General features: G+C 58.8%; 51 protein-coding genes, 1 tRNA gene and 1 pseudogene (2 of these 53 cut by a window edge). 24 read left to right on the forward strand and 29 right to left on the reverse strand.

Features of this window, described 5'->3' with window-relative positions:
- Positions 1-70: 70 nt before the first annotated feature.
- A complete protein-coding gene (gene putA, locus PhaeoP97_RS05795) occupies positions 71-3,514 on the reverse strand; it encodes a bifunctional proline dehydrogenase/L-glutamate gamma-semialdehyde dehydrogenase PutA (protein WP_072506323.1) in 3,444 nt (1,147 codons plus the stop codon).
- 168 nt (positions 3,515-3,682) lie between these two features.
- Between putA and PhaeoP97_RS05800 the strand changes: the two genes are divergently transcribed.
- The 3 genes from PhaeoP97_RS05800 (at position 3,683) to PhaeoP97_RS05810 (ending at position 5,200) form a co-directional block, all read left to right on the forward strand.
- Positions 3,683-4,156: an Lrp/AsnC family transcriptional regulator gene (locus tag PhaeoP97_RS05800; RefSeq protein WP_014879695.1), complete on the forward strand. Its 474-nt coding sequence runs from the start codon at positions 3,683-3,685 to the stop codon at positions 4,154-4,156.
- A 69-nt stretch (positions 4,157-4,225) separates the two neighbouring features.
- Entirely contained in the window at positions 4,226-4,858 is a 633-nt protein-coding gene (locus tag PhaeoP97_RS05805; RefSeq protein WP_072506324.1) for a tetratricopeptide repeat protein, read from the forward strand.
- Between the two features lie 256 nt (positions 4,859-5,114).
- Positions 5,115-5,200 (forward strand) — tRNA-Leu (locus PhaeoP97_RS05810).
- A 402-nt stretch (positions 5,201-5,602) separates the two neighbouring features.
- Here the strand turns inward: PhaeoP97_RS05810 and PhaeoP97_RS05815 are convergent.
- From PhaeoP97_RS05815 to PhaeoP97_RS05825, 3 genes and pseudogenes are all read right to left on the reverse strand, one after another.
- Positions 5,603-6,324, reverse strand: a pseudogene (locus tag PhaeoP97_RS05815) (IS5 family transposase).
- Entirely contained in the window at positions 6,321-6,569 is a 249-nt protein-coding gene (locus PhaeoP97_RS05820; protein WP_192849683.1) for a hypothetical protein, read from the reverse strand. Before PhaeoP97_RS05820 ends, PhaeoP97_RS05815 begins: the two are co-directional and overlap by 4 nt.
- Before the next feature lie 254 nt (positions 6,570-6,823).
- The gene (locus PhaeoP97_RS05825; protein WP_072504273.1) at positions 6,824-9,352 is read right to left on the reverse strand and encodes an ATP-binding protein; all 2,529 of its coding nucleotides are present in this window, start codon (positions 9,350-9,352) and stop codon (positions 6,824-6,826) included.
- 459 nt (positions 9,353-9,811) lie between these two features.
- On the opposite strand from PhaeoP97_RS05825, the gene PhaeoP97_RS05830 reads away from it, so the two are divergent.
- On the forward strand, positions 9,812-11,182 hold the full coding sequence (locus PhaeoP97_RS05830; RefSeq protein ID WP_072504274.1) for a methyl-accepting chemotaxis protein: 1,371 nt from the start codon (positions 9,812-9,814) through the stop codon (positions 11,180-11,182).
- 377 nt (positions 11,183-11,559) lie between these two features.
- The gene (locus PhaeoP97_RS05835; RefSeq protein ID WP_014874309.1) at positions 11,560-11,742 is read left to right on the forward strand and encodes a hypothetical protein; all 183 of its coding nucleotides are present in this window, start codon (positions 11,560-11,562) and stop codon (positions 11,740-11,742) included.
- A gap of 30 nt (positions 11,743-11,772) precedes the next feature.
- Here PhaeoP97_RS05835 and PhaeoP97_RS05840 read toward each other — a convergent pair whose 3' ends face one another.
- Positions 11,773-12,531, reverse strand: coding sequence for an alpha/beta fold hydrolase (locus PhaeoP97_RS05840; RefSeq protein ID WP_072504275.1), 759 nt, complete (start codon positions 12,529-12,531; stop codon positions 11,773-11,775).
- Between the two features lie 144 nt (positions 12,532-12,675).
- Here PhaeoP97_RS05840 and PhaeoP97_RS05845 point away from each other — a divergent pair, with 144 nt between their 5' ends.
- From PhaeoP97_RS05845 to PhaeoP97_RS05860, 4 genes are all read left to right on the forward strand, one after another.
- A complete protein-coding gene (locus PhaeoP97_RS05845; RefSeq protein WP_072504276.1) occupies positions 12,676-13,041 on the forward strand; it encodes a hypothetical protein in 366 nt (121 codons plus the stop codon).
- A 73-nt stretch (positions 13,042-13,114) separates the two neighbouring features.
- Positions 13,115-13,702, forward strand: coding sequence for a TetR/AcrR family transcriptional regulator (locus PhaeoP97_RS05850; protein WP_040173067.1), 588 nt, complete (start codon positions 13,115-13,117; stop codon positions 13,700-13,702).
- A gap of 92 nt (positions 13,703-13,794) precedes the next feature.
- Positions 13,795-14,472: a PspA/IM30 family protein gene (locus PhaeoP97_RS05855; RefSeq protein ID WP_072506325.1), complete on the forward strand. Its 678-nt coding sequence runs from the start codon at positions 13,795-13,797 to the stop codon at positions 14,470-14,472.
- A 78-nt stretch (positions 14,473-14,550) separates the two neighbouring features.
- Positions 14,551-14,835 (forward strand): YiaA/YiaB family inner membrane protein, encoded by a 285-nt coding sequence (locus PhaeoP97_RS05860; protein ID WP_072504277.1) that lies wholly within the window; start codon positions 14,551-14,553, stop codon positions 14,833-14,835.
- A 79-nt stretch (positions 14,836-14,914) separates the two neighbouring features.
- Here the strand turns inward: PhaeoP97_RS05860 and glyA are convergent, their stop codons facing one another.
- Positions 14,915-16,213: a serine hydroxymethyltransferase gene (gene glyA, locus PhaeoP97_RS05865; RefSeq protein WP_072504278.1), complete on the reverse strand. Its 1,299-nt coding sequence runs from the start codon at positions 16,211-16,213 to the stop codon at positions 14,915-14,917.
- 170 nt (positions 16,214-16,383) lie between these two features.
- Between glyA and PhaeoP97_RS05870 the strand changes: the two genes are divergently transcribed.
- Positions 16,384-17,145: an NAD kinase gene (locus tag PhaeoP97_RS05870; protein WP_072504279.1), complete on the forward strand. Its 762-nt coding sequence runs from the start codon at positions 16,384-16,386 to the stop codon at positions 17,143-17,145.
- Between the two features lie 396 nt (positions 17,146-17,541).
- Here the strand turns inward: PhaeoP97_RS05870 and PhaeoP97_RS05875 are convergent, their stop codons facing one another.
- The 3 genes from PhaeoP97_RS05875 to PhaeoP97_RS05885 form a co-directional block, all read right to left on the reverse strand.
- A complete protein-coding gene (locus PhaeoP97_RS05875) occupies positions 17,542-18,981 on the reverse strand; it encodes an amidase family protein (RefSeq protein WP_072504280.1) in 1,440 nt (479 codons plus the stop codon).
- Positions 18,982-19,132: 151 nt separating this feature from the next.
- Positions 19,133-21,022 (reverse strand): propionate-CoA ligase PrpE, encoded by a 1,890-nt coding sequence (gene prpE, locus PhaeoP97_RS05880; RefSeq protein ID WP_072504281.1) that lies wholly within the window; start codon positions 21,020-21,022, stop codon positions 19,133-19,135.
- 308 nt (positions 21,023-21,330) lie between these two features.
- The gene (locus PhaeoP97_RS05885) at positions 21,331-23,619 is read right to left on the reverse strand and encodes an NADP-dependent malic enzyme (RefSeq protein ID WP_072504282.1); all 2,289 of its coding nucleotides are present in this window, start codon (positions 23,617-23,619) and stop codon (positions 21,331-21,333) included.
- Between the two features lie 152 nt (positions 23,620-23,771).
- On the opposite strand from PhaeoP97_RS05885, the gene PhaeoP97_RS05890 reads away from it, so the two are divergent.
- From PhaeoP97_RS05890 to PhaeoP97_RS05915, 6 genes are all read left to right on the forward strand, one after another.
- Positions 23,772-24,869: a cupin domain-containing protein gene (locus PhaeoP97_RS05890; protein ID WP_072504283.1), complete on the forward strand. Its 1,098-nt coding sequence runs from the start codon at positions 23,772-23,774 to the stop codon at positions 24,867-24,869.
- 137 nt (positions 24,870-25,006) lie between these two features.
- Positions 25,007-25,399, forward strand: a complete 393-nt coding sequence (locus PhaeoP97_RS05895) for a cytidine deaminase (protein ID WP_072504284.1) — start codon at positions 25,007-25,009, stop codon at positions 25,397-25,399.
- Between the two features lie 3 nt (positions 25,400-25,402).
- On the forward strand, positions 25,403-26,713 hold the full coding sequence (locus PhaeoP97_RS05900) for a thymidine phosphorylase (RefSeq protein ID WP_072504285.1): 1,311 nt from the start codon (positions 25,403-25,405) through the stop codon (positions 26,711-26,713).
- Positions 26,713-27,933, forward strand: coding sequence for a phosphopentomutase (locus PhaeoP97_RS05905; RefSeq protein WP_072504286.1), 1,221 nt, complete (start codon positions 26,713-26,715; stop codon positions 27,931-27,933). The genes PhaeoP97_RS05900 and PhaeoP97_RS05905 overlap by 1 nt, the downstream gene beginning before the upstream one ends.
- Before the next feature lie 141 nt (positions 27,934-28,074).
- Positions 28,075-28,707, forward strand: coding sequence for a uracil phosphoribosyltransferase (gene upp / locus PhaeoP97_RS05910; protein WP_072504287.1), 633 nt, complete (start codon positions 28,075-28,077; stop codon positions 28,705-28,707).
- 213 nt (positions 28,708-28,920) lie between these two features.
- Positions 28,921-30,234: an SPOR domain-containing protein gene (locus PhaeoP97_RS05915; RefSeq protein WP_072504288.1), complete on the forward strand. Its 1,314-nt coding sequence runs from the start codon at positions 28,921-28,923 to the stop codon at positions 30,232-30,234.
- Between the two features lie 116 nt (positions 30,235-30,350).
- Here PhaeoP97_RS05915 and PhaeoP97_RS05920 read toward each other — a convergent pair whose 3' ends face one another.
- Both PhaeoP97_RS05920 and PhaeoP97_RS05925 read right to left on the reverse strand, forming a co-directional pair.
- Positions 30,351-31,361, reverse strand: a complete 1,011-nt coding sequence (locus PhaeoP97_RS05920) for a hypothetical protein (protein WP_072504289.1) — start codon at positions 31,359-31,361, stop codon at positions 30,351-30,353.
- Positions 31,362-31,473: 112 nt separating this feature from the next.
- Entirely contained in the window at positions 31,474-33,102 is a 1,629-nt protein-coding gene (locus tag PhaeoP97_RS05925) for an AMP-binding protein (RefSeq protein WP_072504290.1), read from the reverse strand.
- A gap of 136 nt (positions 33,103-33,238) precedes the next feature.
- On the opposite strand from PhaeoP97_RS05925, the gene PhaeoP97_RS05930 reads away from it, so the two are divergent.
- Entirely contained in the window at positions 33,239-33,904 is a 666-nt protein-coding gene (locus PhaeoP97_RS05930; RefSeq protein ID WP_072506326.1) for a sulfotransferase family protein, read from the forward strand.
- A 165-nt stretch (positions 33,905-34,069) separates the two neighbouring features.
- Entirely contained in the window at positions 34,070-34,759 is a 690-nt protein-coding gene (locus tag PhaeoP97_RS05935) for a Hint domain-containing protein (protein WP_072504291.1), read from the forward strand.
- A 154-nt stretch (positions 34,760-34,913) separates the two neighbouring features.
- On the opposite strand, the gene PhaeoP97_RS05940 is transcribed toward PhaeoP97_RS05935, so the two are convergent.
- The 8 genes from PhaeoP97_RS05940 to PhaeoP97_RS05975 all read right to left on the reverse strand — a co-directional run bounded on the left by PhaeoP97_RS05940 (position 34,914) and on the right by PhaeoP97_RS05975 (position 43,858).
- Positions 34,914-37,115: a 3-hydroxyacyl-CoA dehydrogenase NAD-binding domain-containing protein gene (locus PhaeoP97_RS05940; protein WP_072504292.1), complete on the reverse strand. Its 2,202-nt coding sequence runs from the start codon at positions 37,113-37,115 to the stop codon at positions 34,914-34,916.
- Between the two features lie 23 nt (positions 37,116-37,138).
- Positions 37,139-38,350: an acetyl-CoA C-acetyltransferase gene (locus PhaeoP97_RS05945; RefSeq protein ID WP_072504293.1), complete on the reverse strand. Its 1,212-nt coding sequence runs from the start codon at positions 38,348-38,350 to the stop codon at positions 37,139-37,141.
- A 10-nt stretch (positions 38,351-38,360) separates the two neighbouring features.
- Positions 38,361-38,999: a glutathione S-transferase family protein gene (locus tag PhaeoP97_RS05950; protein WP_072504294.1), complete on the reverse strand. Its 639-nt coding sequence runs from the start codon at positions 38,997-38,999 to the stop codon at positions 38,361-38,363.
- Positions 39,000-39,280: 281 nt separating this feature from the next.
- Positions 39,281-40,432: an acyl-CoA dehydrogenase family protein gene (locus tag PhaeoP97_RS05955; protein ID WP_072504295.1), complete on the reverse strand. Its 1,152-nt coding sequence runs from the start codon at positions 40,430-40,432 to the stop codon at positions 39,281-39,283.
- 66 nt (positions 40,433-40,498) lie between these two features.
- Entirely contained in the window at positions 40,499-40,711 is a 213-nt protein-coding gene (locus tag PhaeoP97_RS05960; RefSeq protein WP_072504296.1) for a hypothetical protein, read from the reverse strand.
- Positions 40,712-40,844: 133 nt separating this feature from the next.
- Positions 40,845-42,626 (reverse strand): acyl-CoA dehydrogenase C-terminal domain-containing protein, encoded by a 1,782-nt coding sequence (locus PhaeoP97_RS05965; RefSeq protein ID WP_072504297.1) that lies wholly within the window; start codon positions 42,624-42,626, stop codon positions 40,845-40,847.
- An 82-nt stretch (positions 42,627-42,708) separates the two neighbouring features.
- Positions 42,709-43,110, reverse strand: a complete 402-nt coding sequence (locus PhaeoP97_RS05970) for a MerR family transcriptional regulator (RefSeq protein WP_014879722.1) — start codon at positions 43,108-43,110, stop codon at positions 42,709-42,711.
- Between the two features lie 370 nt (positions 43,111-43,480).
- Positions 43,481-43,858: a MerR family transcriptional regulator gene (locus tag PhaeoP97_RS05975; RefSeq protein WP_014874337.1), complete on the reverse strand. Its 378-nt coding sequence runs from the start codon at positions 43,856-43,858 to the stop codon at positions 43,481-43,483.
- 116 nt (positions 43,859-43,974) lie between these two features.
- Between PhaeoP97_RS05975 and PhaeoP97_RS05980 the strand changes: the two genes are divergently transcribed.
- Genes PhaeoP97_RS05980 through PhaeoP97_RS05990 form a run of 3 tightly spaced genes read left to right on the forward strand, consistent with a single transcriptional unit; the run spans position 43,975 to position 46,298 of the window.
- Positions 43,975-44,397, forward strand: a complete 423-nt coding sequence (locus PhaeoP97_RS05980) for a PaaI family thioesterase (protein WP_072506327.1) — start codon at positions 43,975-43,977, stop codon at positions 44,395-44,397.
- Positions 44,394-44,960, forward strand: coding sequence for a PaaI family thioesterase (locus tag PhaeoP97_RS05985; RefSeq protein WP_072504298.1), 567 nt, complete (start codon positions 44,394-44,396; stop codon positions 44,958-44,960). The genes PhaeoP97_RS05980 and PhaeoP97_RS05985 overlap by 4 nt, the downstream gene beginning before the upstream one ends.
- A gap of 6 nt (positions 44,961-44,966) precedes the next feature.
- On the forward strand, positions 44,967-46,298 hold the full coding sequence (locus PhaeoP97_RS05990) for an MATE family efflux transporter (protein WP_072504299.1): 1,332 nt from the start codon (positions 44,967-44,969) through the stop codon (positions 46,296-46,298).
- 28 nt (positions 46,299-46,326) lie between these two features.
- Here PhaeoP97_RS05990 and arsC read toward each other — a convergent pair whose 3' ends face one another.
- The 3 genes from arsC to PhaeoP97_RS06005 are packed head-to-tail and all read right to left on the reverse strand — an operon-like array spanning position 46,327 to position 48,058.
- Positions 46,327-46,668 carry an arsenate reductase (glutaredoxin) gene (arsC, locus tag PhaeoP97_RS05995; protein ID WP_072504300.1) on the reverse strand — a complete coding sequence of 114 codons (342 nt, stop codon included), beginning with the start codon at positions 46,666-46,668 and terminating at the stop codon, positions 46,327-46,329.
- Entirely contained in the window at positions 46,665-47,723 is a 1,059-nt protein-coding gene (locus PhaeoP97_RS06000) for a quinone-dependent dihydroorotate dehydrogenase (RefSeq protein WP_072504301.1), read from the reverse strand. The genes arsC and PhaeoP97_RS06000 overlap by 4 nt, the downstream gene beginning before the upstream one ends.
- Positions 47,720-48,058, reverse strand: coding sequence for a DUF952 domain-containing protein (locus tag PhaeoP97_RS06005; protein WP_072506328.1), 339 nt, complete (start codon positions 48,056-48,058; stop codon positions 47,720-47,722). Before PhaeoP97_RS06005 ends, PhaeoP97_RS06000 begins: the two co-directional genes overlap by 4 nt.
- Positions 48,059-48,211: 153 nt before the next feature.
- Here PhaeoP97_RS06005 and PhaeoP97_RS06010 point away from each other — a divergent pair, with 153 nt between their 5' ends.
- Together PhaeoP97_RS06010 and PhaeoP97_RS06015 are read left to right on the forward strand one after the other, a co-directional pair.
- Positions 48,212-49,789 carry a bifunctional metallophosphatase/5'-nucleotidase gene (locus tag PhaeoP97_RS06010; protein WP_072504302.1) on the forward strand — a complete coding sequence of 526 codons (1,578 nt, stop codon included), beginning with the start codon at positions 48,212-48,214 and terminating at the stop codon, positions 49,787-49,789.
- 100 nt (positions 49,790-49,889) lie between these two features.
- On the forward strand, positions 49,890-50,198 hold the full coding sequence (locus PhaeoP97_RS06015; RefSeq protein WP_072504303.1) for a DnaJ family domain-containing protein: 309 nt from the start codon (positions 49,890-49,892) through the stop codon (positions 50,196-50,198).
- Positions 50,199-50,282: 84 nt separating this feature from the next.
- Here the strand turns inward: PhaeoP97_RS06015 and PhaeoP97_RS06020 are convergent, their stop codons facing one another.
- Positions 50,283-50,777, reverse strand: coding sequence for a MarR family winged helix-turn-helix transcriptional regulator (locus PhaeoP97_RS06020; RefSeq protein WP_072504304.1), 495 nt, complete (start codon positions 50,775-50,777; stop codon positions 50,283-50,285).
- Between the two features lie 164 nt (positions 50,778-50,941).
- Here PhaeoP97_RS06020 and mnmH point away from each other — a divergent pair, with 164 nt between their 5' ends.
- The gene (gene mnmH, locus PhaeoP97_RS06025) at positions 50,942-51,994 is read left to right on the forward strand and encodes a tRNA 2-selenouridine(34) synthase MnmH (RefSeq protein WP_072504305.1); all 1,053 of its coding nucleotides are present in this window, start codon (positions 50,942-50,944) and stop codon (positions 51,992-51,994) included.
- 45 nt (positions 51,995-52,039) lie between these two features.
- On the opposite strand, the gene selD is transcribed toward mnmH, so the two are convergent.
- The gene (gene selD / locus PhaeoP97_RS06030; protein ID WP_072504306.1) at positions 52,040-54,199 is read right to left on the reverse strand and encodes a selenide, water dikinase SelD; all 2,160 of its coding nucleotides are present in this window, start codon (positions 54,197-54,199) and stop codon (positions 52,040-52,042) included.
- 86 nt (positions 54,200-54,285) lie between these two features.
- On the reverse strand, positions 54,286-54,666 hold the full coding sequence (locus tag PhaeoP97_RS06035; RefSeq protein WP_072504307.1) for a Na+/H+ antiporter subunit G: 381 nt from the start codon (positions 54,664-54,666) through the stop codon (positions 54,286-54,288).
- 9 nt (positions 54,667-54,675) lie between these two features.
- Entirely contained in the window at positions 54,676-54,945 is a 270-nt protein-coding gene (locus PhaeoP97_RS06040) for a K+/H+ antiporter subunit F (RefSeq protein ID WP_072504308.1), read from the reverse strand.
- Positions 54,942-55,439, reverse strand: a complete 498-nt coding sequence (locus PhaeoP97_RS06045) for a Na+/H+ antiporter subunit E (RefSeq protein WP_072504309.1) — start codon at positions 55,437-55,439, stop codon at positions 54,942-54,944. Before PhaeoP97_RS06045 ends, PhaeoP97_RS06040 begins: the two co-directional genes overlap by 4 nt.
- Positions 55,436-56,998, reverse strand: partial view of a monovalent cation/H+ antiporter subunit D gene (locus tag PhaeoP97_RS06050; protein ID WP_072504310.1) — the 3' portion only. It continues 3 nt past the right edge of the window; only the last 1,563 of its 1,566 coding nucleotides appear in the window; its start codon lies off the right edge, out of view; its stop codon occupies positions 55,436-55,438. The genes PhaeoP97_RS06045 and PhaeoP97_RS06050 overlap by 4 nt, the downstream gene beginning before the upstream one ends.
- On the reverse strand, position 56,998 holds a 1-nt sliver of the coding sequence (locus PhaeoP97_RS06055; protein ID WP_072504311.1) for a Na+/H+ antiporter subunit C. The gene runs 353 nt beyond the window's last position; a 1-nt sliver of its 354-nt coding sequence is all that appears in the window; the start codon falls outside the window, past its right edge; the stop codon is cut by the window's right edge — 1 of its three bases falls inside, at position 56,998. Before PhaeoP97_RS06055 ends, PhaeoP97_RS06050 begins: the two co-directional genes overlap by 4 nt.

Genomic DNA, 56,998 nt, shown 5'->3' on the forward strand with positions numbered 1-56,998 from the left:
GAATGTGGCCCAGCGTCAAGAGGTTACCCGCGCGTCTCCTGTGCGGGCGTCATCCAGACCGGCGTGCGGATTAGCCCATGCCACCAAGCAGCGCTGCGTTGCCGCCCGCGGCAGTGGTGTCCACGCAGACATGCCGCTCGGCCTGGACGCGGGCCTTGTCGGGCAAGCCAGGGATCAGCGGCAGTATCGGGCCATTGCGGCGCGCCAGCCAGCTTTCAATCTCGCGCGCAGTGGTCTCGTCTCCCCACCAGATCACGCCGGATGTGCCTTCCATGGTCAGCAGTTGACGCATGTCCAGCGGGCCTGTTGCTTCAATCGCGGTGCCGCCAAGGGCGTGAACCGCACGGGCCTGTGCCACAACAGCCTGCGGTCCCGGCCCAAGGCACAGGAGCGGCGGACGCGCGAGCTGCGACAGGCGGTTGGATTCACCGGTAGGGCCGGGCAGGCTGGTGGTGATCTCCTGCATAGGCTGGCCGGTTGGTGCGGAAAGCATGGTCATAGCAGGGGCATCCGAAGGCCAGCTGTCCTCGCTTTTCTGCCGGTCGGGCGCGCAAAAGCGCATCATGTAGAAGGGGCCGCCGGCCTTCGGGCCAGTACCGGAGAGGCCTTCGCCGCCGAAGGGCTGGCTGCCGACAATCGCGCCGATCTGGTTGCGGTTCACATAGAGGTTGCCCGCGTGGATCCGGTCGCAGATGTATTGCACACGGTCATCAATCCGGGTGTGCAGGCCAAAGGTCAGCCCATACCCGGTGGCGTTGATATCTCTGATGATCTGGTCCAGATCCTGCGATTTGAAGCGCACCACGTGCAGAACCGGGCCAAAGATCTCCTGTTCCAGCGCCTGAATGCCGGTGATTTCGATCAGGGTTGGCGCCACGAAGGTGCCGCCTTGCGGGGCGGTCATTTCCTTCAGTATGCGACCCTCTGCACGGGCGGCGTCGATATGGGCCAGAATACCAGCGCGGGCGGTCTCGTCGATCACGGGGCCGCTGTCGGTGGACAGGTTCCAGGGATCGCCAAGGTGTAGCGCATCCATCGCGCCTTTGAGCATTTTCAGTACATTGTCGGCGATGTCTTCCTGAAGATACAGGCAGCGCAGGGCCGAGCAGCGCTGACCTGCGGATTGAAAGGCGCTTTCGATTATGGACTGCACAGCCTGTTCGGGCAGGGCGGTGCTGTCCACGATCATCGCGTTCAGCCCGCCGGTCTCGGCAATCAGCGGCGCGCCGGGGCGAAGATGCTCTGCCATAGCGGCGCGGATCTTGAGCGCGGTGGCCGTGGAGCCGGTAAAGGCCACGCCGCCGACACGTGCGTCAGAGGTGACGGCGCCGCCAACAGCGCCGGCCCCCGGCAGCAGTTGTAGCGCTCTGCGCGGGACGCCCGCCTCATGCAACAGCGAGATGGCACGGTGAGCAATCAACGGTGTCTGTTCGGCGGGTTTGGCCAGAACCGCATTGCCGACGGCCAGAGCCGCAGCAATCTGGCCAGAGAAAATCGCCAGGGGAAAGTTCCATGGTGAAATACATGTAAAGACGCCGACCGGCGGCTCTGCCGAGATACGGGCGGCGTAGTAGCGCAGGAAATCCACCGCTTCGCGCAGTTCGGCCACGCAATCGGGCAGAGTTTTGCCCGCCTCGCGGGTCAGCAGCGCGAACAGCTCGCCATAGTTGGCCTCATAGAGGTCGGCGGCGCGGTTCAGCACCTCGGCGCGGGTTTCAGCACTGGCGTTCCAAGGAGTTGCGGCGCTGAGAGCGGTCTCAATCTCGGCTTGACCAGCGGTCTGCACGCGGCCCACGGTGGTCAGGTCGGCAGGGTTGCGCACCGGCTCATCTGTGGTTGTCGCCGTCTCGGGCGCCTTGGCCAACAGCGGCTCTGCAGCCCAGCTGTGGCTCTTCCAAGGCGCGCGGGCGGCATCGATGGCCGCGAGCGTCGGGGCGTGGCCCAGATCAAACCCCATCGAATTGGGCCGCTCGGGCTGGAACAGGTCAGGCCCCTTGCGCAGGTTTGCGGTCAGATCCTCGACCTGAGCGAAAGGATCGGCCGCGACCAGCTCAGGTGGGACATTTTCATCCACGATCTGGTTCACAAAAGAGCTGTTGGCGCCATTTTCCAACAGGCGGCGCACCAAATAGGCCAGCAGATCGCGATGGGCACCAACCGGTGCATAGATGCGGCAGTGGGTCTGGTTCTGCTCTAGCACCATATTGTGCAGGGTCTCGCCCATGCCGTGCAGCCGCTGAAATTCATAGGCTCCCTTGTCCGTATCCTTGGCCATATGCAGGATTGCCGAGACTGTGTGGGCGTTGTGGGTGGCGAACTGCGGGTAGATCCGGTCGGTCATCGACAGGAGTTTGCGGGCGTTGGCGATGTAGGACACATCGGTCAGGGATTTATGGGTGAATACCGGAAAGCCATCAACGCCTTCAACCTGTGCGCGCTTCACCTCGGTATCCCAATAGGCGCCTTTCACCAGACGCACCATCAGGCGGCGGTCATAGCGGTTGGCCATGTCATACAGCGCATCCAGCGCCGCGCCGGTGCGCGGACCATAGGCCTGCACCACGACGCCAAACCCGTCCCAGCCTGCGAGAGCGGGATCGGAGATCACTTCCTCGATCACCTCAAGCGACAGCGACAGACGATCCGCTTCCTCGGCATCGACGTTCAGCCCCATGCCGGCCGCTTTGGCCAGAAGGGCCAGCGCTTGCAGACGGGGGACCAATTGCTCCATGACGCTGGTTTCCTGCGCCAGTTCATAGCGCGGATGTAGCGCCGAGAGTTTTACCGAAATTCCTGGGTTCTGGCGAATATCCGCGCTGTTGCAAGCCGCCGCAATGGCCGAAATCGCCCGCGAATAGGCCAGATGATAGCGGGCGGCGTCTGCTTCTGTGCGGGCGGCCTCTCCCAGCATGTCGTAGGAATAGGTATAACCCTTGGCCTCCATGCCGGCGGCGCGTTTCATGGCGCCTTCAATGGTTTCGCCCAGCACGAACTGGCGGCCCATTTCCTTCATCGCGCGGCTGACAGCGGTGCGGATCACCGGCTCACCCAGACGTTTCATGGCGCCGCGCAGGGCAGAGACGGGGCTGCGTTTTTCGTCAAGCACTTTGCCGGTCAGCATCAAGGCCCAGGTCGAGGCATTGACCAAAGAGGAGGTGGATTTGCCCAGATGCTTGCCCCATTCCGACGGCGCGATTTTATCTTCGATCAGCGCATCAATCGTTTCGGCATCCGGCACCCGCAGCAGCGCCTCTGCGAGACACATCAGCGCGACGCCTTCATCGGTGGAGAGGCCATATTCCGCAAGGAAGACCTCCATCAGGCCGGGCGAGGAATGGCCGCGGATATCCCGGACAAGCGCGGCGGCATTGGCGCTGATGGTGCTGCGGTCTGTCGCGTCCAGATTGGCAAGCGCGAACAGCTGGTCCCGCATCTGGGTCTGATCAACATAGGTGCCTGCATCAATGTGATAGCGCAGGGCGTCGCTGTGCGCCGGAGTCGGCGCAGAAGGCATCGCGGGCTTGGTCTGGGATTGGGGCGCGGTCATGTTGGGAACTCTCTGAAAGAACCATGGGCGATGCCCAGGTTGGTCGTTTCACGCATGATATCGTGAATCGATTGGGACAAACGGCCAAAAATATGGGATATGAAGTGCAACGGGCCAAAAACAGGCGGATTTTCGATGCAAATGGACTTTCCGGGAATGGATCGATTCGATCAGGCGATTCTGGCCGCCTTGGGCGAGGACGGGCGCATGTCGATCGCGGATCTGGCGCGGCGCATTGGGCTTTCGAAGACGCCGACTCAGGCGCGGCTGCGGCGGCTTGAGGCAGAGGGCATCATCACCGGCTATCGCGCTTTGATCGATCCGATCCGGTTGGGGCTGGATCATGTAGCGTTTGTCGAGGTGAAACTGACCGATACACGCGAGGCAGCACTGGCGAAATTCAACGCGGCCCTTGCGCGGGTGCCCGAGATCGAACAGGCCCATCTGATGGCCTCGCATTTTGACTATCTGCTGAAGGTGCGGACGCGATCCATGTCGGCCTATCGCGCGGTGCTGGGCGAGAAGATATCGGCGCTGCCGCATGTGGCGTCGACCTCTACCTATGTGGCGATGCAGGCGGTGATTGAGGACAGCGCGGTGCTGCCGTGATTGGTATGTCGGGCGGATGCGCGCGAAATCGTGACTTGTCCGGTGGGAGTTTTGCGCCAAGATTGGACGATGCGACAGTTCTGGATTGCCCCGTTTCTTGGTCTTTGTTTCGCTGCGGCTGCGTCCCTCGCTCAGGCAGAGGGGGCAGGGCAGGCGCCGTCACACGCTGACAGTGCAAGCTGCCCGACGGCGCCGGATCATCAGGGCGCGGTAGACCAGCTGATCGGCCGTGTGCAGGCCGCCCCGGATGAATCGTCAGCGCAGCAGATCTCCAATCAGTTCTGGCAATATTGGGCGGATGCCCCGAACGCTGAGGCGCAGGCCTTGCTGGATCGTGGGATGACCCGGCGCTCGGCTTTTGATTTTCTGGGGGCGTTGGAGGCTTTTGATCGGCTGGTCGCCTACTGCCCGGATTATGCCGAGGGCTACAATCAGCGCGCCTTTGTCCACTATTTGCGGCGGGATTTTGCGGCGGCCCTGATGGATCTGGACCGCGCACTGGACCTGTCGCCACGCCATGTCGCAGCCCTGAGCGGTCGGGCGTTGTCACTATATGGGTTGTCGCGTCTGGGTGAGGCGCGCGAAGCATTGGATCAGGCCCTGTCGCTGAACCCCTGGTTGCCGGAACGGCATCTGGTGGCGCCGGGTGGACCGCTGGCACCGGAAGATGCGGATGCCGCCATGCCGGAGGTTGAGCTGTAGGCCTTAGCGCGGCGGCGCCCGGAAAAATTCACCAAACAGATCAGATAGCCCATTGTACCGCTGGAGCGTCCTAGGTAGGTCTGTGATGGCAGCGGGTTTCGCCTGCTGTGCGGACGTGGTGGAATGGTAGACACCGGAGACCTAAAATACTTGAGTATGTGCGGTAAAATGCATACGGAACAAGGCGTTGCGACTAAGAGACTGTTTTCAGGCCCGATATAGGCCCGAAACTGAAAATTGAAGAACAACGCCAGATGCGGGCGTGATGGAATGGTAGACATACCAGACTTAAAATCTGTTGGGCGAATGCCCGTGGGGGTTCGAGTCCCCCCGCCCGCACCAAATTATTGATTTATATCAGTGGCTTGTTTTGATTTGCTTTTGTCAGCATCATTGCAAATAAATGGCAGTACGCTAAGAGCTATATAGTTTTTCCAAGGGGGTAGTTCATGACGCTAGATGTTCGAGGTAGTCTCAAAAACACAAAGTTGAGAAAAAACCCTTACGTCGTGTTTGAGGAGCTACTTTCCAACGCAATCGACTCATTTCTCATTCGGAGAGATAGCAGTACGGCAGTACAAATCTCGAAGTCACATTCGCTGTAGAGTTCTGGTCTTCTGATCTTTCAGGAGATGAAATCGATCTCAAAGTGACCTGTTCGGACAATGGATGTGGTTTGGGGGAAGAACAGGCTTTGTTGCGCAAATCCGTTGATGGGCAGGCTTACCCTTTCCCCGGACGGACTTATCCTACGGGCTCTGTGACTGGTATGCCCAGAGCGGTGTAGCGATTGAGCGCGGCGACGCGGATTTGGACTTCCGCGACTTGTCTGTCAAAGTCGCGTGCCATGAGTGACTGGCCAAGAAGTTTCACACAGTTCGTCTTGCTCTCGACACGGCTTCTGCGGTGGTATCCGCTCCATCGCCACCACAGGGCGCGAGCCAGGTCTCGCGACGCGTTGACCGCTTCTTCCGGGCAGCGGCCCCGGCGCTTGTGGGCTTTCAGAGTTTGGCGTTCTTGCGGGGCGGAATGACGGCGCCGGCACCACGGGCAGCAATCGCGTCGGGGCATTTGCGCGTGTCATAGGCTCCGTCGGCGGTCACTGATCCGCTGTCCTGATCAGACGGCATTTGCGCGAGCAGTTCCGGCAGCATCGGCGCATCACCAACATTACTGGTGGTGACCTCGGCCGCCCGAACTTCCAGCGTTACTTTGTCGATCCCCATGGGTGTCTTACGCCAAATCCGGCATTTGGCGCAGCGGCAGCCCGAACAACATCTTCAAGGTCAGGCAGGTCTGGATCGCAGCGTCGCTGAATTGCTGTTGTCGGGCCCGCTTGCCGGTCGGCAGCGGCACCCAGACCATCTCGGGATCAAACCAATCGAAAGTGATCCGCGCCGCTTCAGCGCTTCATTGTAAGTCGACCAGTTCCTGGTCTTGTATTTCGTAGGGGCCCAACTGCTCATGCTGTTTCAGCTATCACACTGGATTCACGCAGTGAATCCCTCAGCCGATTTGTGCAAAAAGGCCCCAAGGTGGTGATGATCATCGAAATCGGTGCGACCTCTTCAGCAATCTCCAGAAAATGTTGGTCGCGGTGCCGCTTCAAAAGCTGAACTGCCCGCCGCAGGATCCCTTTCACGGATTGCCGGATCGGAAAGGGCTCGACCGAGGCAGAGCCTTTCTGCATCTCGATAATCGACTGGGTCATCCGCGGCACCATTTCGGCACGCTTGTCGAAGAGAGCGCGGTAGGCGCGCGGGTTTGGGCTGGAAGCGGGCGTTTGCTAGAACAGTGTGGCGATCGGCTCGATCAGCTCTGGCCCATCGTCGTCGCGCCCAAAGTGGGCGGCCTTGTGCGTTCTCGTTCGGTTGCTCCAAGTTCAACCCAGTTGTTGCTCTTTTTGCATTCAACGGTGCCTGATAACCATGGCTGGATTTGATCATCTGCAAGGATATTGGCCGATCAGCTGTTGGTGCCGTCTTTGGACTGGTTCAACGGTGCTGCGCGCTCGGCCTGAACCGATGCGATGGTTTCAAACAGCAGTGGCTTGCGGATCGGTTTTTGCAGGAAGCGGTCCATTCCGGCATCCAGACAGGCGCGCCGGTCGCTTTCAAAGGCGTTTGCGGTTAATGCAATGATCGCCGGTTGCGCCATATCGCTTGCGCGGATCTCACGGGTTGCTGACAGGCCGTCGACCTCTGGCATGGACATGTCCATCAGGATGATGCTGGGCTGATGGTCGCGGCACATATCAACAGCTTCACGGCCATTTTCGGCTTCGATCACCTTTAATTGTGTCGCGGCAAGATATTTGCGGATCAACAAGCGATTGGTGCGATTGTCGTCGGCCAGAAGCAGTAGGCCCGGACCGGGCTCTCGCCGGGGGACGTCAGAGGTCAGCTCTGTCGGGGCAATATGCTTAGTGACGGCTGCTGACAGCCTGACTTCGAGCCGGAAACAGGCCCCGTCCCCAACGGTCGATTGCAGGCTGATACCTCCGCCCATACGCTGTGCGAGAATGTTGGAAATCGTCAGACCAAGGCCGGTACCACCGAAGTGCCGCGTCGTCGCAGCGTCGGCCTGCGAAAACCGTTCAAACACATGCTTCGCTTGATCCTCGGATATGCCAATGCCAGTATCCACGACATCGATGAACAGATGGTACGGGTTCTTAGGATCGCAGGTCACATGCAGGGCGATATTGCCGCTATGCGTAAATTTTACTGCGTTGCTGAGTAGATTTACCAGAATCTGGCGCAGCCGGCCGTCATCGCCGTGGACCTGCTCGGGAAGGTCAGAGGTGTAGGTCTGGGTAAAGGCGAGCCCTTTTTCGCGCAGTTTGGGACGCAACACATCGACAGCGCCATCAATGCATTTACGCAAGTTGAAGTCGATTGCGCTGATCTCCATCTTGCCTGCCTCCAGCCGTGAAAGGTCAAGAATATCATTGATGATCTTCAATAGCGCGACAGAGGATTCACGGATCGTTTCAATGCATTGATCCTGCTCATCGGATAGATTGGTTCCCGCCAGAATGTCGGACATGCCGATGATGCCATTCATCGGCGTACGGATCTCATGACTCATATTGGCGAGAAATTCTGATTTGGCCCGGTCGGCCTTCTCCGCAGCCTGTTTGGCATGGGTGAGCTGGGTATTGCGCTGGGTCAATTGATGGTTGGCGCGCTTCAGTTCGTTGTTGAGCTGCACATCGCGGGTCACGTCCCATTCAACGCCGATCATCCGGGTGTGGCCGCGGTCGTCACGAAAGGCGCAGCCCATGGCGCGGATGTTCTTGCGGGTGCCATTCTTCAGCTCAATGCTGAAATCGACCGCATGGTGCGTGGCGCGGGTCAGTGCGTTCTGGAAACCGTCGACCACACGGTCCAGATCTTTGCGGTCGAGAAAGGAACGCCAGACGTCAATGGGGACCTTTCGCGCGCTGACGGGATCGCCGTACAGCTCGCGCATCCTGTCATCCCAGATTGCGCTATCGGAGGTGTCATCAATCTCCCAGATGCCGATCTTGGAGGTCTCTACTGCCATTTCGAGACGGCGAGAGAGAGCCTCAAGCTCGCGCTCACGTCGTTTGAGGGTTTGGATCATCGAACGTCGCGCCGCAGAAAGCCGCCCGGCAAGCGCAGTGGGGAACAAGGTGAATGCTCCGGCCAATAAAACGGCAATCCGCAGTTGCCATTTGTTATTGGCATGCGCCGGCCAGCCGTCGCGGGGACGGGCAGCCATCTGCCAGGTTCCGACGGGCAGAACGATGTCCATCAGCACCGGGTCGTTCTGCAATATCTCTGGGTCACCGTAGAACTGTTCGCCCATAGCCCCCTTGCCGTCCTTACCGACCAGGGCCACGTCGATCATCAGGCTTGGGTCGGTCAGCCCACCCTGTGAATAGACTGAATCCACATCGATCACCGCTGAAAGGATGCCCCAGAAAGATTTGTTTCCGGGCGGCCCGATAAATATCGGAAAGCGGCTGATCATACCTTGGCCGCCCTGCAGGAGGTCCACCGGTCCGGCAAGGACAAGTTCACCCGTGTCGCGCGCGCGCAGGGCAGCTGCACTTTGAGCCGCGTTCTTGCGGTAATCAAGCCCGACGGCGGCTTCGTTGCCTTCAATAGGATACATCAGTCGAATAACCAGGTCGGGCGCGGCTGCGATATTGCGCAGGTTTGCCTCGTCACCAAGCAGTTGTGCTGCGAGCTCGGCAAACCGAGGTTGGGACATATTCGGCTCAGTAGACAGCACAGCCTGCAATCCGCGGACCAGCTGGATATTGGCCGACAGATTGCCCTCGATCCGCGCGCGGATCAGCCCTGCCTCATATTGCACATCTGCGCGCAGCTTCTGGTCATAGATCGTATCGTTCTGCGTTTCGGCATAAATACCGGCTGCGACGATTACCACGAGGGCCACCAAAGTTGGCAGATATGTTCGGTTGTTCAGTGACTGAACCCAGGCTTTAGGCCGGAAACTCATGAGAAATACACCAGTGATTGTCGTTCTGCTGTGACTACACAGTCATTCCTGTCGCAAAACTATTCAACCAGTATTAACGATGCAGGATATTTTTCACTTTTGGCGACTGTTTCTTATGAGAGCTCGCTTATAGAGGTATTGATTCTAGTGAGCGATGCGGCGCTAGCAGGGGTTAACTTTAAAATACATGAAGCCCTTGGCGGTACGAGTTAATATTAGTTTCTGCTTAAGGGTGATTTCAGATTTATCTTCATGCAGCGTTAAGGAGGTTCTTCGGGAGGGTGGTTAGAGATGTTCGAGTACTATATAACTGAAATTGTTAGATAAATTCATACTCCATAAGTTGAATGTTCGAATTCCTATAGATACGCATTGGAGCTAATTCCCGAGTTAATATTTAAGCAAGAAAGCTTCTGTATTGATTTTCACAATAACTTTCAATGTGTGTAGAGGGTAAAGATGTTCTTCAAACGTGATGCAAAGAAACAGCAAGCGGCGACTGTATTGCAGCAATCGATCATTGATATGATTGATCGAACTCAGGCCATGATTCAGTTTGAACCGGACGGAACTATTCTTGAAGCCAATGCAAATTTTCTGGGCGCTATTGGCTATCAGATGGCTGAGATCGAGGGCAAGCATCACTCGATGTTTGTTGATCCCGACTACGCCCGAAGCGAGGCCTATAAGACTTTTTGGGATGACCTTGCCGCCGGGAAGTTCTTTACAGACCAGTTTCCGCGGGTTTCCAAGGCAGGTGAGACGATTTGGATCCAGGCGACCTACGCGCCGGTACTGGACAGCGAAGGCAACACCATTCGGGTGATCAAATTGGCAACCGACATTACCACACGTCAGAACTGCGTTGAAGATATTTCCAAAGGCTTGGACGCGCTGAGCCAAGGCGATCTCAGCTATCGTGTCCCCCTCTCAGAACTGCCGGATTTACGCGTGCTTTGTGAGGCGTTCAACACCGCGCAGGACACGCTGAACACCGCCGTAGAGACCGTAAAATCGGTGGCCGATGCCGTTGGCAGCACAGCGTCCGAGATCAGCCAGTCGTCAAGCGAGTTATCGCATCGTACCGAAACCCAGGCCGCGACACTGGAAGAGACCGCAGCCGCCATCGAAGAGCTGACGTCGACAGTGCGTTCTGCGGCCGATGGTGCGCGTGAGGTCGAAGAGATCGTCAGCAATGCCCGCACCACTGCAGAAGAAAGCGGGGAGGTGGTGAGCAACGCGGTAAAGGCAATGTCCCAGATCGAGGAATCTTCGGGCAAGATCTCGCAGATTATTTCTGTTATTGATGACATTGCGTTTCAGACCAATCTGTTGGCCCTGAACGCCGGGGTCGAGGCCGCAAGAGCGGGCGAAGCTGGGCGCGGATTTGCGGTTGTGGCTTCTGAGGTCCGTGCACTGGCGCAGCGGTCTTCGGATGCTGCTGGCGAGATCAAACTGCTCATTACGGAAAGTTCGCAATATGTTGGCAATGGCGTGACGCTGGTGAGCCGGGCAGGTGATGAACTGCAAAAGATTATTGGTAGCGTCAGCACCATATCCGGACATGTAAGTCAGATCGCTACTGGGGCTGCTGAACAGTCGGTTACCCTTGTGGAAATCAACACCGGTGTCAGCCAGCTTGACCAGGTGACGCAGCACAACGCAGCCATGGTGGAAGAGGCGACAGCCGCCAGCCAGACTCTGTCTAATGACGCCCAGGAACTGACCCGCCAAATTTCGATCTTCAAAACTGGATCAGGGGCCCAGAATGTCGTCTCCTTTGGCGGCGGGGCAGGGGCACAGGACTATGGCGTGCGTGCCTCTGGTTAAGGCATAAGGGGGCTGTCCTGGACAGCGTCGGTAGGCCGCCAAGTCGGCGAGATGTCCCTCGCTCTCAAAATTGGATCATGGTGCAGGATCCAACTGGGAGACTAGCCAGGCTCCATCCCAGCATCCGACCAGGGGCGACGCGGCGGTTGCGCTTCTGTCGTATTCAAAAAACCACGGATCGGACAATTTGGGGGTCGGCTTCTCCTATGTAAGGCCAGTCCGGCACGGGCTGGCGTTGCGCCGCCTTCTGATGCCCGGTGCGCAAGCTGCCGCGCACCCATCCCTGACCTGATCAGGATCAAAGACCGGCAATCGCAGGGCATGGTTTAAGATGGCAAACACACTTGATTTGCCAACCCATGACCGGAGTGACCGCTATGATCCGCCTTGCATCCATTCTCTATTCCCTGATCGGCAGCAGTCTTGCCGGTGCGGCCGTGATCGCGGTTCTGGTGGCCGGGCATGTCTCTGTTCCGGCTATTCTGATGGCGGCCGCTGTTGGTGCGGTAGCAGGGCTTCCGGTGTCCTATCTGGTGGCGCGACGGCTTTATCAGGGATGACCACGCGCGTCCCGGGCGGCGGCGCCGCGTTCAGGCGTCAAAGAAGCTGCGGGCTGTCGCGACAAAGGCGCGCGGATTTTCGGCGTGGAGCCAATGGCCGCAATCGGGAAGTTTGGCAAAATGTGACTGGCTGAACCGTGCCTTGATCAGGGGGCGATGCTCCGGCAGGACATAGTCCGAGGCAGCGCCGGACAGAAACAGCGTGCTGCCGTCCCATTGCGCGTCGGTCTCGGGAAAACCCATGATGTGGGGCATGTCGTGTTCCAGGGTGTCCAGGTTCAGGCGCCAGCGCCGGTTCGGTAGATCAAGGGACTGCGTGAAGAAACTCTGTAGTGCTTTCTCAACGCCGAGGTTGGCCAGCTGCTCCTCGGCGTCGGAGCGGCGTTCGACCTTTGCGAGATCAACCTGACGCATGGCATGTATGTATTGGATCTGGCTGTGCTGGTAGGCCACTGGCGCGATATCCGCGACCAGCAGGCGGCGCAGCGCCTGGGGGTGGTTGAGTGCCAGCGTCATTGCCGCCTTGCCGCCCATAGAGTGGCCAATCATATCAACGGGCCCGCCATGGGCTGCGATCACCTCCGCCAGATCATCGGCCATATCGCGGTAGCTGTGGGTTTCGGTCCAAGGGCTGTTGCCATGGTTGCGCATATCGATCGCGATGACCTCGCGATCATCGCAAAGCCGCTTGGCAATTGCGCCCCAGTTGCGGGCAGAGCCATAAAGCCCATGCGCGATCATCAAGGTGGGCTTGTCGGTCGGGGCGCCATGGCGGATCGTGTTCAGCATATCCCCGTGATAACGTCGGCATCGCCCGCTCGCCAGCCCCTTTGCGCGGGGGATTGCTGTTGTGTTTGATATCTCCGGCTGGCCATTGAGCGCACCGCAAAGCGTCGTTACTGTGCCGTTAGTTTTTCAGATCCCGGATCATCCATGCCAGATACACTTCTCAGCGATATCGAACAGGTTCAGGACCTGCTGAAAGACCGCGAACAGGCCGGCGGCGATCTTGCCTCTGCCCTGAAACACGCGCGACGCCGGTTGCCGCGCCGGATCTACCGTCAGGGGATGCGGCTTGCCGAGGCGCAGCATTTGCTGGCGCACCCGAAGCTGCGGCTGACGGTTGAGCACGATCCGTTGCAGCGCGCGGCGCGAGAGGTGATCAAGCACCTGAAGTCCATTGACCTGGCAGACCGCCGCCGCGGACGGCTACTGGATATCGTCGCCACAATTGCCTTCTCGTTAATCGTGGTTGCGATATTGCTCGTGGTGGTGCTGCGCTGGCGGGGGTTTGTCTAAGGCGTGACACCCCTTTCCCTTGCGGGCGCGGCCCGGTATCTTGAACGTGGTTCAAGACTGAAGGGCAGAGCAAATGGCAAGCAAGGCCGAAATCCGCAAGCAAGAGTTGCGTGAAAAACTGGTGGCAGCGGCTGAGATCCGCATCCGCCGTGATGGGGCAGGGGCACTGCGGGCGCGGGATCTTGCGACGGACGCGGGCTGCGCGGTAGGCGCCATTTACAATGCCTTTGACGATATGAATGCCATCGTGATGGCGGTGAACGGGCAGACCTTTCAGGCGTTGGGGCAGGCTGTGCGGCAGTCTCTCAACGGGGCGGAAGCTGCGGCGCCTACCGAACGGCTGATCCTGATGAGCAATGCGTATCTGGGATTCGCGGCAGAGAATACCCGGCTGTGGCGCGCCTTGTTCGATGTGCAGGCGGAGGAGACGGAGGTCCCTGACTGGTACCGTGCCGCGCTGGAGGATCTGTTTTCAAACATTGCGGCGCCGGTTGCGGAGATTTTTCCCGACAAAACACCCCAGGATTTGGTGCTTATGGTGCGGGCGCTGTTCTCGGCCGTGCATGGAATCGTTTTGTTGGGACTGGAAAACCGGATCTCCGGCGTGCCGGTTGACCAAATTGAGCGCATGATTTCCGAGGTGTTGTCGCGGCTTACATGATTTTTTGAACATTGTTCAAAATAATACTTGAACGGCGTTCAAAATATTTCTATACCCATGTTGTGAACGATGTTCATGATATGGAGGAAACCATGTTTGCAACGATTAAGACCTTGATCCGGGGCATTGATGCCCGCGCTGAAGAGCGGTTGAGCGACACCTATGCGATTGAGCTGATTGATCAGAAGATCCGCACCGGCGAGGCCGATCTGACCCGCGCCAAACAGGCGCTGGCCGGTTTGATCCAGAAATCCCGTATGGAGACCCGTCAACTGGAGGCGGTCACAACGCGGATCAACGATCTGACGGAGCGGGCCCGCGCGGCACTTACAGAGGATCGCCAGGATCTGGCGCAGGCCGCTGCCACGGCCATTGCGGAGTTGGAAAATGAGCAGGCGATGCGCCGCCGTACGGTCGACATGCTGGAGCAGCGCAGCCTGCAGCTGCGCCAGTCCGTAGAATCCTGTCATCGCCGTCTGATGGATCTGAAACAGGGCGCAGTTGCAGCGAGGGCCACCCGCAAGGCACAAACGGCGCATAGCGGCATGGCGCGCAACACCGGCCCGAGCGACACGCTGGGGGAGGCAGAGGCGCTGATCAACCGGGTGATGTCCGCCGAAGATCCCTTTGAACAGAGCGAGATCCTGAAGGACATCGAAACCGGGCTGAGCCATGGCACGGTGGCAGATGATCTGGCGGATGCCGGGTTCGGCGCCCCGACACGCAGTACCGCTGCTGATGTTCTGGCGCGGCTGGCACTGAAAAACTGACACTGCGCGAGCGTCCACAAACCGGCGCAGCTTTCTTAAATACCTGAAAAATCAAGACGACCAACCGGGAGAGACCCAATGAGCAACGCACGCAACGACAACAACCTGATCACCACCCTCAATGTGGCCGGTGTGGCTGTGGCTTACGGGATGCTGGGCATCTCGCTCTGGCTTTCGACTGAGGTGCCGCTGGCGACCAAAGGGTTCTGGGGTATGGGCATCATGCTGCTGACACTGAGCTTGATCAACGTTGTGAAATACCGCTTTGATATCCGTTCCAGCGAGGATCGCATCCGCCGCATCGAAGAGGCGCGCAATGAGAAAATGCTGGAAGAGGCGTTGGCTGAGACCAAACCGCTCTGATCCGGCGGATTGAGACCTAACAAAAGAAAACCGCCGCGTGCCATAAGAACGCGGCGGTTTTTTGTTTTGACCGACTGGCTTAGTGGTTCGGGTAGAGCGGGAAGCGGGCGCAGAGGGCAGCCACTTTCTCGCGCACCGAGGCCTCGACAGCAGCATTACCGTCTTCGCCATTGGCGGCCAGACCGTCGACAACTTCGATGATCAGATCCGCGATTTCGCGGAATTCAGCTTCGCCAAAGCCACGGGTGGTGCCTGCGGGGGTGCCCAGACGGATGCCCGAGGTAACGGTCGGCTTTTCCGGGTCGAACGGGATGCCGTTCTTGTTGGTGGTGATATGGGCGCGGCCCAGAGCTTTGTCCACGATATTGCCGGTCACGCCTTTGGGGCGCAGATCGACCAGCATCACATGAGTGTCGGTGCCACCGGTGACGATGTCGAGACCGCCCTTGATCAGCTGATCCGAGAGTGCCACGGCATTGGCGCGCACCTGCTTCTGGTAGTCTTTGAACTCAGGACGCAGTGCTTCGCCAAAGGCGACGGCCTTGGCGGCGATCACATGCATCAGCGGGCCACCCTGGATACCGGGGAAGATCGCGGAGTTCACTTTCTTTGCGATATCGGCATCATTGGTCAGAATCATGCCGCCGCGCGGGCCGCGCAGGGTTTTATGCGTGGTGGTGGTGGCGACATGCGCGTGGGGAAAGGGTGAGGGGTGTTCACCTGCGGCAACCAGGCCGGCGAAATGCGCCATGTCGACATGCAGGTAGGCGCCAACCTTGTCGGCAATCTCGCGGAAGCGGGCAAAGTCGATGACGCGGGGAATAGCGGAGCCGCCAGCGATGATCAGCTTGGGCTGATGCTCAACCGCGAGGGCCTCAACCTGATCATAGTCAATCAGGCAGTCTTCTTCGCGTACACCGTAGTGAACAGCGTTGAACCATTTGCCGGACTGGTTGGGGCGCGCACCGTGAGTGAGGTGACCGCCGGAGGCCAGATCCATGCCGAGGATGGTGTCGCCGGGCTGGATCAACGCCTGGAACACACCTTGGTTCGCCTGCGAGCCGGAGTTGGGCTGCACGTTGGCGAACTCACAGCCAAACAGTTGTTTGGCGCGGTCAATGGCGAGGTTCTCAGCAACATCAACGTATTGGCAGCCGCCATAGTAGCGACGACCCGGGTAGCCCTCGGCGTATTTGTTGGTCAGAACAGTGCCCTGGGCCTCCATCACGGCGGCGGAGACGATGTTTTCCGACGCGATCAGTTCGATCTCGTCGCGCTGACGGCCAAGTTCATCCGTGATAGAGCCGAACAGCTCCGGATCGCGCTCGGCGAGGGATTGGGTGAAAAAACCGGGGTCGCGGGAGGTGGTCACGGTCATGATGCTGGCTCCATGAGTTGGCGTTCCATTTGAGAGATTTCCTATCGGAAACTCCCTGACCCTGAAAGCCCGGAATACGACGAATTCCTCGCTGAGAGCGGCAAGACTGGCAATCTTGGGAAAGCTGTGATTGTTTCGGAACGAATTGCGTAACACCGGAAACAGATTTGATGACCATGAGAATCGCCTTTCTGGCCAGCCGGGCTCCGGTGGCGCAGTCAGCCCAAGCCGCGATGGTGGCCCGCTATGGCAATGTGCCCAAGGAAGAGGCGAATGTGATCGTTGCCCTTGGCGGCGACGGTTTCATGCTGGATACGTTGCATGATACGATTGATCTGTCGGCTCCTGTTTATGGCATGAACCGTGGTACCATCGGTTTTTTGATGAATGAATATAGCGAAAGCGACCTGATCGCGCGGTTGATGGCCGCTGAACAGGAGATCATCAATCCGCTGTCCATGGTTGCACTTGATACTGAAGGGCGGACGCATCGCGCTCTTGCCATCAATGAAGTCTCATTGCTGCGGGCTGGTCCTCAGGCGGCCAAGCTGAAGATCTCGGTCGATGAACGTCAGCGCATGGCAGAGCTGGTCTGTGATGGTGCGCTGGTCTCAACGCCTGCGGGGTCCACCGCCTACAATTATTCGGCGCATGGCCCAATCCTGCCCATCGGTTCCGATGTGCTGGCGCTGACAGCGATTGCTGCCTTTCGTCCGCGCCGTTGGCGCGGTGCGTTGCTACCGAGCAATGCAACAGTTCGGTTTGATGTGCTGGAACCCGATAAGCGGCCCGTGATCGCCGCAGCAGATTCCGTGTCCTTTGCCAATGTGGTGCAGGTGGAAATTGCGACCCAAACCAAAATCCGCCACAAGATTATGTTCGACCCTGGCCATGGGCTCGAAGAACGGCTGATATCCGAGCAGTTCACCTGAGATAGAGTGATGCCTCATAGGTTGTATCACGTGTTTGTGAATGCAAAACTCGCTATTTTGTGCGATAATCGAACTCTACAATAGGCCGATGCCAGCGGTGACAGCCAAAGGGCATAGCGATCCCACTAAGGGACGCAGCGATCTACCGGGATGGCAATCGGCCGCTTATTTAAGCACCTATCATTTTGCCTGAACCGGACTGTGCGGATCTTCATCCGTCCGCGTTTGAAACTGCGAAGGCGGGAAACGCCGGGGCGATGATCCTGAACCTTCGTGTGATTATTTTATGAACGAGTATCCGGTGGTATCGGAATATCCGGGGGTCGGCGCATACCGAGCCCCGGATTTTCATGTGTTTCAAAGATGGATGCCCATAATTGTCGACCTGATAATGGATTATAGTTTTGTCGCCATCTGTGCCCACAGCGGATCGCACATGGGGCCAATGCGGTCCTCGATCGCGATGCAGGCATCCACGGCCATGTCTTCACGCCAACGCGGTGCCGCGATCTGTATGTTCGTCGGCTGTGGACCTGCGGGCAGCTGGGCCAGTCGGCTTGGAACCGAAGCTGCGGGCAGGCCTATGAAGTTCATCGCATAGGAATATACAGCACAGCCCAGGACCTCATGCACGCCTGTGGCGCCTTCAGTGTCCCGATCAGGTTTGAAGAAAGGTTGCGGCAAAAACGGCGTGAGCACCAGCGGGTAATCCTGCATGAACAGCGACCAATCCCGCGCATACTGCGTGCGTTTGGCCATCATTTGCAGCAGTTCCGCCCCGGCAAAGGGGGGGAATTCCTCAAAATACACTGCAAAGATATCCCGCACGGTTTGCGAGCCGGCGGCATCCACGTCCCCCTTCATCAGGGCATAGACCTCTCCCATCAAGGCGCGATAGCCGGTACGACCGGCGTCGAAGACATCCGGCAGCTTGGTTTCCTCAACCAGATAACCGGCATCACCCAGCGCTGCACGCGCGTCCTCCAGTGCGGCGTCGACCTCGGGGTGCAGATCGTAGCCGTAGGTTTCCTTGGAAAAGGCGACGCGGATCGGACCGTCCGGGGATGCACCACGCCAAGGCATAGGCACATGGAATGGATCGCGCGGGTCGGCGGCAATCAGGCTGGGCATCGACAGATGCAGATCCCGCGCTGATCGGGTGATCAGTCCCTGCACCGACATATTCTGTGCGAGCATGCCGCGCTCTGCGCTTTGGCTTGGGTTCCAGGCCGGCACCCGCCCCAGACCCGGTTTTACTGTCACGGCACCATTGGCTGCCGCCGGAAACCGAAGCGAACCACCGATATCATTGCCATGGGCCAACGCACCAATGCCTGCCATGACCGCGGCCCCCGCGCCGCCAGATGATCCGCCGGGGGAGATATGCCGACCCCAGGGATTATGTGTGCGCCCAAACAGCGGATTGTCTGTGTCGGCGCGAAAGGAAAACTCGGGCGTGTTGGTGCGTCCGATAATAACCGCGCCGGCGTCTTGCAGGTTTTTCACCACTGGCGCGTCACCTGGGGCGATCAGATCCTTCAGCGCGGTGACACCGTTAGAGGTCGCGTGACCGTTCTGATCGACGTTGATCTTGATGGTCACGGGGATGCCATGCAGCGGGCCTGGCGTCGTGCCGTTGTTGCGGGCCTGATCAAGCGCATGGGCGCGCTCTAGGGCTTCACCCCTCAGATCCTCGACGACGGCGTTTAAGGCAGGGTTCACTGCGGCCATTCGGGACAGCGAGGCCTCTACCGCCGCCTTGGCAGTGATGTCCCCGTTGCGGGTGTGTGTTGCCAGTTCAGTTGCGCTAAGCTGCCAGATTTCCGTGCCTGTCATATGTTTAGTCTCCCTTACCGCGAGAGTAGTGGGCAGGGCGGGACATGCAAGGCGCGTCACTCCAAAAAAAGAACCCTGCCACAGGGGCAGGGTGTAAGTTGGGGAGGTATTCAATGTGCCCTGCCAATGACAGGCGGGGCAGTAGATCGTGTTACCTGGCGTAGCCGAGGTCCTGCAGCGCCAGGGTGATTTCGTCCAGAATGGCCGGATCATCGATGGTTGCGGGCATTTTCCAATCCGTGCCATCGGCGATGTTCACCATCGTGCCACGCAGGATCTTGCCAGAGCGGGTCTTCGGCAACCGGTCCACGACGCAGGCCTGTTTAAAAGCCGCCACGGGACCGATCTTTTCACGCACCAGCTTGACCACCTGTGCGGCGACCTCGGCATGGGGCGTGTCGCAACCGGCGTTGAGGCAGAGGAAGCCAACAGGGGCCTGACCCTTAAGGCTGTCGCTGACGCCGATAACGGCGCATTCGGCCACGTCGGGATGTCCTGCCAGCACCTCTTCCATTGCACCGGTGGACAAGCGGTGGCCCGCGACATTGATCACGTCATCAGTGCGCGCCATGATGTAGAGATAGCCGTCCTCATCCTTCATGCCGGCATCTCCGGTCTCGTAATAGCCGGGGAAGGTGGTGAGATAACTCTTCTTGAAGCGGTCCTCGGCATTCCACAGCGTGGGCAAGGTGCCGGGGGGCAGGGGCAGTTTAACTGCAATCGCCCCCAGCTCGCCTGCCGCAACAGGGTGGCCGCCTTCGTCCAGGATATCAACGGTATAACCGGGCATTGGCACGGCGGGAGAGCCGAGTTTGGTTGGCAGCTCTTCAACCCCCAGCGGGTTCGCGGCAATCGACCAGCCGGTCTCTGTCTGCCACCAGTGATCCACCACCGGCACCTTTAGCTGATCCTGCGCCCAGACGATGGTGTCGGGATCCGCGCGTTCACCAGCCAGATAGACCTGTTTGAGGCAGCTGAGATCGTATTTCTTGACGTATTCGCCTTTGGGATCTTCCCGCTTTACCGCCCTGAACGCGGTCGGGGCGGTGAAGAAACTTTTGACCTTATGTTCGGAGATCACCCGCCAGAATGTGCCCGCATCCGGCGTGCCAATGGGCTTGCCCTCAAACACGATCGTGGTGTTGCCATGGATGAGCGGCCCGTAGCAGATATAGCTGTGACCCACGACCCAGCCCACATCGGACGCCGCCCAGAACACGTCGCCAGGATCAACATTATAGATGTTCTTCATCGACCAGTTCAGCGCCACCAGTTGGCCTGCGGTGTGGCGGATCACGCCCTTGGGCTGGCCGGTGGTGCCGGAGGTATAGAGGATATAGGCGGGGTGATTGCCCTCAACCGGGACACATTCGGCTGGTTCCACACCGTATTGGAAACCATGCCAATTGACGTCGCGGCCTTCGATCAATTCGGCGACTTCCTGTTCGCGCTGGAAAATCACGCAGAAGTCGGGCTTGTGTTCGGCCAGCTCAATCGCGCCGTCCAGAAGGGGTTTGTAATGCACCGTGCGCCCCGGCTCCAGACCGCAGGAGGCGGCGATAATCGCCTTAGGCGTGGCGTCGTCAATGCGCACGGCCAATTCATTGGCCGCAAATCCACCAAAGACCACAGAGTGCACAGCCCCCAAACGCGCGCAGGCCAGCATTGCTTCCAGTGCCTCGGGGATCATCGGCATGTAGATGATGACGCGGTCGCCTTTTTCCACGCCCTTGGCGCGCAGGGCACCGGCGAGAGTGGCAACCCGGTTGCGTAGCTCGACGTAGGAGATTTCGCGCTTGGTATGGGTGATCGGACTGTCATAGATGATCGCGGCCTGCTCGCCCCGGCCAGCCTCAACATGACGATCGACGGCATTGTAGCAGGTGTTCACCTTGGCATCGGCGAACCATTCATAGAGCCCGTCCCCCTTGTCGGTCAGGGCCTTGGTTGGCGCACTGTCCCAGCTGATAGCGTTGGCTGCTTCCATCCAGAAGTGTTCGGGGTTGGCCTTCCAGCTCTCATAGACGGCTGAATATGACATGGGTTCCTCCTCCTCATCCTTGGGGGTGAGTTAGGCCCATGGGCGTCGGTCGGGCAAGCGCCCTGCGCGACGTAGCGCCATATTGGCGCAAGAAATTTGCAGTTTAGCGCAAGAATTATCTGCAAAGTTTTGCAAACAGAATTGTTTTGGTGAATATCCAGCAAGATGACAGGGGGTTTGCAAAGTCTATGTGAACCCCTGCGAAATCGACGCGATGAGTGGAGAAGAGCAGGCGCGCTGATTCTTTGATCCGCGCCTGCGCCTTGTCCGATTGGCAATTGCCCCCTGATGTCGGTCAAATGCCGGGGTCAGCTGTAGTGAGTGACAGGCGTCCCTGCGATGGCGGCCATGTTCAGCAGCCCGCGCGCGGTGATCGACGGGGAGACGATATGCGCCCGATTGCCCATGCCCATCAGGATCGGACCGACTTCCAGCCCGCCGGCGCGCATTTTCAGGATATTGCGTACGCCACTGGCAGCATCAGCATGGGCAAAGATCAGCACATTGGCCTCTCCCTCCAGCCGTGAGTTCGGGAAAATGCGGGTGCGCAGCTCGGGATCTAGCGCCGTGTCGATGTTCATCTCGCCCTCGTAGATGAAATCACGCGGTGTCTCGTCCAAAATCTGGATCGCGGCGCGCAAGCGAGCACCGGAATCGCAGCTGGTATTGCCAAATTGCGATTGTGAGCAAAGCGCAATTTTCGGCTCCAGACCGAAACGGCGGACATGGCGCGCGGCACCGATAACGGTCTGGGCAATCTGTTCGGGCGTCGGCTCAATCCGCACATGGGTGTCCCCGATGAACAGGGGTCCGTCTTCAAGGATAACCAGCGACAATGCACCGTGAGGTTCGTAAGTGCCGCCGCCAAGGACCTGGTTCACATAGTTCATATGCCAGCGATACTCACCAAAGGTACCGCAGATCATGCTGTCGGCCTCGCCGCGATGGACCATGATGGCGCCAATTGCGGTGGTGTTGGTTCGCATGATCGCCTTGGCCAGATCGGGCGTCACGCCTTCGCGCTGCATGACGCGGTGATAGCTGGTCCAATAGTCGTAATAGCGCGGATCATTTTCTGGGTTCACGATCTGGAAATCGGTACCGGGACGAATGCGCAGGCCCAACCGTTCGCAGCGGGTTTCGATGACCTCCGGACGACCGATGAGGATTGGTGTCTCGGTAGTTTCTTCCAGAATGCCCTGGGCGGTGCGCAACACGCGCTCATCCTCGCCCTCGGTAAAGACGATGCGCCGTGCGGCGGCCTTTGCCGCTTCAAACACCGGTTTCATCAGAAGCGCGGATTTGAACACGGTCTGATTTAGCTTCGCCCGGTAGGCTGCAAGATCGTCTATGGGACGCTGTGCGACGCCACTCTCCATCGCGGCCTTGGCCACGGCGGATGACACCACCCCGACAAGACGCGGATCGAATGGTTTAGGGATAAGGTAGTCCGCACCAAAGGTCAGCTGTTCGCCCTGATAGGCGGCTGCGGCTTCGGCGGAGGTGGTCATACGGGCCATTTCGGCAATGCCCTCGACGCAGGCGATCTGCATCTCGTCGTTGATCTCTGTCGCGCCGACATCGAGCGCCCCGCGGAAGATGAACGGGAAGCAGAGGACATTGTTGACCTGATTGGGAAAGTCGCTGCGGCCTGTGGCGATGATCGCATCAGGCGAGACCTCGCGAGCCACATCCGGCAGGATTTCCGGGTTGGGGTTGGCGAGGGCGAAAATGATCGGCCGGTCGGTCATCTTGGCGACCATTTCCGGCTTCAGCACATTGGGACCAGACAGGCCAAGGAACAGATCAGCACCACCGATCACATCGTCCAGCGTGCGCAGATCGGTCTTCTGTGCAAAGGCCGATTTATGCGGGTTCATATCCTCGGTGCGACCCTCATAAACCAGACCGTGCAGATCGCAGAGCCAGATATTCTCACGTCTCACGCCCAGTTTCACCAGCATGTTGAGGCAGGCAATCCCCGCAGCGCCACCACCGGTGGATACGATTTTGATATCCTCAAACCGTTTTCCGGCCACATGCAGCGCATTCTTGGCCGCAGCGCCTACAACAATCGCGGTGCCGTGCTGATCGTCATGAAAAACCGGGATGTTCATCCGCTCGCGGCAGATCTTCTCGACGATAAAGCAGTCCGGCGCTTTGATGTCCTCGAGATTGATGGCGCCAAAGGTCGGTTCCAGCGAACAGACGATATCGGCGAGTTTTTCTGGATCGCTCTCGTTCACCTCAATATCGAAACAGTCGATACTGGCGAATTTCTTGAACAGGACAGCCTTGCCCTCCATCACAGGTTTGGAGGCGAGCGCGCCGATATTACCCAAACCCAGAACCGCCGTGCCATTGGTCACCACCGCAACCAGATTGCCGCGCGAGGTGTATTTTGCCGCGTCGGCCGGATCGGATTTGATTTCCAAGCAGGCCTCGGCGACACCGGGGGAGTAAGCCCGTGCCAGATCACGGCCATTTGCCATCGGCTTGGTCGCGCGGATTTCCAGCTTACCGGGGTTGGGATAGGCGTGATAGTGCAACGCGGCATCGCGCAGTGATTGTGTGTCGGTTTTTGGATTTTTGGTCATCAGGCGCTCCAGAGACTTTAGTTTAGTGCTAAACGACTTTTGACGTCAGGGAAACAGGCTATTCTTTCAGTGTTATCTTGGCGCTCTGACAGGTCTTGCGCCTAAGGTCGCTTCGTCTCACTGTATGGCAAAAACCTATAGGGGAGCGAAGAATGGCCGATACGATTGCGGAGCTTAGGCTGCCAACGCAGGAACTGCGGGACGATATCCCGTTTTATACCAAAACACTGGGTATGAAGCTGAATTCCATCTATCCGGCGGACGATCCGGCGATTGGCGTGTTTTCAGGCCATGGGCTGCGTTTGCGTATTGAGCGGGGCGCGGCAGAGGCGCCTGGGACCATCCGCATCCTAACCGATGACCCCGATGGATTTGCTGACGGCGCGCGCAGGCTGACGGCGCCAAATGGCACCAAGATTGAGATCGAAGAGCGCAATCCACCGCTGGTCATGCCAGAAACGGTTCACAGCTTTGTTGTGCGCCGGCTCAAGGATCAGGCCCCCTGGATCATCGGCCGTGCCGGAATGCACTACCGCGATCTGGTGCCGGATCGCTTGGGCGGGTCGATCATTGCAAGCCATATTCGCATCCCTGATGGCGGGCCGGTTCCGGATATGGTGCATTTTCACCAGGTCGGCTTTCAGCTGATCTTCTGCATCCATGGCTGGGTTGATGTCGTCTATGAGGATCAGGGCGACACGATGCGCTTGACCGCAGGCGATTGTTTCATTCAGCCGCCGGAGATCCGTCATCGGGTGCTGGAAGCCAGCGACAATGTGCAGGTGATCGAAATTGGCGTGCCGGCCGAACATGTGACTGAGATCGATCATGAGATGACGTTGCCGACACCACATCTGAGGCCAGAGCGCGAATGGCAGGGTCAGCGATTTGTTTACAACAAGGCAGAAGATGCCGAATGGGTGCCGTTCCGCCTGCCGGGGTATATCTGCCGCGACACTTCGATTGCCGAGAACACCAAGGGCGTGGCCGGGGTGCAGGTGGTGCGCCGGGGCGAGGGCGCGCCGCAGTGGGCGGCCCATGACACCGATATTCACTTCACCTTTGTGATGAATGGTACGCTGACGCTCGAAGGGCAGGGGCGCGAGCCGTTTCAACTGGAACAGGGCGATGCTTTTGTCATTCCACCGGGCATGAAGACCCGGTTGAGCGAGCCTTCGGTTGATGTGGAGCTGCTCGAAGTGACCTTGCCCGGAGTGTTCAACACCACATTGGGCGATCCGTCAGCCTGAGGCGCGATCTGCCGATGGCAGCCTGGGCTGGATGGTGTGATACACTTGCCTGTACGTGCCGGGGGCTTCCACTCCCTTGGTGAAATCCGCTAGTGTCACCAATTCTGACCAAATGATCAAAAAATTAAGGAATCGCCATGAACCTCAGAGACGCTGCCACCGCCGTTCGTGAAAACGCGCACGCGCCTTATTCCAATTTCAAGGTCGGCGCGGCGATCAGAGCGGCGTCTGGCACCATCTATGTGGGTTGCAATGTCGAAAACGTGGCCTACCCAGAAGGGACCTGCGCCGAGGCAGGCGCGATTGCGGCCATGGTGGCAGCCGGTGAGACGCGGCTGGAGGCGGCGTATGTGATTGCCGATTGTCCTGCACCTATTCCGCCCTGCGGTGGTTGCCGCCAGAAGCTGGCGGAATTTGGTGGCGCGGATGCGCACGTCACCCTTGCGACCACCGATGGAACCGAGCGAGAGACCACAATTGGCGACCTGCTCCCCGGAGCATTTGGTGCGGATCACATGGAACGGAGCTGAGCCATGGATGCGCGCGCCATAATTGCCAGCTTGCGCCGGGGTGAAACGCCAAGCGACAGCGATCTGCGTTGGTTTGCCGAAGGATTGGCCAATGGCACAGTAAGCGACGCTCAGGCCGGGGCCTTTGCCATGGCAGTCTGTCTGCGCGGCCTGGGGGTGGACGCACGGCGGGCGCTGACATTGGCGATGCGTGACAGCGGCGATGTGCTGACGTGGAACCTGGGTGGTCCGGTGCTGGACAAGCACTCCACCGGTGGGGTTGGCGATTGTGTGTCGCTGCTGCTGGCTCCGGCCTTGGCGGAATGCGGGGCGTATGTTCCGATGATTTCGGGGCGGGGACTGGGCCATACCGGCGGCACGCTCGACAAGATGGAAGCCATTCCGGGCGTCTCTACGCAGGTGTCTGAACAGCAACTGGTGCAGATGATGCAGAATGTGGGCTGTGCCATCGTTGGCGCCACGGCGCAGATCGCTCCGGCGGACAAGCGGCTTTATGCGATCCGCGATGTGACGGCCACAGTGGACAGTCTCGATCTGATCACCGCGTCTATCCTGTCGAAGAAACTGGCGGCCAGCACTGATGCACTGGTGCTGGATGTCAAAATCGGATCTGGCGCGTTTATGAAGACCTTGGATGAGGCCGAAGCGCTGGCGCGCAGCTTGACGGATACTGCCAATGCCGCGGGCTGCAAAACCTCTGCATTGATCACAGACATGAACCAGCCGCTTGCGCCTGCCCTTGGCAATGCGCTGGAGGTGACAGAGGTCATGCGGGTGCTGACGGGCCTGTCCGGTCAGGATGGCGCATTGGCGGAACTGACAGCCGCGCAGGGCGGTGTGCTATTGGCCCATGGTGGGCTGGCAGCGGACGCAGCAGCCGGGGCCGCGATGATCCGCAAGGCGATTGCAAGCGGGGCGGTAGCGGACCGCTTTGCCCGCATGGTTGCGGAGATGGGCGGCCCGACAGATTTTTCTGATTGCTGGCAGGATATCCTGCCTATGGCACCGGTGCTGCGCGCGATCACAGCAGAGCAGCCAGGCGCTGTTTCTGCAATCAATGGCGAGGCGCTGGGCATGGCGGTTGTGCGCCTTGGCGGTGGGCGTATGATCGAGAGTGATGTGGTCGATCCCTCGGTCGGCCTTGCCAATCTGGCGCCGCTGGGTGCGGAACTGGCCAAAGGGGAACTGATTGGCACCATCCATGCCGCGGATGAGGCGGCTGCAGATGTGGCAGAGAGATGCCTGCGCGCGGCCTACCAACTGTCTGAGGCCGCGCCCGAACTGCCACCGCTGATTCACAAGAGGATTGCATAATGGCCCGTGCCTTTCTTGTGGTGATGGATTCCGTTGGCATCGGGGGTGCGCCTGATGCCGGGCGGTACTTCAACGGGGAACTGCCGGATCTTGGGGCCAATACGCTGGCTCATATTGCGCAGGCCTGCGCAGCCGGACGGGCTGAACAGGGGCGAAGAGGACCCCTGCACCTGCCAGCACTGGATGGTTTAGGCCTTGGGGCTGCTGTTGCGTTGGCCTCTTCCGTGCCTTGCCCGGATCTGGGGGGGACTTTGCGTGTTGGGCGCTGGGGCGCTGCTACAGAGACAAGCCGGGGTAAGGACACGCCTTCGGGCCATTGGGAACTGGCGGGATTACCGGTGCCGTGGGATTGGCGATATTTCCCGGATCAAAACCCGGCATTTTCTGACGAACTGGTTGCCCATGTCTGCGCGGCAGCCGGGACCGATGGCATTCTGGGCAATTGTCATGCATCGGGCACCGCGATCATAGAAACGTACGGAGCCGAACATATTCAGTCTGGGCAGCCGATCTGCTACACGTCGGCTGACAGCGTGTTCCAGATCGCCGCTCACGAAGAGAGTTTTGGCCTCGACCGGTTGCTGACGCTCTGCGAAGCGGTGGCACCTTATCTGCATCAGATGAAAGTAGGTCGGGTGATTGCACGGCCCTTTGTCGGCACGGCGAAAGACGGGTTTCAGCGAACCGCCAATCGGCGTGATTATGCGATTATGCCACCTGCGCCGATCTTGACCAATTGGGTGCAGGATGCAGGGCAGCGCGTGCATGGCATCGGGAAGATCGGAGATATCTTCTCTATGCAGGGCATTGATACCTTGAAAAAAGGCAATGATGCCGAGTTGATGCACTACCTGCATGATGCGGTGGCTGAAGCGGAAGAGGGCAGCCTGACCTTTGCCAATTTTGTAGAATTTGACAGCCTCTATGGCCATCGCCGCGATATCTCGGGATATGCCTGCGCGCTGGAATGGTTCGACGGAGAAATCGCGAAGCTGTTACCTGAGTTGCGCGCAGATGATCTACTGATCCTGACTGCAGATCACGGCAATGATCCCAGCTGGCCAGGCACAGACCATACGCGCGAACAAGTACCTGTGTTGATGGCTGGGGTCGGGATTGGTCCGCTTGGCTGTGTCGGATTTGCCGATGTCGCGGCGACGGTTGCTGCGCATCTTGGCGTGACCGCAACGGGGCCTGGTAAGCCTGTCTTGCATGGCTGACTGCGACCAAGACCTGCTATCTGGTGATTGTGCAAGTGATGTTTTATTACGAAGCTTCGCACCAGCTCGTAATAAATCTAGCTTGCCTGTCGCAGCGTACAGAGACTATGAGAGTTTGAATTTTCCCGAAAGGAGTGGCCCATGTCCGATCATCTGACCGTTGTCGATCACCCGTTGGTGCAGCACAAGCTGACCCTGATGCGCGACAAGGGCACATCGACCGCAGGATTTCGCCGTCTGCTGCGCGAGATCACCCAGCTTCTCGCCTATGAAATCACCCGCGAAATGCCGCTGACCACCACCACCATCGACACCCCGATGGAGGAAATGGAAGCGCCAATTCTGGCAGGCAAAAAGCTGGCGTTGGTGTCGATCCTGCGTGCGGGCAACGGTATGCTGGACGGTGTTCTGGAGCTGATCCCCTCGGCCCGCGTTGGTTTTGTGGGACTGTACCGGGATGAGGAAACGCTGCAGCCGGTTCAATACTACTTTAAGGCACCGGAGGGTTTGAAAGACCGCCTGGTAATCGCCGTGGACCCGATGCTGGCGACCGGAAACAGCTCTGCCGCAGCAATTGATCTGCTGAAAGAAGCCGGCGCGAACGACATTCGCTTCCTCTGTCTCCTGGCCTCGCCCGAAGGAGTGGAGCGGATGAAGGAATTGCACCCCGATGTGCCAATCGTCACCGCCTCGCTGGACCGTCAACTAAACGAAAAAGGGTACATCCTGCCCGGCTTAGGTGATGCAGGTGACCGGATGTTCGGCACAAAATAAGCGCGCTAGCAATGCGTCTGTACGTATTTCTGGACTGTGATTGCGGTCCTTTTCTAGGGCGTCTGGAAACAGGCGCTCTTTGATCATTGGGGTAGGCTTCCGGGCGATGGATCCGCGAGATGTCTCTGGGATCTTTCGGTTATTCTGGCAAACCCCGCTTTACTCAGATTCCGTTTTCAGGCATCCTGCACCCATATATTGTGGGGCTTTCGGATGACGCTTACTAGAATTATTGCAAGTGCCTTGATCGCGGTGGCCGGCATCAGCAGCGCAAATGCGCAGTCGATCCGCACGACAGAGCCTCCTGCCGAGTTCCCACCCGCTTCCTATGCAGGCAAACAATACGTCGATAGCCGAGGCTGTGTCTTCATTCGCGCGGGTATTGATGGAAACACCACTTGGGTGCCACGCGTGACGCGCAGCCGCAAACAGCTCTGCGGGTTTGAACCCACAGAGGTGTCCGCAACGTCCGTCCCTCCTAAACCCACGTCTGCTCCAGCACCCGAATTGATCACCCTGCCGGAGGCCCAGCAGGTGACCGGTACACAGGCCGAGATTGCTGGGGGCACATCGGTTGACTCCGTGCCCATCGCCGCCGCGCCGCGTAGCGTCACCACCACAAAACCACAACGCAGTGCCGTGCGTCAGGCCAAACCACGACGGGTTGCAACGTCCAGCCCCAGCCAGCCACGCCAGCGGCGGGTTCTGGATGATGCCTATCGCCCATCGGTCCAGCCAGTTGCGTCGTCCTTGGGGGCTGGCCGCTGCGTCGGGGCATCCGCTCTGAGCCAGCAGTATATCAATCAAACTGCAGATGTACGCTGTGGTCCACAAGGTGGTGGGATTGGAAACTTGCCGGTGCTGGATCAGAATACCCGCGTGCTTCCGAAACATGTCTATCAGGAGCGTCAGCTGGCCCGCGGTATCGAGGTGCCTCAGGGGTATCGGCACGCCTGGGATGATGATCGCTTGAACCCGCGTCGTGCTGAAATGTCGCTGGGCGCTGTGCTGGCGCAGACCAATGGAGGCGTGCCTCGGGGCTATGTGCAGGTGACCCGGCAAGATCGGTACAACCCGAACAGGGGGCCGCAGGGGGCGGCCATCTGGACGAGGACCGTGCCACGTGACGGGATCCAACGCCCGGTGGACCGACCTATTTTGAGGCTGTCGAACTCTCAGACACGCAGTGCTGCCGCCGCGCCGGTACTTACAGAAGAGGATATGTTGGTGACCCGGCTGTCGACCCGCTCGGCGCCAACTGAAACAATCTCGACTGCTTTGGCAAAGCCCGTGTTGAGCGCGCGTCGCTATGTGCGTGCGGGAACCTTTGCAGATAGGGCCAAGGCCGAGGCAGTGGCGCAACGATTGCGTCAAAAGGGCATGCCCATTCGTCTGGGACGGGTCGTGCGGAATGGCCAGTCGTTACGGGTGGTGCTGGCCGGCCCATTTGCAACAGATGGCGCAGCACGAGCCGCATTGAGCAAAGTCAAGGCGGCAGGCTTTGGTGGGGCTCGGTTGAGCAAATAGGCTGGTTTCGGCAAGCCTCTGCTAGCGGCAGATCAAATCCTGTCGCGAGATATCCACAGCGGAGCGCGAGTTGGGCTCAAAGATCAAGTGCTGCATCCTAGGCTGTCGTACTATGACTAGCCGCAGATGCTCTGCAATTGCACCCAGTCGCGGTCGTTCATCACCGGCTGCATGTCTCTTCCCGCCATCGGATCCGCCTCGATGAGGCCAAGCACGGTCTCGCCCGTAATGTCCTGCGCATAGGCATATGGCGTAGAAGGGACAGCCGCGCGGGCAAATTCCGCCAGAGTTGTCGCCTCATCCGGGGAAGGGCGCGGCGTGCTGATCACGGTTTCGGCGTATCGATCCAGCGTTGAGCGGGTCAGCTCACCCGTGGTGAGCATCCTGAAGGTTGCGCCCATGCCGCCAGCGGCCAGCAGCTGGGTCAACGGGTCCTGCTCAATAGCGCGGGCGCGTTCGACCAGAACAGCCCCGGCCGCTACAGCGGGTTCCTCATGGTCCTCTACCAAATCGCGGTTCAATAAAACGATACCGCCGGGTAAATACAGGCTGCTGGCAACACCGCTGCGTAAAATGACCAGCTGCCGCACATCTAGGCGCGCGGCGAGACGCTCCAGAATGGGAGCGGTTTCTGGCGTGCTACAGGCTTGGCCTGAGACACGTTCGATCCGGCCCAGAAGCGCCTGTCCCAGTGCCTTGCGCTTGATGTCGGGGACCACATCAACGGTGTGGGATAACAATGCGTTTGGCAGCCAGAACACCGCCAGCGCAGCGACCACCGCCAACCCACCAAGCAGCGTCACAGCCCGCAACCGACCGGGGCGCGCGCGGGCGCGGGTGAGGGCCGTTTGCAACCGGTCAATGGCATCCAGCATGGCGGTTTCATCTTGGCCGATCTCTAGCGTTTCGCCAGCGTCGCCATAGGGATGGAAAAGCGCAGGATAGCTGCCGGGGTTCTGCCGCTCCAGCGCGGCCAGCGACCAATGCGCCAGCGGGCGATCATTCATGTCGGCGATCGTCAGGGTCGCATCGCCAACCGAAACAATAACATCACGTCGCTGTGCCTCCGGGGCTGCGCGCCACAGGGCGGCAGCCTCCAGCCGTTGATATTCCCGCAATGCTGTCATGAAAGGGAAGCGTCCTCAGCGTTGATTGTTCACAGATCAAATAGCACGCGGGCCGCTTCATCAGCAATTGGCATTGCAGCGGATCCCGCGTGGATCGGGCCTGGTTTCGCGGTTAAAGCGACTTGGCTTGCGTGCGCAATTCAAATTTCTGGATTTTCCCGGTCGATGTCTTGGGAAGATCTTGGAAAATCACTTGTTTCGGAGTTTTGAAGCCAGCCAGTGTTTCGCGGGTAAAGGCGATCAAGGTGGCAGCATCGACCTGGGCACCCGGTTTCAGTTCGACAAAGGCACAAGGCACTTCGCCCCATTTGTCATCCGGCTTGGCCACCACCGCGGCGAGGTTCACATCGGGGTGCCCCATTAACACGCCTTCAATCTCAACAGAGGAGATGTTCTCGCCTCCCGAGATAATGATATCTTTGGCGCGATCGGCGATCTGAATATAGCCATCCGGGTGCTGCACTGCGATATCGCCAGAGTGGAAGTATCCGCCCTGAAAGGCCTCCGCGGTGGCGTCCGGGTTTTTCAGGTATCCCTTCATTACCGAATTCCCACGCATAACGATTTCGCCCTGATCCTGACCATTCATCGGGATTTGCAGCATGTCGTCATTCATCACGGTGATATGGTCCATCATTGGAAAAGCCACGCCTTGACGTGCCTTGATCGCCGCGCGCCCCTGTTGGTCCAGATTGTTCCAGTCGCCACCTTTCCACAGGCATTCGGTGACGTGGCCATAGGTTTCGGTCAGCCCGTAAACTTGGGTGACATGAAAGCCGAGGCATTCGATTTTCTCCAGCGTGGCGGGGGCAGGAGGTGCCCCTGCCGTAAACACTTCAACGGTATGATCGAAGTTGCGGCGTTGGTCTTCGGGCGCGTTCACCAGCATATTGAGTACGATAGGCGCGCCGCCGAAATGGGTGACCCCTTCATCGGCGATGGCATCATAGATCGCCGGTGCCGTGATGTCGCGGCAGCAGACCAAGGTGCCACCAAGCACGGGCATCATCCAAGTATGGTTCCAGCCGTTGCAGTGAAACAGCGGCACAATCGCGAGATACTTAGGTTGCATAACCATCCGCCAGGAAATAACCGTGCCCATCGTCATCAGATAGGCGCCGCGATGGTGATAGACCACCCCCTTGGGCCGACCCGTGGTGCCGGAGGTGTAGTTGAGCGCAAGGCTTTCCCATTCGTCCTGCGGCATGATCCAGTCGAAATCATGGGCAGCAGCGGCGAGAATATCCTCATAGATTGGGTGGCGACCAGACGCCGGATAGCCCGCGTCCGCATCAGGCACTTCGATGATCAACGGGCCGGGTCCGTCACATGTGTCTTTGGCGACTTCGGCCAACGACAGAAACTGGCTGTCTACCAGCGCAACCTTGGCTTCCCCATGGTCAAAGATATAGGCTACCGTGCCGACATCCAGCCGGGTGTTAATGGTATTCAGGACCGCACCACAGGCGGGTACGCCGAAATGCGCCTCTGCCTGTGCGGGGAGGTTGGGGATCAGGGTTGCGACCACGTCGCCCGGAGCCACCCCTATCCCTGCAAGAGCAGAGGCAAGTCGCGTGCAGCGGTCATAGTAGGCAGAATAAGTTTTACGGTGTTTGCCGTAGACCACAGCCGGAACATCGGCAAAGACATGGGCCGCCCGACGCAGATGTGACAGCGGCGTCAGGGGGGCATAATTGGCGTCGGTTTTTTCCAATCCCGTTTCATCAGACATCCAACCCATATTCGCCCCTCCCAAGATGATTCATGCGCGTGCTCTCCAAGATATTGCGCAAAGTTGCACGTATTGAAAGCGGCAAGACTGACTCGGCGTGAGAGCTGAGGTTTTCTTTGTGTCCTAAACCGCTTAGCCTGTGCTTATGATCCTGTCGCTCGGCCGCTCTTATGTCTTTGTGCATATTCCCAAGACCGGGGGTACGGCGCTTGCGTTGGCGCTGGAGGCGCGGGCAATGGCGGACGACATGATGCTGGGGGATACGCCTAAGGCTCTGCACCGCAGACGACGTTTGCAGGGAATCGAGACGCGCGGGCGTTTGTGGAAGCATTCGACGCTGGGTGACATTGAGGGGTTGGTGCCAGATGCGCGATTGCGCGGCCTGTTTGCCTTTACCCTTGTGCGCAACCCTTGGGACAGGGTGCTGAGCCTTTATCATTGGCTGCGTGCGCAGGGGTTTAACCATCCAACGGTGCCGCTCGCAAAAACGCTCAACTTTGATGCGTTTGCCTGTCATCCGATGATTTTGTCTGGTCTGCGGTCCACGCCTGCCAGTGCCTATATGCGCCATGCCGACGGTGCAGTGCAGTGCGATCTCTTTATTCGGTTGGAACAGTTCGCCACGGACGCAGCGCCGCTGTTTGATCATCTCGGATTTGAGCTTCAGTTGCCACGCGCCAATGTGTCCGAACGGCCAAGAGCGTGGCAGGACTCGTACAGCGATGCCGCGCGTAAGGCCGTCGCTGAGGTCTGCGCCGAAGACATCGCACAGTTTGAATACTCTTTTAACGATTCACCGGTAGACCTGTAATCGAGAGACGGAATCAACGTGCAACCCGATCAGCGCCAAAATGGCTCTATGTCCATCGCACTAATGATCGTCCTCCCGTTTGGTGCGCAACTGCTTTGATCAAACGGATGGGTAATGTGACGGGCCGCGCAGAATGTGTGGCTGCCTTGGTGAAAGGGAAAACCGATGCTGGATTGGCTGCTAAAACGCAAGCTCTCTCCAATGGCCGAGGCTCTGGAAACAGAGTACCCGCTGGTCGCAGCCGGACAGGGCGGGATCCTGTCAGGCACGCATGTGGCCTCGAACCTTGGTTGGCGCCCGATTGAGGCGCTGGCCGTGGGCGATATGGCCCTTACCTTTGACCATGGGATGCAGCCCATTGTTGATATCCACCGCGAGACGCTGTTGCTGACCAGCGGTGCCCCCAATCCACTGACATGTCCGGTCTATATTCCGCAGGATGCGCTGAACAATCGCGCGCCGCTTTGGGTGATGCCGAACCAAGGAATTTTGATCGAAAGCGATCTAGCCTGTGACGGGCAGGGCGATCCATTTGTGGTGGTGCCGGCCTGCGCGCTGGAAGGCTATCGCGGGATCCGCCGCGCGGAACCAGAGACCCGGCTTGAGATCGTCGTACCTCGTTTTGCACAGGACGAAGTCATTTATCTGGAAGCCGGATTGCTGGGGTTCAGTGTCTCACCGCGTGACCTGCTGTCGTTCGACACAAGCGCGCAGCCTGATCTTTATCGCGTGCTGCAGCCCGATACGGCACGTGAACTGGTCATCGATATGATTACTGAGGAAAGCGTCTGGGCCAATACTCTGCCGATGGGGCCAGGTGGTCACGGTGCAGCGGAATATGCCGTGATGGTCTAGGTCTCAGTAACCAGCAGACCGAACGGAAGTCGCCATCCAATCCGGAGGCGACTTTTTTCATTTATTCAGGTGGTTATAGGGCGAGGCTTACATGAAAAAGCGGCACCCAAGGGCGCCGCTTTTCCTATGTATCAATATCAGCTTGTCGCGCTGATCAGGCGGCCTTCTCGGCCTCAGGGTTAAAGCGACCGTAGAAGGTCTGGCCTTTCTCAGCCATCTCCCGCAGCAGCGGCGGGCAGGTGAAGCGTTCGCCGTATTTTGCGGTCAGCTGATCACAACGCTCGGCCGCATAGGGCGTGCCGATGATGTCCAGCCAGCTCAGCGGACCACCGGACCAAGGCGCAAAGCCCCAGGCGAGAATCGCGCCAACATCCCCTTCGCGGATGTCCATCAGAACACCCTCTTCCAGTGCGCGCACGGCTTCCAGAACCTGTGCGAACATCAGGCGTTCCTGCACCTCGATGAGGTCGGGCTGCTCGTCGGCCTGCGGGTATTTCTCCTGCATGCCCTTCCAGTAGCCCTGACGCTTGCCCTTGTCGTCATAGTCAAAGAAACCAGCGTTGGACTTGCGCCCCAGACGGCCCTGTTCCTCCATCCAGAAGATCAGATCATCCGCAGCGCTTTCGGGATAAGCATCTCCCATTGCCGCCTTGGTGGCGCGGGCGATCTTGGCACCCAGATCGATCGAGGTTTCATCGGTCAGTTGGATCGGACCAACCGGGAAGCCCAGCTGTCGTGCGGCATTGTCGATCAGCGCAGGGGCAACACCCTCGGTGATCATGCGCGCGCCTTCGTTCACGTAGGGGATGATGCAGCGGTTGCAGTAGAAGAACCGGGCATCATTGACCACGATCGGCGTCTTGCGGATCTGGCGTACATAATCCAGCGCCTTGGCCACCGCGCGATCACCGGTTTTCTCACCTTTGATGATCTCCACCAGGAACATTTTTTCCACCGGCGAGAAGAAGTGAATGCCGATGAACTGTTCCGGGCGCACCGAGGCCTCTGCCAGATCGGTGATCGGCAGGGTCGAGGTATTGGAGGCGAAGATGCAATCCTCAGGAATGATCGCCTCGACCTTTTTGGTCATCTCGGCTTTGACGCCGGGATCTTCAAACACCGCCTCAATGATCAGATCACAGCCCTTGAGGTTATCCAGATCCGGGGTTGCAGTGATGCGCGACAGCATCGCCTCTTTCTTCTCGGCGGTGACTTTGCCGCGCTTGATGCCCTTGTCGAGATAGCTCTCGGTATAGGCCTTGCCCTTGTCAGCGGCGTCCTGATCACGGTCAACCAGCACAACCTCCATGCCAGCCTGAGCGGAGACCAGCGCGATGCCTGCCCCCATCATGCCAGCACCCAGAACGCCGATTTTCTTCACGGACTGATCCTCGATACCCGCAGGGCGCACGGCGCCTTTTTCCAGCGCTTCCTTGTTGAGGAAGAGCGAGCGGATCATCGCCTCGGAGGAGGGGTTCATCAGCACATGGGTGAACCAGCGCGCCTCGATCTTCAGCGCGGTGTCAAAGGGCACGAGCGCGCCTTCATAGACCGCACTCAGCAGGGCCTTGGCCGCCGGGAAGGCACCGAAGGTCTTGCCATGCACCATGGCCGCAGCACCAAGGAAGGTCATGAAGCCTGCCGGATGATAGGGTGCGCCACCGGGCATTTTGTAACCCTTGGCGTCCCAGGGTTTGACGATATCGGCGTCTTTCGCCTCCAGTACCCAGGCGCGCGCAGCGGCCAGCGGATCTTCGACAACCTCGTCGATGATGCCAGCGCCCTTGGCTTTCTTGGGATCAACCAGCTTGCCTTCCAGCAGGAAGGGAGCCGCCGCCATGGCACCCATCTTGCGCACCAGACGGGTGGTGCCACCAGCACCGGGGAAAATGCCAACCATGATTTCCGGCAGGCCGATCTTGGCCTTGGGGTTGTCAGCAGCAAAGATGCGATGCGTGGACAGCGGTAGTTCCAGGCCAATGCCAACAGCGGTGCCGGGCAGGGCTGCCGCCACTGGTTTGCCACCCTTGTTGGTCTTGGGATCCATGCCGGCACGCTCGATCTTGCGCAGACCTTCGTGCATTTTCATGATGCCTTCGAACAGGCCCCGCGCGGGCTCGTCACCGGCATCCTCTTTCATCTTGGCCAGCACATTCAGATCCATGCCACCGGCAAAGTCTTTCTTGCCAGAGGTGATCACGATGCCCTTGACCGCGTCATCGGCCAGCGCGTCATCGACCAGACCGTCAAGGTCGATCATCGCCTGGCCGTTCAGCACGTTCATGGTTTTTCCGGGGCAGTCCCAGGTGATGATGGCGACGCCGTCGGCGTCTTTCTTCATTGTGAAATCAGACATATCTTCTTCTCCTGCCGCCTGGGTTACACGCGTTCAATGATGGTGGCCGCGCCCATGCCGGACCCGATGCAGAGCGTTGCCAGACCGGTTTCACGGTCGCTGCGCTCCAGCTCATCCAACAGTGCGCCGAGGATCATGGCGCCGGTGGCACCCAGCGGATGGCCCATCGCGATAGAGCCACCGTTGACGTTCACCTTGTCGTGGTCCACTCCAAAGGCCTGCTCGAACCGCATCACAACACTGGCGAAGGCTTCATTGACCTCAAACAGGTCGATGTCGCCAATTGCCATGCCGTTGTCGCGCAGGATCTTTTCTGTAACAGGCACAGGGCCGGTCAGCATGATGGTGGGGTCGGTACCGATCTTGGCGGTTGCTTTGATGCGGGCGCGGGGCTTCAGGCCCATCGCCTCGCCAAACTCTTTGTCGCCGATCAACACGGCCGCGGCGCCATCCACGATACCAGAGGAGTTGCCGGCGTGGTGGATGTGATTGATCCGCTCCAGATGCGGATATTTCAGCATTGCGATCTTGTCGAAGCCGGGCATCTGCTCACCCATCATCTGAAACGCGGGGTTCAGACCGCCCAGCGACTGCATATCGGTGCCGGGGCGCATGTATTCGTCATGGTCCAGGATGGTCAGCCCGTTGATGTCACGCACAGGTACGACGCTGCCCGCAAACCGGTTGTCGTCCCAAGCAGCCTTGGCCCGGCGCTGGGATTCCATTGCCATTGCGTCAGCGTCATCGCGCGAGAACCCGTATTCGGTCGCGATGATATCCGCTGAAATACCCTGCGGGACAAAATAGTTCTCGATTGCGATGGCAGGATCAACCGCGATGGCGCCACCGTCCATTCCCATGGGCACGCGGCTCATGGATTCCACACCACCTGCGATATAGGCGTGACCGGCGCGGCCACGGACCTGGTTGGCAGCCATGTTGACGGCTTCCAGACCAGAGGCACAGAAACGGTTGATAGAGACGCCTGGAATGGATTCATCCAAGTCAGAGGCCAGAACAGCGGTCCGGGCCAAGCAGGCGCCTTGCTCGCCGACCTGGGTGACGTTGCCCCAGATAACATCCTCAACCGCGTGACCTTCGAGGTTGTTGCGGTCTTTCAGAGCGTTGAGAGCCACTGCCGACAGCCGCGCGGCTGTCACTTCATGCAAGGACCCATCCTTGCGACCCTTGCCGCGCGGGGTGCGCACGGCGTCGTAGATATAGGCTTCGGTCATATCAGTCTCCTCAGGCTCGGTCCGACGGGTTGCCGGGCATTAGATCGTAGGGGGCTTTCCAGCCCGGTTGCGCGCTCAGCCGTGACAGCCAAGCGTCGATATTCGGCCACTCGGCTCGTTCGAAGCCGAAGGGTTCAGGGTAATAGAGATACGAACAGCAGGTCAGATCGGCGTTGGTGAGGCCGTCGCCCACGATCCAGTTGCGTCCCTCAAGGTGTTTATCCAGGATGGCATAAGCCGCCTTCAGTCGACCTTGCAGGAAGGCAATGACTTCTTGCGGGCGTTTGTCTTCAGGCAGGAAATTCATCAGGAAGCGGCAGAGACCGGCGTTGGAGGACAGTTTGTGATTGTCCCACAGCTGCCAGCGCAATATCTCGCGCGCCTCTTCCTGTGTCTTGCCGCCGAATTTGCCATAGGTATCTGACAGATACTGCTGGATGACGCCAGATTGGCTGAGCGTCAGATCTCCGTCGACCAGAACCGGGCATTCTCCCATCTCGTTTACATCGCTGCGAAAGGCTTCGCCGCGTGTGGTGCCGCTGAAGAAATCGACAAAGACCGGCTCCCAGGCGGTCCCGCCCAGTTCAAGCGCCAGTGCTGCCTTGTAGGAGTGGCCGCTTTCGCCGAAACAATAGAGTTTGATGCTCATGACATGTCCTTCCGGTTGCCGGAGCGCGTGGGGGTTTCACACCCCCACACCCCCGTGGAGTATTTGTGGAAAGATGACGGAGTGTTCACTCCGCATTAACAGTGGTGACGCGACGATGGCGGTGCGGGACAGGCTGAAGAGCCGATGCTCGTGAAAGGTGACGGCGCGCCGACCCATTAGGCGGAGAGCTCGGGGGGAGGCGCGTCTCATCCTGTCACCTTTCCCCAAATACTCCCGCCGGAGGCTTCCCTCAGATGCGGAGCTTGATGCCGTCAGCACTGTCACAGGGACCTCGCAATCAGTTCCTTCATGATCTCATTGGTGCCGCCATAGATCCGCTGGACGCGGGCATCTGCCCACATCTCTGCCACAGCATATTCCTGCATGAAGCCATAGCCACCGTGCAGCTGAACGCATTCATCAAGAACCTCGCCCTGTGTGTCCGTGATCCAGTACTTCGCCATCGCGGCCTTTTCCACCGTCAGCTTACCCTGGAGATGTTCGACCATACATTCGTCGAGGAAGGCGCGGGCGATCTTGGTTTTGGTCTGGCATTCCACAAGTTTGAAGCGGGTGTTCTGAAACTGGGTGAGCGGGCCGCCGAAGGCTTCGCGTTCCTTGCAATAGGTGATGGTGCGTTCAACTGCACCTTCCATGGCGCCGACAGCGCCACAGGCAATGATCAGCCGTTCCTGGGGCAGCTGCTGCATCATCTGGTAGAAGCCCTGACCCTCGGTTCCGCCCAGAATATTCTCCGGGGCGATTTCCACATTGTCGAAGAACAGTTCCGATGTATCGGCGGCATGCAGGCCCACCTTGTCGAGGTTGCGGCCACGGCTGAACCCATCGGCGCCATCGGTCTCCACAGCCACCAGTGAGATGCCTTTGGATCCTTGCGACGGGTCGGTTTTGGCGGCAACCAGGATCAGGTTGGCGTGTTGGCCGTTGGTGATGAAGGTTTTCTGACCGCTCAGCCGATAGGCGTTGCCGTCTTTGACGGCCTTTGTCTTGATGCGCTGAACATCCGACCCGGTGGAGGGTTCTGTCATTGCCAAGGCGCCGACCAGCTCACCGGTGATCATCTTTGGCAGCCAGCGCTGCTTCTGCTCTTCAGTGCCATAGGACAGTACGTAGTGGGCGACGATGCCCGAGTGGATGCCATGGCCCCAGCTGGCGAGGTTGGCGCGGCTGCCTTCGATCAGGATTGCGGCTTCATGGCCGAAATCACCACCGACACCGCCGTATTCTTCCGGTACGGAGGGGCAGAGCAGGCCTAGCGCGCCGGCTTCATTCCAGGTGGAGCGATCCATCATCCCCTGCTTGCGCCAGGTCTCGAATTTTGGTGCCCATTCACGGGTGATGAACTGCGCTGTCATATCAGCCAGCATCTGGTGTTCATCGGTCATCCAGCTGGAGTGTTGCTCTGCGCTCATGGGGCTCCCCTTGGTGTCTGTATCGTGCCTTGTGGCATCTGTTGTCTGCTGGTGGCGCGTACCCACCTATCGTTTGCGGTCCTCAAGCTCGGCGTTGAACAGCCGCAGTCTGTGGGTGAGGTTGTCGCTGTTTGTCACGCTGTCGAAATTCTCAAACAGAAAAGACAGGGCTTCGCCTTCGTCGAGGCCGGCCTCCTGAGAGAATTTTCGCAACCGGCGGTAGCCGTCTTCGGTCATGGCGACCGGCAGGCGGCGTGTGAGGCGAAAGCGTTTGGGCATGGTCTCTCCTCCGATTGCGGCTCCCCGGAAGACCTCCGGAGCGCCAGTCTGTTATATCTGCCCCGGTGTCAGATGACGGGGCGGATGTCGGAGCCCCTATGAGGATGGGGCTCCGATCTGCGTAAATCGCGGCTCAGAACTGGTCTGCGGCCAGCGCCATAACGGTGTCGCCACCGGTCTGGATACGGCTGAGATGCAATGCAGTCGCAGGCAGTTGGCGTGCCATGTAATAGCGCCCGGTCGCGATTTTTGTCTCGTAGAACGCGGCGTCAGAAGACCCGGCGTCAAGCTCAGCCTGTGCAGCTTTTGCCATCTCGGCCCACATCAGGCCGAGGCAGACATGGCCGAACATATGCATGAAGTCATAAGAGCCGGAGAGCGCGTTGTTCGGGTTAGTCATGCCGTTTTGCATGAAATACATGCCTGCGGCCTGCAAGTCCTTCGACGCAGCTTTCAGAGGCTCAATGAACTCTTTGCTGTAACCTTCGGAGATATCGCCGTTTTCTTTGCAGAAATTCTTGACCATCTCGAAGAACGCCATGACGTGCTTGCCGCCATCCTGCGCCAGTTTGCGGCCAACCAGATCCAGGGCCTGAACGCCGTTGGCGCCCTCATAGATCATCGCGATCCGTGCGTCGCGGGTGTACTGGGACATACCCCATTCTTCGATGTAGCCGTGGCCACCATAGATCTGCTGGGCTTGAACGGTCATGTCGTAGCCCTGATCGGTGAGGAACCCCTTGATCACGGGGGTGAGCAGTGAGATCAGCCCATCTGCGTCCTTGTCCTCGGCGCGGTGCGCCTGGTCGATCATCTTGGCCCCCCAGAGGATAAAGGCGCGCGCGCCTTCTGCAAAGCTTTTCTGATCCATCAGATTGCGGCGAATGTCCGGGTGAACGATCAGCGGGTCTGCCGGGCCATCCGGGTTCTTCACGCCGGTGACATCGCGCCCCTGAAGACGGTCCTTGGCGTATTCCAAGGCGTTCTGATAAGCGGCCTCGGCCTGGGCCAGACCCTGCATGCCAACGCCGAGACGGGCCTCGTTCATCATGGTGAACATGGCGCGCATGCCTTTATGCTCAGTGCCGAGCAGGTAACCGGTGGCGCTGTCATAGTTCATCACACAGGTGGAGTTGCCGTGGATGCCCATCTTTTCTTCGATCTTACCGACCGACACGCCGTTGCGATCGCCGAGCGAGCCATCGTCCTTCACGATGAATTTCGGTACGATGAACAGGGATACGCCCTTGATGCCGTCGGGGCCGCCGGGGATCTTGGCCAGCACCAGATGAATGATGTTGTCGGCCATGTCGTGATCGCCGGAGGAGATGAAAATCTTCTGGCCAGTGATCTTGAAGCTGCCGTCGTCCTGTGGCTCGGCCTTGGTGCGCATCAGACCCAGATCGGTGCCGCAATGCGGTTCGGTCAGGTTCATGGTGCCGGTCCATTCGCAGGAGACCATCTTGGGCAGATAGGTGTCCTTCTGCGCGTCGGTGCCATGGGCGAGGATAGCGGAGGCGGCACCATGGGTCAGGCCCTGATACATGGTGAAGGCCTGGTTCGCGGCAGAGAACATCTCGCCCACGGCGGTGCCCATCACGTAGGGCATGTTCTGACCGCCATACTGCTCTGGCATGTCCAAACCGGTCCAGCCGCCCTCCTTCACTTGCTCAAACGCAGCCTTGAACCCTGTGGGGGTGTAGACCACGCCATTCTCAAGACGGCAGCCCTCGATGTCACCTACGGTGTTCAGCGGGTGCAGCACTTCGCTAGAGATCTTGCCGGCCTCTTCCAGAACGGCGTTGGTGAAATCGGCATCCAGCTCGTCGTAGCCGGGGATGCCGGACTGAGAGATCTTTAGAACATTGTGCAGAATGAACTGGGTGTCTTTGATCGGGGCGGTATAACTGGGCATCGCGGTCCTCGCTGTGGTTCTGCGGTGTCTGTCTGGATCATCCTTCCCAAAAACGGGAAAGATGGAAAAAACGGGCCGGGGTCTATTCCGCGGCTTCTTGTTTGGCGCTCATTGAGGCGATCACACGGTCCCCCCAACGCAGCTGTTCTTTTAGATCGTCAATGGCTTCGGTCAGCTCATCGCGCTGACGCTCCATGTCGGCCAGGCGTTCACAGGCAATGTCATAGGTCCGCGTCAGCTGTGTCAGTTGCTGATCGCCCATGTGGTACAAGTTCAAAAGTTGCCGAATTTCCTCAAGGCTAAAACCAAAGCGTTTGCCACGCAGGATCAGTTTCAGGCGCGCTTGGTCACGTTTGGTGAACAGACGTTTCTGACCCTCGCGGATCGGAAACAACAGTTCTTTCGCCTCATAGAAGCGCAACGTACGCGGCGTTACGCCGAATTCATCGCACATCTGGCGAATGGATTTGGTTTCATCGGTCATCGTGTCACTCATAACTGCGGGTGTGAGCCTTAAGGTGAGCAGCTTGCCCTGCGTTTACAACAGGAACTTGACGTTGACGTAAGTTGGACGCTGCGTCACTTTCCTGGGTGACGTGGGATCCGGTAAGATGACGCAGCGTTATCTTGATTGTGCGGCAATGGGTTGCCCAGGGAAATAGGGGTATTTTGAAATTTTACGGGCATTATTAGCGTGGATTTTGTGTCTAATATGTTCGATTAATTTGACTGAAACCGCCGCGCTGCGATCGCAATACAGGAGGTGATTTGGGTAAAATGGACAAACGCCCCACCAATCCGGCAGGGCGTTTCGAGTAGAGATTCGATGATAGGTTCCCCGACAGGGGCAGTGGTCAGGCGTCCTGTGATAGCAGGCTTAGGGTCGTGGCGCGCAGATCGTGAAGCTCTTGCAGGGCCTCGTCCAGTTGCTCGCGCTGCTTGCGCAGCTCGCTCATCTGACGGTCGGCCATTTCGACAAAGGCGCGGTTTTGCGCCTCATCGCCCTCATTTTCATAGATCAGCAGCCACTGGCGGATCTCTTCCAGCTGAAAGCCGAACTTACGTCCGCGCATGATCAGCTTCATCCGGGCCCGCTCACGGGCACCGTAAAAGCGGGACCGACCTTCGCGGTCGGGTTGCAACAATTCGATGTACTCGTAGTAGCGAAGCGTGCGCGGGGTCACGTCGAATTCGCTGCACATCTCCTTGAATGACAATTTTTGTTCGGTCATTCCCAATTCTCCCTTACCCGCAAACTAAGCGCAACCGACAGGGGGTTCAACCGCTGGGGTTGCTCTTCGGCCAAGGTATGGCTGATAAAGAGGAAATCAAAACAACGGGGGGCCTCATGGTCGACAAGACTTTATTGGCGCGACAGTTCATCGAAGCCATTCCTCACGCGCAGGAGCTGGGGATGAGGTTGACGGAACTGGGAGAGGGCTCCGCCGAGATTGTCATGCCCTATGACGAGAAGCTGATTGGTGATCCGGAAACTGGGGTTATCCATGGTGGGGCTGTGTCGGCCCTGATGGATACCTGTTGCGGGGCTGCGGTGATGTGCCATCCTTCGGGGCCGGGGGGGACTGCAACCATTGATCTGCGCATTGATTACATGCGCGCAGCAACTCCCGGACAGCGGATCCTGACCCGTGCCACGTGCCATCACATGACCCGCAATGTCGCCTTTGTGCGCGCCACCGCCATGGATGAAGATGAGGCTAACCCGGTCGCGACCGCTGTTGGCGCCTTTACCGTGGAGAGCAAGTTTTGAGCCGTCCGCGTCCCGAACCCGTCCAAGTGGTGAAACAACGGCGCGATGCAGCTCTCGCAGCCCTTGTGGCTTCCGTGCCCTATGCGCGCTTTCTCAACATCACGTTTGACCGTCGCGGAGATGAGTTGACGGCCCAGTTGAATTTTGATCACAAACTGATCGGTAACCCATTTCTTCCGGCCATTCATGGTGGTGTGACGGCCGCGTTTCTGGAGATGACGGCGGTCATGACACTCACCTGGGCGAACCTCTGGGAACGCATCGAAAGCGGCAGTCTTGATGTCGAGGAATTGGCCTCTGGCAAGCTACCACGCCAGCCCAAGACCATTGATTTCACGGTGGACTACCTGCGGTCAGGCCTGCCGAGGGATGCTTATGCACGGGCAACGGTGTCGCGGTCAGGTCGACGCTATGCCTCGGTCCATGTGGCGGCCTGGCAGGATCACAGAGACAAGCTTTTTGCCCAGGCAACGGGTCACTTTCTGATGCCTCAGGAGGCGGCAACGCACTCCTCGGCCTCGCCGGAATTTGTGGCTGATGCCGCGCCGGACGACAAGGCTTAGACGAATATGACAGGCACCAGCGCCGCAGGGAGCGAGCCGATTAGCCATAAGCGCGTGTTGAAAATCGCGCTGCCGATTGTGCTGTCCAATGCCACCGTGCCGATCCTGGGCGCGGTGGATACCGGCGTTGTTGGTCAGATGGGATTGGCTGCGCCGATTGGCGCGGTTGGCATCGGGGCGGTCATTCTGGCCACGATTTACTGGATCTTCGGATTTCTGCGGATGGGCACCACTGGGCTGGCTGCGCAGGCGCGCGGAGCCGGGGGTTGGGCTGAAACCGGTGCGTTGTTGACCCGAGGTGTCCTGCTGGCGTTTGCTGCTGGAGCCGTGTTTATCGCTGGACAGGCCGCCGTGTTCTGGGGGGCGTTCGCGCTTGCGCCCGCCAGCGCCGAGGTTGAGGGGCTCGCCCGCGCCTATCTGGAGATCCGCATCTGGGGGGCACCCGCGACCATTGCGCTTTATGCAGTGACCGGCTGGTTAATCGCGGTGGAGCGGACGCGCGGGGTCTTTGTGCTCCAGATCTGGATGAATGGCCTCAATATCCTGTTGGACCTTTGGTTTGTGCTGGGGCTTGGCTGGGGCGTTGAGGGGGTGGCAGTTGCTACTCTGATCGCGGAATGGAGCGGTCTTGCACTGGGACTTTGGCTGTGTCGCGATGCCTTTGCGGGGCGTCAGTGGCGCAACTGGGGGCGGGTCTTTGATCCGGTTCGGCTCAAGCGTATGATGCAGGTCAATGGCGACATCATGATCCGCTCCGTGTTGCTGACGGGGTCTTTTACCACCTTCCTGTTCATCGGTGCCGATCTGGGCGATGTCACGTTGGCGGCCAATCAGGTGTTGCTGCAATTTGTGGAGATTACCGCCTTTGCGCTAGACGGCTTTGCCTTCTCCGCAGAGGCGCTGGTCGGCAGCGCAGTAGGGGCCAAGGCGCGGATGCAGCTGCGGCGCGCGGCGGTTGTGGCCAGCCAATGGGGCGTCGGCGGCGCAATTGCGCTTGGGCTGCTCTTCTGGCTTGGCGGTGGGTGGCTGATTGACGTTATGTCCACGTCTGAGGAAGTACGCGCGGCGGGGCGTGATTATTTGATCTGGGCGGCCATCCTGCCGCTGATCAGCGTCGCCAGTTATATGTTCGACGGCATCTATATTGGTGCCACCTGGACCCGCGATATGCGGATCGCGATGCTGCAATCGGTGGCAATCTATGTGGTTGCGTTGGTGGTTTTGGTGCCGACACTCGGCAATCACGGGCTTTGGGCGGCCCTGATGGTGCTGAACGTAGCGCGTGGGGTGACACTTGGCCTGCGCTATCCACGACTGGAGGCGCAGGTCGGCAGCTAAGAACACAACTGGCGCTCTTAGCTAGGTTCTAAAGCAGGGTCTTGAGGGCCTCTGTCGGACGACCAATCACGGCTTTGCCGCCTGCGATTGCAATGGGGCGTTCGATCAGGATCGGATGCGCAGACATGGCTGACAGAAGATCCGGCTCGGCGCTGTCTTTGGTCAGGCCCAACTCCTTGAAGAGCGTCTCTCCGGTGCGCATCATATCCACCGCAGAGATATTGAGCGCTGCCACCATCTCTTTCAGTTCAGCAATGGAGGGGGTGTCGTCGAGATAAGCCCGCGTCTGCACTTCTGCGCCGTGTGCCTTGAGCAGCGAAAGACCTGCGCGGGATTTGGAACAGCGTGGGTTGTGCCAATAGATAATCATAGCCAGTCGCCTCGCTTACTGGCGACAGCATCTGCGACATTGGCGTAGCCGTCTCGCGCCAGAAGATCGTCCAAACCGCGTGCGATGTCACCCGCCAGCGACAAGCCGCCATAGACCATGGCCGTGTAGAATTGCACTGCCGAGGCGCCAGCGCAGATCTTGGCATAGGCCTGCTCTGCGTTGGAGATGCCGCCGACGCCGACCAGCGGCACGCGACCGTCCAGCAACTCGGACAGCTGCGCCAGAACACGGGTGGATTTCTCGAACAGGGGCGCACCAGACAGCCCGCCCATTTCGTTGCGGTGGGCACTGTTCAGGCCGTCGCGATCAAGGGTGGTATTGGTGGTGATCACCGCATCAATTCCGGTTTCAACAGCGACCTCGGCGATATCTTCGATCCCGGCGCGATCAAGGTCGGGGGCGATTTTCAGAAATACTGGCACCCGCCGATTCAGCTGATCACGGCTGTCGATCACGCCATTGAGCAGGGCCGAAAGCGCAGCTTTTCCCTGCAGGTCACGCAGTTTTTCGGTATTGGGCGAGGAGACATTGACCGTGGCGAAATCCAGATGCTCACCACAATGGGCAAGCACCTTCGCAAAATCCGCTGCCCGATCACTACTGTCCTTGTTGGCGCCAAGATTGAGGCCGATCACCGCGTCCTGCGGGCGTGCGGCAAGGCGTTGGCCGATCACCGTCATGCCTTCATTGTTGAAGCCAAATCGATTGATGGCGGCCTGATCTTCGGTCAGGCGGAACAGGCGGGGGCGCGGGTTGCCTGGCTGGGGGCGGGGCGTGGCAGCGCCCACCTCGATAAACCCAAAACCGGCTTGGCTAAGGGGGCGCAGCGCTTCGGCATTTTTGTCAAAGCCCGCGGCCAGCCCTACTGGGTTGGGCAGTGTCAGACCTGCGATCCGTGTCGCAAGCCGAGGCGATGTCACCGGGCCGGGGGAGGGCGTCAGCCCCAGTTTCAGCGCCTTGATTGACAGGCCATGGGCGGCTTCCGGATCGCAGCGGTGTAGCGCCGTGAGCGCCAGACGTTCAACAAGGCTCACACCATGTCCTCCGGGAACTGATGCGTGCCATTGACCAGCGGCAGGGGTTTCGCCCATAACACGTCGTTCATGGTCATTTTGCGATAGAGATGCGGAAACTCGGCCCCGCCGCGCGAGATTTCCCAACGCAGATCTGGGGCCAAACCTTGGGCGTCAACAGCGATAAGCCATAGCCCTTCGGCGTCCGCGAAATGCTTGGCTGCGGTCTCTTGGGACTGGCTGGCGGTGGAGAAATGAATGTAACCATCGCTCAGGTCGATGGGGGCGCCAAGGGTCTCGCCCTCTGTCTGAAGCGCGGTCCATTCGTCGGTGCGGAAAATCTTGTAGATGAGCATGGCGCGGTGATGCCCTGCGCGTCGGGGTGAATCAAGGCTGAATGTAACCATGTTTGACGCAAGGGCAGTACGGAGGTGATTTTTTCCCCTTTGACTGTGCGGAGATTTCCTCGCACCATTCGTCCAATAGAAAAACAAGGGGAGTATCATTCCATGATGACGCGTTTTCTGACGTCTGTTGCAGCGCTTGGCCTGACCGCTGGCGTAGCGGCAGCAGATTACAAGCTGACAATTTTGCACACCAATGACTTCCACTCGCGGTTTGAGCCGATCAGCAAGTATGACAGTGGTTGCCGTGACGGCGACAATGCTGAGGGCAAGTGCTTTGGTGGATCCGCGCGTCTGGTAACGGCGCTTGCGGACGCGCGTGCGCGCAGCAACAACAGCATTCTTGTGGATGGCGGCGATCAGTTTCAGGGCTCGCTATACTACACATACTACAAGGGCAAAGTTGCCGCCGAGATGATGAACAAGCTGGGCTATGACGGCATGACCGTCGGCAACCACGAGTTTGATGACGGTCCCGAGGTGCTGCGCGGCTTTATGGATTCGGTGCAGTTCCCTGTGTTGATGTCCAACGCCGACGTCAGTGGCGAACCTGCGCTTGCGGACGTGCTGCGCAAATCCACCGTGATCGAACGCGGCGGCGAGAAGATTGGTCTGATTGGTCTGACGCCCGAGGACACACCTGATTTGGCAAGCCCAGGCAAGAACATCACCTTTACCAATCCCGTGGATGCGGTCCAAGTCGAGGTCGACAGGTTGACCGCAGAGGGCGTGAACAAGATCATCGTGCTCAGCCATTCTGGCTATGCGGTGGACCAGCGGGTTGCGGCCGGCACCACCGGGGTGGACGTGATTGTCGGCGGGCACAGCAACACCTATCTCTCCAACACCTCAGAAAAAGCCGCAGGCCCGTATCCGACCATGATCAATGATGTGGCCATCGTTCAGGCCTATGCCTACGGCAAGTTCCTGGGTGAGCTGAACATGATCTTTGACGATGCCGGGAATGTCATTGAGGCGGTGGGTGAGCCGCTGGTGATGGATGGTAGCGTTGCCGAAGATGAGGGTACCGTTGCGCGGATCGCAGAACTTGCACAGCCCTTGGACGAGATCCGCAATAAAGTCGTCGCTGAAAGCGCCGAAGCCGTCGATGGCGACCGCAACAATTGCCGCGTGCAGGAATGCCAAATGGGCAACCTGGTGGCCGATGCAATGCTCGACCGTGTAAAGGACCAAGGCGTCAGCATCGCCATCGCCAATTCCGGCGGCATCCGTGCGAGCTTGGAGCCGGGTGAAGTCACCATGGGAGAAGTTCTGACGGTACTACCGTTCCAGAACACGCTCTCGACCTTTGAAATCACTGGCGAACAGGTCATTGCGGCCCTTGAAAACGGAGTGAGTCAGGTCGAAGAGATTAAGGGTCGTTTCCCGCAGGTCGCGGGTCTGAAGTTCACCTGGGATCCGTCGGTTGCCCCTAATGAGGGCCGTATCCAAGATGTCATGGTTGGCGAAAGTGGTGGCTTCGCACCGATTGACCCGGTCAAGACCTATGTGGTTGTTACCAACAACTACGTCCGCAACGGCGGCGATGGCTACAAGGTTTTTGCAGGCGATGACAAGAACGCCTATGACTTTGGCCCGGATCTGGCTGATGTAATGGCAGAGTATCTGATCGAGAACTCCCCCTATAAACCCTACACCGACGGTCGCATCAGCCAGAAGTGAACAGGCGCAGCCATTACGCTGCCTCAACAACCTAGACTGGACCGCGCCGCATCTTCGGCGCGGTCTTTGTTTTTCTAATTCGTTAGGGCATAATATCGCTATGGATCACCCCCTGATTGACCTTATCAATGCTCGTATCGAAACAGCGGAGGCCGATGGCGCTTTTGATAATCTGGCAGGAGCGGGCAAGCCGTTGCCAAAGATGGATGACCCGGAAAACGCGTTGATCAACAGGTTGATACAGGAAAACGGGGCAGTGCCGGAATTTGTCAGCCTGTCCCGCACATTGGCAAGCCTACGAGACGACTTACAGGGAACTGGTGATCGCACACGTCGACGTGAAATTCTTCAAGAAATGTCGTTGCTGGAAGCGCGCATCGACATAGCGCGCAAAGCCTTTGTGAAATAGGTATTTTCCAGAGCAGAGAGGGAGATGCATAAACGATGACGTTTGTAGTCTGTAACTTTGCTCAAAGCACTGTCACTGTCTCAGCTATCCGTCAGTCCGTTGCGGTACGGTTGGCGCACGATGAGGGGCCCGGCGCAGTCCGCCGCTTAATTGGGTGACCTTCGTCAACAGGCTGGTCATCTGTGCCTGTTCCGCAGGCGTCAACCCGGTTAGAATTTCGGCTTGTAGCGCTTGTACGATTGGCAGGGCTTCTATTAACAGCGCATGGCCCTCGTCGGTCAGGGTGACAACGCGTGCGCGACGGTCAGTCGGAGACACGCTGCGTCGGATCAGAGCCTTTGACTCCAACCTATCGATCACCTTTCCAAGGGTCGCGCGATCATAGGCAATGCGGGCTGCGATAGTGGCCTGATCAACGCCAGGCTGATGTGCCACTGCCTCGATGGCCGCAAACTGTACCGGGGTCAGATCAATAGCATTTCGGGCCATATGATCGGCAAACAGCGCTACCGATATCTGGTGCAACCGTCTGATCAGATGGCCGGGGAACTGCAAGGTATCAACTTGTGAATCCGTCATGACCAGCCTCCCGTTGAATAAGCCATATCCTTCACACCCAGCAGCTGCGGGTGCGATAAGTAATGGATAGAAAATCAAACGAATCTTCGAACTATAGTAAATTGTTTATGGTTCAAATGGAATGCGACTTTTCCTTATGGCGGCAGCGCTATAGATCAGCGGCTATGGCCATTCATTTTACATCGTTATCCGAAATCCTTGATCAGGACTACGATTGCGTCATTGATGTGCGAAGTCCCGCCGAATTCGCCGAAGATCACTGGCCGGGTGCGGTCAACCTGCCCGTTCTGGACAACGAAGAACGCGCGGAAGTCGGCACGATATATGTGCAAGAGAGCCCGTTTCTGGCGCGCAAGGTTGGCGCGGCCAAAGTGTTTCATAATGCCGCTGATCATGTCGAGCAAAGGCTGAGCCACCATCCCGGTTCCTGGCGGCCACTGGTCTATTGCTGGCGGGGTGGTCAGCGCTCGGGCAGCTTTACATGGCTGCTGCAACAGATCGGCTGGCGCGCCGATGTGGTTGAGGGCGGTTATCAAAGTTACCGACGTCTGGTGAATGACTACCTCTACAAGGCAACACTGCCGCATCGCTTTGTGGCGCTGGATGGCTATACCGGTACCGCCAAGACCGAGATCCTTAAACGTGTCGCAAGTCTGGGCGGACAGGTTCTTGATCTTGAAGAGGTAGCGCATCATCGTGGATCGCTTCTGGGGGATTTCTCCACACCGCAGCCCAGCCAAAAAGCATTTGAATCGGAAATCGCGGGTCAACTGGCCCGGATGAATGCAGACCGCGCTGTGCTGGTCGAAGCAGAATCCAGTAAGATCGGTGCCCGGATCATTCCACCGCGGCTCTGGGCCGGGATGAAACAGGCCCCCCGCATCAATATAGAGGCACCAGTGGCGGCGCGCTGCCAATATCTGGTCGCCGGCTATGACGATATCCTCTCAAATTCTGATATGCTGCGGGATCGTTTGGACGGTCTGCGTGCCCATCGCTCCAACGCGGTTGTCGATGGCTGGTTGCAGTTGATTGCCGATGGTGACAAGCCGGGCCTAACAGCGGCATTGATCCAGCAACATTATGATCCCGCCTATGAAACAGCACGCCGTGCCATCGGGGCAGAGGTGGTTCGTACCCTTAGGGCGGATGATCTGGGGGAGGGCGAACTGGACAGGCTGGCGGCAGAGATTCTGCAGGAACTCAATCAGCTCTAACGCCGGAAAGTGGTACAGCCGCGGCGTGCGCAACAGGCGGGCACGTTAGCTGAGGGTAATTGTGCCAGCCGATGTGACCATACGGCCAATGATCGCTGCGTCGTGCGCGTGCTCTTGCAGCTTTGGCAACAATGCCTTTGCCTGACCCGCAGGCAATGCTGCCAACAGCCCACCTGCGGTCTGCGGGTCAAACAGAAGATCTTGCAACCCGCCCGTTGCAATTTCTGGCAGCATGGCCGCATTTTCGTCAAAGAGTGAGGACCGGACACCGCGCGAAGTGAGCGTCGCCGCCCCGGGCAGAAGCGGTATCGCCTCAAGGGTGAGATCCGCGCCGAGGTTTGAGGCCACGCAGATACCCAGCAGATGGCCAAGCAGACCAAATCCGGTAACATCTGTCATCGCATTTGCCCCGCGCAGTAACTCTGCGGTGTTGCTCTGTGACTGGCACATCCCTGCCAAAGCTGTTGCAACCCAGGCGCCATCAGCCTGACCAGCCATTTCAGCGGCCATGATCACGCCGGTACCAAGGGGCTTGGTCAGGATCAGCGCATCGCCGGGCTGCGCACCAGCCAGCGTGATCGGCGGCTGATTGCATAGCCCAGTGACCGTAAAACCGATAGTCAGCTCATCTCCGGCAGATGTATGGCCGCCAACAACCTCGGCGCCAGCACCGCGGATGGTCCCCCCCGCTGCAACCATGATTTCGCGCAGCGTGCGTGCCTGAAGGGCTGGCGATAACTTCGGTACAATCAGATTGGCTGTTGCCGCCTGAGGGCGGGCCCCCATCGCCCAGATATCGCCAAGCGCATGAACGGCTGCGATCCGCGCCATAATAACAGGGTCAGCGGTAAAGGCACGCAAATGGTCGGTGCTGATGACCTGTCTTTGCCCACCGGTGATCAGCAGCGCTGCGTCATCGCCGGGTAGTGCAGTCACGTCACCACGCTGAATGGCAGGCTGGGCCAAAAGTGTGGCTTTCAGCGCGCGGGCGCCAACCTTTGCACCGCAACCGCCACACATCGGCTTGTCACCCAGACTCTCGGGCAGATCATAAGTATGTTCCGGCGGCAGGGCAGGGGTGTCCATCTGCGGAAAATTACGAAACTGCGCCATAAAACCTTGGTCTATACGGTCCTTCCAGCGCCAAACCCATGCGCCGGAAAACGTCTGGCCAAAGCGTTCACCAACAGCTGTTTTATCGCCCATGGAGATCAATTTGAGGTAGTCTTTTTGGGGGTGGTAGCGACGCAAGGGGGCACGCGTCAGACGGGCCCGAAGATTGTGAAACAGGATCGGTGCCTGACGAACGGCGTAGACCCCGGCCTTGGGGCGCGGCGCGGCATCGAAATGAGCACAATCGCCACTGGCAAAGACGTCTACCTCATTGGTTTGCAAATACTCATCGACGCTTAGGAACCCCATGTGAAGATCCAGCCCGCTATGCGCAAGCCAAGAGTAAGGGCGGGCACCTGCCGCCCCAGTGGTGAAATCTGATCGGATCGCGCGCCCATCGGATAGAACAATACGTTCAGCCTCGATCTGGCTGATGCTGGCATGTTCGATGATCGTGACACCAAGGTTGGTAAGGGCGGCTCGCAGACATCTGCGTGCCTTGTTGCCCGTGTCGGCGAGAATCTCACTGCGATCAATCAAGGTCGCTTGGGTCAGCCTGCCGCGGGTGCGCAGGGCATGTGTCATGGCGAGGATCAATTCGACCCCGGCAACGCCGCCGCCCATCACAGCAATATGCGCCGGGCCATCAGCCTTGCGAAAGGCGTGCCAGCTGGCGGCAAAGCGGCCAAGAGGTTTGGCCGGGATCGCATGATCGGCAAAGCCTGTGATATCTGGCATGGCAGAGGTGATGCCCACATTGATCGCGGCGACGTCGTAGGCAATCGGCGGGCGACCAGCGACGTGGATTTCACGAGCGTCGGTATCAATATGTTCAGCAGATCCCAGAATCACCCGCGCGCCTGCAAAACGCGCAAGTTTCACGAGATCAATATCCAGCGCGTTCCGGTCATAGTGGCCTGCCACAAATCCCGGTAGCATGCCAGAATAGGGTGCGGTGGGGCCTGGGTTGATGACGGTCAATCTGGCGCCCGCCAAGGGCCGCATTCCCCATTCGCGCAACACCAGTGCATGGGTATGTCCGCCACCGATCAACACCACGTCTTTGGTCAGGGGCAGGGGGGCGGTGTGCATGGCGGTTCTCATTGCAGGGCGAAAAGAGACCCACCCGAATACAGTATGTCCCGGATGAGAGATCCCCTCCAAGGGGGGGGTGCGGATCAGACCTCGGGGCCGATCACTTCGTTTTCGGGTTTTTTGTGCGTTGCCCAGACCTTATCTTGGCCTGCATCCGGCAGGCTCTCTGGGGTGTCATGCCGGTGGATATGCACCTTGGCAATGAAATTTGCTGTGATCGGTGCCGTTAGAAACAGAAATAGCGTGATCATCAGTTCGTGCACTGACAGGTGATGCTCATACACTGCTGCATGGGTCATAGAGGCAAGGAGCACACCGCCCACGCCCAGCGTTGTTGCTTTGGTCGGGGCATGAAGCCGCGACATGCGGTCGTTCAGCTTTAGCAGTCCAAAGGACCCAACGATGCCGAAGATGCCCCCGATCACAAGAAACCCGGCAATGATGATGTCAAAGAACATGTCCATTGTCTGCCCTCACTCGATGATGTTGCCGCGCAGGATGAACCGCGCGTAGGCCACAGTGGAGACAAAGCCAAGCATGGCAATGATCATCGCGGCCTCAAAGAAAATCTCGGTTCCCAGTGCTAAACCATAGAGCACCATCAACGCGATGGCGTTGATGAACATAGTATCCAGCGCCAGGATGCGGTCTGCGACATCGTCGGCGGCGACCACTTTCCAAAGGTTCATCACAAGCGACAGCGCAAAGCAGAGAAACGCAAAGATTGCAGCTGTTTCGATCATTCGAAAATCTCCTTCAGGCGGCGTTCATAGCGATCTTTGATCTCGTCGCGTACGGCCTCTGGGTCAGGGGCGTCCAGGCAATGAACCAGCAGCGCATGGCCCTCGGCTGAGAGGTCCGCCGACACGGTGCCGGGTGTCATGGTGATGGTTGCGGCCAGAACCGTGATTGCCTCAGGGGTGCGCAGGTCCAGGGGAATGGTCACCCAATTCGGGTGGCGGCTGGCGTTGGACTTAAACAGCACGATCTTGGCAACGACCAGATTGGCCACGACGATATCGTATAGCACCACAAGGATGTAGCCGATGATCTTGACCGGCTCCTTCATCTTCAACTGCTGTGGCCAATAGGGCTGCGTCAGAAAGGGGATCAGCACCCCCAACATGAAACCAAAGACCAGTGAGTTCAGCGACCAGCCATTGACCAGCAACAGCCATGTCAGGGTCAGAACCAGTGTCAGGATCGGGTGTGGCAGTATGCGGCGCATCAGGTTCATTTTGTGCCCCCCCCTAGGACCGCTTCAAGATAGGCAGTTGGTGTGAACAACTGAGCCGCCGTTGCGTCCGCGTAGCGGGTCATTGGCCCTGAAAAAATGGTCAGGAACACCAGCGCCGAGATGAGACCAAAACAGACGACCAGTGGCAGAACTTGCTTTGCTGCCGGGGCAGCAGTGGCATCGCCGTCCAGCAGGGGCTCTGGATCAGTGCCGACGTCGGGCGATGTTTCGGCTGAGTCAGCCAAACCATGGCTTTTCCAGAAGATCATCGTACCGGCACGGGCCAGACCGATGATCGTCACCAGCGAACCAATCAGAATGACTGCCCAGATCCACCAGACCAGATCGTGGTCGCGGGCCGCATCCATCACCAGCAGCTTACCGACAAAGCCAGAAAGCGGTGGCATACCCGCCAGCGCAATGGCTGCGACGAAGAACATCACTGATAGCAATCCGCTTTGCGGCATCAACCGCATTGCCGCAACGGCCCCACCCTGACGTTCCATCACCTGATCGGCAATCAGGAACATCAAAGCTGTCGCCAGTGTCGAATGCACGATGTAGTAGAGCGCGGCACCGGCGGCGGCTGGGGTGAACAGCGCAATGGAGATCAGCAACGTTCCCATGGATGTGATAGCCGCAAAGGCGACCAACCGTCCGATTTCGCGCGATCCGAGGACCCCTATCGCGCCAACCGCCAACGTCAGCAACGCAGCGGGCAACAGCCAATCACTAACTAAACCAGCAGTGGCAGCGACATCTGGTCCAAAGACCAGCGTATAGATGCGCAAGATGGAATAGGCGCCAACCTTGGTCATGATCGCAAACAGTGCGGCGACTGGCAGCGGGGCCAGACTGTAGGACGCAGGCAGCCAAAAATGCAATGGCAGGACAGCGGCCTTGATAGCAAAAACCAACAGCAACATCACCGCGCCAACCCGCAATAGGGCGGTTTCATCTGCCGACATTTCGGCCACACGCACGGCGAGGTCTGCCATGTTTAGCGTGCCCGTGACTGCATAAAGCGTGCCAAGCGCAAACAGGAACAGTGTTGAGCCCAAGAGGTTGTAGACAACGTATTGAACACCCGCCTGAAACCGTCTGGCCCCGCCTGCGTGGATCATCAACCCATAGGAGGCGATCAACAGCACCTCAAAGAACACAAACAGGTTGAAGGCATCGCCGGTCATAAATGCGCCCAGAATGCCCATGATCTGAAATTGAAATAACGCATGGAAATTTGCCCCGCGCGAATCCCAGCCGGTACCGATCGCATATAGCACGACAGCCAGTGCCAGCACCGAGGTAAGAACGATCATCATTGCTGATAGACGATCCAGCACCAGCACAATGCCAAAGGGCGCAGGCCAGTCACCCAACTCATAGACCTGCACAGTACCGTCAGCCGCTTGTGCTGCCAGCGCCAGCGTCAGGCACATCACCAACACGCTGCTGGCGACCGAGAAGATACGTTGCAGGTCCAGATGGTAGCGCAGCACCATGATGATAAAGGGCGCAACGATTGCTGGCAGGACAATCGGCGCAATCACGAGGTGGTT

This window comes from Phaeobacter porticola (assembly GCF_001888185.1).
Classification (GTDB): domain Bacteria; phylum Pseudomonadota; class Alphaproteobacteria; order Rhodobacterales; family Rhodobacteraceae; genus Phaeobacter; species Phaeobacter porticola.

Bases quoted from the DNA above. Each gene is read 5' to 3' on its own strand.
- putA (WP_072506323.1), bottom strand. From the start codon at position 3,514: ATGCCTTCTGCGCCGACTCCGGCGCACAGCGACGCCCTGCGCTATCAC.
- PhaeoP97_RS05800 (WP_014879695.1), top strand. From the start codon at position 3,683: ATGCAAATGGACTTTCCGGGAATGGATCGATTCGATCAGGCGATTCTG.
- PhaeoP97_RS05805 (WP_072506324.1), top strand. From the start codon at position 4,226: ATGCGACAGTTCTGGATTGCCCCGTTTCTTGGTCTTTGTTTCGCTGCG.
- PhaeoP97_RS05820 (WP_192849683.1), bottom strand. From the start codon at position 6,569: ATGACCCAGTCGATTATCGAGATGCAGAAAGGCTCTGCCTCGGTCGAG.
- PhaeoP97_RS05825 (WP_072504273.1), bottom strand. From the start codon at position 9,352: ATGAGTTTCCGGCCTAAAGCCTGGGTTCAGTCACTGAACAACCGAACA.
- PhaeoP97_RS05830 (WP_072504274.1), top strand. From the start codon at position 9,812: ATGTTCTTCAAACGTGATGCAAAGAAACAGCAAGCGGCGACTGTATTG.
- PhaeoP97_RS05835 (WP_014874309.1), top strand. From the start codon at position 11,560: ATGATCCGCCTTGCATCCATTCTCTATTCCCTGATCGGCAGCAGTCTT.
- PhaeoP97_RS05840 (WP_072504275.1), bottom strand. From the start codon at position 12,531: ATGCTGAACACGATCCGCCATGGCGCCCCGACCGACAAGCCCACCTTG.
- PhaeoP97_RS05845 (WP_072504276.1), top strand. From the start codon at position 12,676: ATGCCAGATACACTTCTCAGCGATATCGAACAGGTTCAGGACCTGCTG.
- PhaeoP97_RS05850 (WP_040173067.1), top strand. From the start codon at position 13,115: ATGGCAAGCAAGGCCGAAATCCGCAAGCAAGAGTTGCGTGAAAAACTG.
- PhaeoP97_RS05855 (WP_072506325.1), top strand. From the start codon at position 13,795: ATGTTTGCAACGATTAAGACCTTGATCCGGGGCATTGATGCCCGCGCT.
- PhaeoP97_RS05860 (WP_072504277.1), top strand. From the start codon at position 14,551: ATGAGCAACGCACGCAACGACAACAACCTGATCACCACCCTCAATGTG.
- glyA (WP_072504278.1), bottom strand. From the start codon at position 16,213: ATGACCGTGACCACCTCCCGCGACCCCGGTTTTTTCACCCAATCCCTC.
- PhaeoP97_RS05870 (WP_072504279.1), top strand. From the start codon at position 16,384: ATGACCATGAGAATCGCCTTTCTGGCCAGCCGGGCTCCGGTGGCGCAG.
- PhaeoP97_RS05875 (WP_072504280.1), bottom strand. From the start codon at position 18,981: ATGACAGGCACGGAAATCTGGCAGCTTAGCGCAACTGAACTGGCAACA.
- prpE (WP_072504281.1), bottom strand. From the start codon at position 21,022: ATGTCATATTCAGCCGTCTATGAGAGCTGGAAGGCCAACCCCGAACAC.
- PhaeoP97_RS05885 (WP_072504282.1), bottom strand. From the start codon at position 23,619: ATGACCAAAAATCCAAAAACCGACACACAATCACTGCGCGATGCCGCG.
- PhaeoP97_RS05890 (WP_072504283.1), top strand. From the start codon at position 23,772: ATGGCCGATACGATTGCGGAGCTTAGGCTGCCAACGCAGGAACTGCGG.
- PhaeoP97_RS05895 (WP_072504284.1), top strand. From the start codon at position 25,007: ATGAACCTCAGAGACGCTGCCACCGCCGTTCGTGAAAACGCGCACGCG.
- PhaeoP97_RS05900 (WP_072504285.1), top strand. From the start codon at position 25,403: ATGGATGCGCGCGCCATAATTGCCAGCTTGCGCCGGGGTGAAACGCCA.
- PhaeoP97_RS05905 (WP_072504286.1), top strand. From the start codon at position 26,713: ATGGCCCGTGCCTTTCTTGTGGTGATGGATTCCGTTGGCATCGGGGGT.
- upp (WP_072504287.1), top strand. From the start codon at position 28,075: ATGTCCGATCATCTGACCGTTGTCGATCACCCGTTGGTGCAGCACAAG.
- PhaeoP97_RS05915 (WP_072504288.1), top strand. From the start codon at position 28,921: ATGACGCTTACTAGAATTATTGCAAGTGCCTTGATCGCGGTGGCCGGC.
- PhaeoP97_RS05920 (WP_072504289.1), bottom strand. From the start codon at position 31,361: ATGACAGCATTGCGGGAATATCAACGGCTGGAGGCTGCCGCCCTGTGG.
- PhaeoP97_RS05925 (WP_072504290.1), bottom strand. From the start codon at position 33,102: ATGGGTTGGATGTCTGATGAAACGGGATTGGAAAAAACCGACGCCAAT.
- PhaeoP97_RS05930 (WP_072506326.1), top strand. From the start codon at position 33,239: ATGATCCTGTCGCTCGGCCGCTCTTATGTCTTTGTGCATATTCCCAAG.
- PhaeoP97_RS05935 (WP_072504291.1), top strand. From the start codon at position 34,070: ATGCTGGATTGGCTGCTAAAACGCAAGCTCTCTCCAATGGCCGAGGCT.
- PhaeoP97_RS05940 (WP_072504292.1), bottom strand. From the start codon at position 37,115: ATGTCTGATTTCACAATGAAGAAAGACGCCGACGGCGTCGCCATCATC.
- PhaeoP97_RS05945 (WP_072504293.1), bottom strand. From the start codon at position 38,350: ATGACCGAAGCCTATATCTACGACGCCGTGCGCACCCCGCGCGGCAAG.
- PhaeoP97_RS05950 (WP_072504294.1), bottom strand. From the start codon at position 38,999: ATGAGCATCAAACTCTATTGTTTCGGCGAAAGCGGCCACTCCTACAAG.
- PhaeoP97_RS05955 (WP_072504295.1), bottom strand. From the start codon at position 40,432: ATGAGCGCAGAGCAACACTCCAGCTGGATGACCGATGAACACCAGATG.
- PhaeoP97_RS05960 (WP_072504296.1), bottom strand. From the start codon at position 40,711: ATGCCCAAACGCTTTCGCCTCACACGCCGCCTGCCGGTCGCCATGACC.
- PhaeoP97_RS05965 (WP_072504297.1), bottom strand. From the start codon at position 42,626: ATGCCCAGTTATACCGCCCCGATCAAAGACACCCAGTTCATTCTGCAC.
- PhaeoP97_RS05970 (WP_014879722.1), bottom strand. From the start codon at position 43,110: ATGACCGATGAAACCAAATCCATTCGCCAGATGTGCGATGAATTCGGC.
- PhaeoP97_RS05975 (WP_014874337.1), bottom strand. From the start codon at position 43,858: ATGACCGAACAAAAATTGTCATTCAAGGAGATGTGCAGCGAATTCGAC.
- PhaeoP97_RS05980 (WP_072506327.1), top strand. From the start codon at position 43,975: ATGGTCGACAAGACTTTATTGGCGCGACAGTTCATCGAAGCCATTCCT.
- PhaeoP97_RS05990 (WP_072504299.1), top strand. From the start codon at position 44,967: ATGACAGGCACCAGCGCCGCAGGGAGCGAGCCGATTAGCCATAAGCGC.
- arsC (WP_072504300.1), bottom strand. From the start codon at position 46,668: ATGATTATCTATTGGCACAACCCACGCTGTTCCAAATCCCGCGCAGGT.
- PhaeoP97_RS06005 (WP_072506328.1), bottom strand. From the start codon at position 48,058: ATGCTCATCTACAAGATTTTCCGCACCGACGAATGGACCGCGCTTCAG.
- PhaeoP97_RS06010 (WP_072504302.1), top strand. From the start codon at position 48,212: ATGATGACGCGTTTTCTGACGTCTGTTGCAGCGCTTGGCCTGACCGCT.
- PhaeoP97_RS06015 (WP_072504303.1), top strand. From the start codon at position 49,890: ATGGATCACCCCCTGATTGACCTTATCAATGCTCGTATCGAAACAGCG.
- PhaeoP97_RS06020 (WP_072504304.1), bottom strand. From the start codon at position 50,777: ATGACGGATTCACAAGTTGATACCTTGCAGTTCCCCGGCCATCTGATC.
- mnmH (WP_072504305.1), top strand. From the start codon at position 50,942: ATGGCCATTCATTTTACATCGTTATCCGAAATCCTTGATCAGGACTAC.
- selD (WP_072504306.1), bottom strand. From the start codon at position 54,199: ATGCACACCGCCCCCCTGCCCCTGACCAAAGACGTGGTGTTGATCGGT.
- PhaeoP97_RS06035 (WP_072504307.1), bottom strand. From the start codon at position 54,666: ATGGACATGTTCTTTGACATCATCATTGCCGGGTTTCTTGTGATCGGG.
- PhaeoP97_RS06040 (WP_072504308.1), bottom strand. From the start codon at position 54,945: ATGATCGAAACAGCTGCAATCTTTGCGTTTCTCTGCTTTGCGCTGTCG.
- PhaeoP97_RS06045 (WP_072504309.1), bottom strand. From the start codon at position 55,439: ATGAACCTGATGCGCCGCATACTGCCACACCCGATCCTGACACTGGTT.